The following is a 57,671-nucleotide window of genomic DNA, read 5'->3' on the forward strand; positions in this document are numbered from 1 at the left end:
GGATCCCCCGCCCGGGCGTGTCCCCACACGTGACCCCCAAAAACACCCCCCCCCCCCCCCCCCCCCGCGGCCGCCCCCCCCCCCCCCCAGCCCCCCCCCCCCCCCCCCCCCCACGGCGGTGGAGCGGCCGGTCAGACGGTGACGACCAGGATCGCGGAGCCGGTGAGCCGGCGGTCGGCGTTCTCGGCGTAGATCCTGACGTACACGGGAGCGGTGCCGGGCGACTTCGTGAAGGTGAAGGAGTTGCCCGCGACGGCGTCGGGGGAGACGAAGCAGGGGGCCTGCGGTGTCTCGCCGCAGAGGGCCGGGCGGTAGGCGCGGGTGACGGTGTCCGCCGGGTCCTTGGGGTCCCAGGTGACGGTCACCGTCCGGCCGGCGGCGTCGTACGTGTAGGCGAGTCCCGTCGGCGCGGGGGCGGCCGTGGTCTGCGCCCGGACGGTCGCCGTGGACCGTTGCGGTCCTGCCGTGGCCGGTGCCGCCGTCGCGCCCAGCGCCAGGGCCGCCCCCACGACCATCGCGCTGATGCGGACCGCTCGCCTTCTGGAACCCATGAGCCCTCCCCGTCGGTGTGATGTCGACCGGTTGGGCTCTGGTCGATCACCAGGTGTCGGATACCGGCGGATCGTAGCCACCGGTGGGTGACGGGCAGCGGTCCGGCAGCCGATCGGGGCGTGAACGTCGTCCGGCGAGGAGTCCTCGGTCGTCGTCCCCGCCGCGGAGTTCGAGGCCGGGGCCCGCCGGGGCGGGTGACGCCACGGCACGCCCGGCCGGGCCGGGTCCGGTCTCAGGGCTCCTCGTGGGGGCCGGCGGCACGGGGTGAGGACGCCGCGGCGCCGGGTGCCGGAACGACCGGCGAGGGCGTGGTGCCGACCGTCACCGGGAAGGTGTCGCCCAGGCCGACCCGGGTGTGGAACCACATGGCGTCCTCGGCGCCGAGGCCGATCCAGCCGTCCTCGGTGCCGTCCTCGCTCAGGGCCTCGAGCTGCGGGGAGGAGAGGCCGACGTAGTGCGGCCGGCCCTCGGCGTCGCGCAGTTCGACCACGTACCGGACGCCGACCGTGGTGGGGGCTATGGTCGGGCCCGCGCGGGGCATGTCGAGGGGCACCTCCTTCAGGTTCTCCTTCGCGACCACCGTCATCGGGCCCGTGGCCCCGAACAGGGCGTCGGACCCCGAGAGGACCGGCATCGCCCGGCCGCCGAACGTGAGGGTGCGCCCGCGCAGGTCGAGCGTGCCGGAGACGGGCGACGCGGCGGCCGTGAGCGACGGGACGGCCGTGAGCGACGGGGTGGAACGGGGCGGGGCCACGGCCGCGGGGTCGCGCCGGGCCGGGTGGTCGCGGTCCCCGCCCGGGTGCAGGCCCAGGACGAGGCCGAGCAGCGCGAGGGCCGCGGTCCCCGGGCCGAGGATCGCGGCGGCGCGGCGGCGGCGTACGCGGCGCATCGCGCGGGCACGTGTCGCGGGGCCGCCGACGACCGGAGCGGTCGCCCCTGACGCGGCCAACTCGCGCAGCGCGGTGGAAAGTTCGGTGGGGAGTTCATCGGCCACGGCCGCTCTCCTTCCTGACCGGTCCGCGAGCCCCGTCGGCCCGACCGCCGGACCCGTCGCCCCGACCGCCGGACCCGTCGACTCGTCCACAGGCCTCGTCGCCCCGCCCGTCGGCCTCGTCCGCCGCGAGCCGCTTCGCCAGCTGGGCCCGTCCCCGGGACAGTCTCGCCTTGACCGTCCCCACGGGCGCACGGGTCTCGGAGGCTACCTGCTCCACGCTCAGGTCGCACAGATGGTGCAGGACGATCGCCATCCGCTGGGCCTCGGGCAGTTCGCGCAGGGCGGCCACGAGCGCGGCGTTCTCGGGGTCCGGCCCCGGGGTGGAGTCGGGCGGCGGCGTGCGCCGCACCAGTTCCAGCCAGCGTCTGGAGCGCCGCCAGCGGCTCACCGCCAACCGCATGGCCACCGTGCGGATCCACGCCTCGGGAGCGCTGTCCGCGAGGAACCGCTGCCGCCGGGACCAGGCCCGTACGAACGCTTCCTGGACGACGTCCTGGGCCTCGCCGTGGTCCCCGGTGAAGGCGTAGAGCTGGCCGGTCAGCCGGGGGAACGCGGTCGCGTAGAAGGCGTCGAACTCGTCCTCGGTCATGCCCCCCACCGGAATCCTCGTCCTTTTCCTGCAACCCGGCCGCCGCCCCCGTGCGTACAGGTCCCGTAGTCCCGTGGGTCGCACAGGTCACGCAGGTCACGCAGGTCGCGTCGAGCGGAGCGCGGCCCACCGGGAAGACGGCGCGCGGCGGTCCCGGGCTCCCCCCTCCACGACGGTGGCGGCTCGTCGGCTGCCCAACCTACCCGCACGCAGCAGAAGTTGCCTGACCAGGCCGGACGCCCGCCCGCCCGGCCACGACCGAGTCCCCGAGCCCTAAGGACCTCCCCCGTGCCACCCACCCACGACGTGCTCCCCGCCGGCCACGACTTCGCCACGTACGCCCGGACGCACTGGTCCCGGCTGATCGTGACCGCGCGGCTGCTCACCGACGACCCCGGCGCGGCGGAGGAACTGGTGCGGAGAACCCTGGTGCGCACGGGCGCGCGGTGGCGGCGCGTCCCGCGCGACGACAGGGACTTCCACGTGCGGCGCTGTCTGGTGCGGGGCCATCTGCGCCGGCTGCGGGGACGGCGGGCCGCGCGGCGGCGGGCCGTCCTGGTGCTGCGGGTATGGGAAGGGCTGGAGCACGCGGAGATCGCCCAGTTGCTGGGCTGCTCGGTGGGCGCGGTGCGGGCCCGTCTCCGGCACGGTCTGAAAGCGGCCGGCGCCGACCCCGGGCGGCTGCGCGAGGCGTACGCCCGTGCCGCCCGGGACGTCGCCCCGGGCGAGGCGCCGCTGGCCGCTCTCCGGGTCGCGGGCCGCGTCCGGCGACGGCGCCGTCGCACCGTGGTCGCGGCCGCCTGCGCGGCCCTGCTCGTGCCCGCCGCCCTGCTCGCGGCCGACCGGGTCGGGGGCGGCGACGCGCGGGGCGGGACGTCCGCGGCCCGGGCGGGGGGCGGCGGCTCGGCGACGAGTCCGGTCCGGATCGTGGCGCCGGGCGAGCGGGTGACCGTCGGGAGAGGGGTGCGGGTGTGGCTGACGGCCGACGGCGGGCACTGGTCGGTGCCCACGGATCTCCCGGGGGACAACAGCGACCGGCCGCGCGACGAACCGGGCGTCTCCGTGCGGGTGGACAGCGTGCCCGACGGGTTCTTCCTGTCGGGCCTCTTCCACGGTCTGAGCGGTGAGACGGGCCGTGTCGAGGTGAGCGCCGGCGACGGCAGGACCACCGCGAAGGTCCTCGTCCTGGCGGGCGACCCGGGCTGGGGCATCTGGTACGCGAGCGCACCGGTGCCCGAGAAGAGCATGCGGATGCTCTTCGACGCGGGAGGGGACGAGCGGATCGTCACGGTGTACGACGCCTCGGGCAGGGTCGCCGCACGGTCGGACAGCACCTGGCAGCGGATATGAGCGGGAACGACGGGAGTGACGGGAACGACGGGACGACCGCGCCGCGAACGCCACGAGAACCGCGGGAGCCACGAGAACTGCGGGATCCACAAGAACTGCAAGAGCCGCAGGAGCCGCAGGAGCCGCAGGAGACCCGAACGGCGCGGCGGCCGGGGAAGGGGAGGGGGAGGCGGAAGGGCGAGGCGCGAGGGAGGGCGGAGGGGCCGCGGTCGGTGGCCCGGCGCGGGCGGCGTACGCCGCTGCGGATCCGGTTCCGGCGCACCCTCGGCCGACGGCTCCGCCGGCTGTCGTACGCCCTCCTCGCGCTGGTCTCGGCGCTGTGCGCGGCGGCCGTCGTGGCGTACCACCTGACGACGATCCCCGAGCCGCACCCCGAGACCGTCACCCAGAGCACCGTGTTCCTCGACGCGGACGGCGCCTACCTGGGCCGGCGCGGGCCGGTGGACCGGCAGGACGTCCCGCTGTCCGCGGTCCCCCGGCACGTGCAGGAAGCGGTGATCGCCGCGGAGAACCGTTCCTTCCGTACCGACAGCGGGATCTCGCCGCGGGCCCTGGCGCGGGCCACGCTGGCGGCGCTGACGGGCGGCGATCCGCAGGGCGGTTCCACCATCACCCAGCAGTACGTGAAGAACGCGCTGCTGAGCCCCGAGCGATCGCTGTCCCGCAAGGCCCGCGAGGCGCTCATCGCGATCAAGCTGGACCGCACCCGCACCAAGGACGAGATCCTCGAGGGCTACCTGAACACGGTGTACTTCGGGCGGGGCGCCGCCGGTATCCAGTCCGCCGCGCGCAACTACTTCGGCGTGGACGTGGGAAGCCTGACGGTCGCCCAGGGCGCCGCGCTGGCGTCCATCGTCAACATCCCCTCGTACTACGAGAAGGCGGGCTCCGATCCGGAGGTGACCGCGACGCTGGAGAACCGCTGGGAGTGGGTGCTCGACGCGATGGCGGCGGGCGGGAGCATCACGGACGGGCAGCGGACGGCGGCACGTTTCCCGGCGTTCCGGTTCTATCCGCCGGGCGAGACCGAGGGGCAGCGGCAGTACCTGATCGACGTCGCCGCCAGGGAGGCGGCCGACCGGCTCGGCGTGACCGAGGACCAGCTCGCGAGCGGCGGTTACAGCGTGACGACCACCTTCGACCTGGCGGCGCAGGACCGCGCCACGCAGCTGGTCGGGGAGCATCCCGGCGGCAAGGGCGTCCGGGTGCACACGGCCGTCGTGGGGGTGGTGCCCGGCGACGGGGCGGTACGGCTGCTGTACGGGGGCTCGGACTACGCGCGGCAGCCGTTCAACGACGCGGTGAGCGGGGCGGTGGAGGCGGGGACGGCCCTCGAACCGCTGCGCGGGGCGAGGGGGGCGGGCGAGCCGCTGCGCAAGCTGCTCGAGACGGCGGCCCCGACCCCGCTGCGCCTGGCGTCGGCGTACGCGGCGGTGGCGGCGGACGGCAGGTACGCCGTCCCGTACACCGTCGCGCGCATCACGCGGGAGGGCCGCACCGTCTACCGGGCACGGCCCGAGGTGCGGCGGGTGCTGGACGGGAAGGACGCGGCGGTGGCGGACGCGCGGTCGGGGGCGGAGCCCGCGCCCGCCGGCGCCGAGGCGGTGGGGACGAAGGCGTTCACCACCGGCGGGGCGGGCGGCGGGATCACCCGGCGGACCGTGTGGACCACCGGGTACGACGGCCGGCTCGCCCTGACGGTGGCGCTGTTCGCCGACCGGGCGGGCGGCCGGAAGGGCACGACGGTGCCCGCGCGGCTGCCGAACGAGCCGTCGCCGACCGCGTTCGCCCGGCGGGTCGCGGCGGGGATCTGGGCGGCCGCCACCGCGGAGGACGGGCCCGGCGGCGCCGCGGGCCGGGGTGCGGGCGGAGGCGCCGCGGGCGGGGGCGCGGAGCAGGACGGGGAAGAGGGTGCCGGGAACGCGGCACGGCCTGCTCCCGCACGCCGGCCGGGGTGAGCGGGTGCTCGGGGTGACCGAGGTGACCGCGTGAGCGGGACGACCGGGTGACCGAGGCGACCGAGGCCAGCAGGCCACCGCAGCCAGCAGGCCACCGAGCACCGATCGCCGAGACGGTCGGATCACCGAGGTCACCGGGAGGGCCGGATCACCGGGACGACCGGGTCACCGGGACGACCGGGACGACCGGATCACCGGGACGGCCGGATCACCAGGACGGCCGGATCACCGGGGCTGCCGAGGCGCGTGCTCTTCTACCCCTCCGTGCGTGAGCCGTCCCGGCGGTCCGGGACGGCTCACGCGCGGGGCTCGCCGTCACGCCGCCTGTGGTTGCAGGAAGCGCGCCAGCAGGTCGTCCAGGCTCACCATGCCGGTGAGCCGGCCGGAGGCGTCGCGGACCACGGCGAGCGAGGCGCGGCGCCGGCGCAGGAGGTCGATCGCGTCGGCGACGGTGGCGTCCTCGGTCAGCTCGGGCACCGGCCGGGCCAGGGCCCGGGCGCTGGTCGTGCGTCCCCGGGCACGGGCCACGACGGCGTCGCGGGCGTGCACGGAGCCGAGGACGGTGTCGTCCTCGCGGACCAGGAGCCGGGTGCGGCCCCGGTCCGCGGCGACGCGCAGGATCTCGTCGAGACCGGCGCCGCCGTCGACCGAGGTGATCCCGTCGGCAGGCACCTGCAGTTCCCGCACCGGCGTCTGCGGCTCGGTCAGCGAACGGGTCAGCAGCTCCGAGTCCGTCCCGCTGATCAGGCCGAGCCGCTCGGACTCCGTCACCAGGTGGGTGAGCTGCTCCCGGTCGTGGACGGAGGCCTGTCCGTCGCGCGGGCTGACCCGGCACAGCCGCACCAGCCGGTTGCTGATCGCGTCGAGCGCCCGGATCAGCGGGCGTACGGCCTTCACCAGGGCCCGGAAGGGCGGCGAGAGCAGCATCGCGGAGCGCTCGGGGTGGGCGATGGCCCAGGACTTGGGGGCCATCTCGCCGACCACCATGTGCAGGAACACCACCACGGTCATCGCGACGGCGAACGCGATCCCGTAGCTGAGCGCGGCCGGCAGGCCCAGCCGGTGCAGCAGCGGGTCGAGCTCGTGGGAGATCGCGGGCTTGGACACCGAGCCCAGGCCCAGGGTGCACACGGTGATGCCGAGCTGGGCGCCGGCGAGCATCAGCGACAGCTCGCGCATGCCGGCCAGGGCCGCCTTCGCGCCCTTGCGCCCCTCGGCGGCGGCCTTCTCCAGGCGGTGGCGCCTGGCGGCGACCAGCGCGAACTCGGCGGCCACGAAGAACCCGCTGCCGACCAGCAGCAGCGCGGTGACGAGGAGCGCCATCGGGAAACTCATGCCTGCTCCTCGCTCTCGCGCTCCGGTCGCTCGATCCGCACGCGTCCGGGCACGTGCCGGTCGAGGGTGCGTACGTCGATCACGGCGGTGCCGCCCCACGGCAGCTCGACGGCGAGGCGGTCCCCGACGGCCGGGAAGCGGCCCAGCCGGTCGACGATCAGGCCGGCCACGGTGTCGTAGTCGTCCTCCTCGGGCAGCCGCAGGCCGGTGGCCTCGGCCACCTCGTCCAGCCGGCGCCCGGCGTCCACCAGCCAGCCGGTGCCGTCCGCGACGGCGATCTCGGTGACGGTGTCGGACTCGTCGGCGATGTCGCCGACCAGTTCCTCGGCGATGTCCTCGTACGTGACGATGCCCGCCACACCGCCGTGCTCGTCCAGGACGACCGCGAACTCGTCGTCCCGCTCCCGCATCCGGGTCACGGCGTCGGGCAGCGGGAGCGTGTCCGGCAGCAGCAGCGGCCGCCGGGCGAGGGCGCCGGCCGTGGTGTCCGCGAGGCGGTCGGCCGGCAGGCGCATCAGCTCGGCGACGCCGAGGACGCCGCCGACGTCGTCGGGGTGGTCGCCGAGCACCGGGTAGTTGGAGTGGCCGTGCTCGGCGATCAGGCCGACGGCCTCGCCCGCGGTGGCGTCCTTGCGGACGAAGACGGCGCCGGCCCGCGGCACCATCACCTCGTCCAGCGTCCGCGCGGAGAACTCCAGGGCGTGGTCGAGCAGGGCGGCCGTGTCCTCGGGCAGGGCGCCCTGCTCGTGGGACTCGCCGATCAGGTGGCCCAGTTCCTCCAGGGTGGCGCCGTGGTGCAGCTCCTCCACCGGTTCGATGCCGGTCTTGCGCAGCAGCCGGTTCGCCGCCCCGTCGAAGACGCGCACGAGGGGGCCGACGACCTTGAGGTACGCCAGCGTGGAGGGGGCCAGCGACTTCGCCAGCCGCTCCGGCACGGCGATGGCGAGGTTCTTCGGGGCCAGTTCACCGAGCACCATCTGCACGACGGTGGCCAGCACGAAGGCCAGGACGACCGAGATGCCGCCCACGGCCGCGCCGGGGATGCCCGCACCCGACAGCGCGGGCCTGAGCAGCGCGGACACCGACGGCTCGGCGATGAAGCCGACGACCAGTCCGGTGACGGTGATGCCGAGCTGCGCGCCCGACAGCATGAACGACAGGCGCTCCAGCACCTTCAGGGCGCGGGCGGCCCGGCGGTCCCCGGACTCGGCCTCACGGGCCAGGGCGAGGCGGTCGGCGGAGACGTAGGCGAATTCCTGGGCGACGAAGTAGCCCGTGCCGGCGGTCAGGACGAAGACGGCCAGCAGGCCCAGGAGGGCGTTCGCGGCACTCATCGAACACCATCCCGCCGCGTGCCGTGCTCAGGGATCTCCTGGCGGGATGGTCGGGGACTGTGTCCCGGGGGGTCCGTCGATCTGGCGGACAAGTGAGAGCTCCTCGGTCTGGGGGTACGTCCGGACAACGGTCCTGGCCGAAACCTTGTTCCCGGCCTTCGTCCGGGCACCGCGCCCGGCGGGCCGCCGGCGGCGGCGTGTCGCGGGCGGGCCCGGACGTCGCGGGGGCGGCCCCCGAGCGGCGTGAGCATCCGTTTTCGGCCTTTCCCGGCGGGCCGGGGCCCACCGCGCCCCTCCCCGTCCGTGACGGTCCTATTCTTCTACACGACTGTAGATGGTCCGCGACGGCGTCGGACCTCACACACGCGAGAAAGAGGACACCCATGGCGTCGATCGACCTGGACACGGTGCTCGACAAGGCGTGGGCGGACAAGAGCCTGCCCGAGATCCTGGCCGCCCCGGTGGGGGCCCTCAAGGGGGTCTCCGACCGTGACGGCGAGCTGCTCCTGGAGGCGTTCGGAGTCAGGACCGTGGCCGACCTGGCCGGGCTGAAGTACGTCCGCTGGGCGCAGGCCCTCGCCGCGCTGGACGCGGCCTCGTAACCCGCCCCGGCCCCGCCCCCACGCACGGCCGCGACGCCGCGCACCCGCCCCGGCGCGCCGCATCGCATCACACCGCATCCGAACGACATACACACGCACGCACAAGGAGTGGACGCCACCATGGTGTTCAAACGACTGCTCGGCTCACTCGGCGTGGGCGGGCCCACCGTCGACACGGTCCTCGACCCGGGAGCCGCCCGCCCCGGCGGCACGCTGACCGGACAGGTCCGCCTGGAGGGCGGGGACGCCGACTTCGACGTCGAGCACATCACCCTGGAACTCGTGGCCCGGGTCGAGGCCGAGCACGACGGGGGCGAGAGCGAGGGCTTCGTCGCCTTCGAGCGGTTCACCGTCGGCGGCGGCTTCCGGCTCGGCGCGGGTGCGCGGCAGAGCGTCCCGTTCACGGTGACGCTGCCGTGGGAGACGCCCGTCACCGAGCTGTACGGACAGGACCTGGGCATCGTCCTCGGCCTGCGCACCGAGCTGGCGGTGGCCGGCGCCAGGGACAAGGGTGACCTGGACCGGCTGGCCGTCGCCCCGCTGCCCGCGCAGGAGGCGGTCCTGGAGGCCCTCGGCCAACTGGGCTTCGGCTTCCGGTCCGCCGACCTGGAGTACGGGCGCATCGGCGGCACCGGCCAGCGGCTGCCCTTCTACCAGGAGATCGAGCTGACCCCGGCGCCGCGGTACGCGGACCGGGTCGGCGAGATCGAGGTGACCTTCCTGGCCCACCCGGGCGGCGTCGAGGTCGTCCTGGAGGCCGACCGGCGCGGTGGTCCCCTCTCCGGCGGCCACGACGCGCTGACCCGCTTCACCGTCGGCCACCACGACTCCCGCGACTGGAACACCGAGGTCGACGGCTGGATCCGCGCGCTGGTCGAGCACCGGGCGTCGTACGCCTCCCACGGCGCGTACGGCACCCACGGGCACGGCGACCCGTACGCCGGGCACGGGCACGGCGGCCACCACGAGGAGCACCACCGCTCCGGCCCCGGCATGGGCACCGTCGTCGCGGCGGGTGCCGCCGGGCTCGCGGTCGGCGTGGTCGGCGGCATGGTCGCGGCCGAGGTCGTCGACGAGGTCGGGGACTTCTTCGAGGGCGACGAGGACGACGGAGGGGACGAGGGCGGCGAGGACTGACAGCGGCCCGGCGGGGGGCGGACGGATGCGGCCGCCGCCCCCCGCCAGTGACTTCTACAGTACTGTAGAAACAATGCTGTCCGGCCTCCCGGTCCGGGCATCCCCCGACCCGTACGGAGTTCTCATGACCCTGTGGGACCGCCTCAAGGAGTCCGCGTCGACGATGCAGACCCAGCTCGTGGCGAAGAAGAACGACCTGAAGAGCGGCGCCTTCCGCGACGCCGCCATGGCGATGTGCGCGCTCGTCGCCGCCGCCGACGGCACCGTCGACCCGTCCGAGCGGCGGCGGGTGGCCCAGCTCATCGCCGCCAACGAGGTGCTGCAGAACTTCGACGCCGACGACCTGCGCCGCCGCTTCGAGGCGAACCTCGACCGGCTCACCGCCGACTTCGACTTCGGCAAGGTGAGCGTGATGCAGGAGATCGCCAAGGCCCGGAAGAAGCCCGCCGAGGCACGGGCCGTCGTCCAGATCGGCATCGTCATCGGCGGCGCCGACGGCGACTTCGACAAGGACGAGCAGGCCGTGGTCCGCGAGGCGTGCTACGCCCTCGACCTGCCGCCCCACGAGTTCGACCTCTGATCCGGACTCCGCCCCGGCCTCCGCCCCGGCTTCCGGCTCGGCGTCCGATCACGTCTCCGGCCGGTCCGGGCCGTGCGGCGGGCGGCCACGCCCCTGTGACCGGCGCCCGCCCGTCGTGGCCGCGCCCACGTCACAGGGGCGTGGCCGCGTGCAGGATGAGGACCATCGTCACGGCGGAGTTCGCCGAGGACATCGCCGACACGGCCGCTCCCACCGCCGCGCCCCACATCGCCGCGCCGACGGACGTGAACAGCGACGGCCAGCTGCGCACCGCCGGGGCGGGGCCGAGCAGGGCCGCCACCCGGCGCGGCACCGGGCCCGCCGCGGCGAAGCCCGCCAGGGTCCCCGCCGGGGCGCTCCGGGTGACCAGGGCCGCCTTGCCGATCGCACGCGCCACGGTCCGGCGGCTGCCGACGGCCCGGGCCGCGTCCTCGTCCGCCCACCGCTCCGTCGTGTACGCCACCGCCGTGCGCAGCGGCCGCAGGAACGGGTTGGCCAGCGCGGCCAGCCGGACCGCGAGGAGGAAGCGGTGGTGGCGGGCGGCCAGATGGGCCCGCTCGTGGGCGAACAGCGCCCGGCGCTCGGCCGGTTCGAGGCACTCCAGCATGGCCGTGGTCACGACCACGCGGTCCCGCCGCCCGCCCGGCAGCGCGTACGCGTAGGGGACGTCGTCCACGAGGACGGCCACCGCCGTCCCCCGCAGGCCGGCCAGCGCCCGGTGGGCACGACGGCGCACCCGCCCGTGCCGCCACAGCGCCCTGCCGCACGCCGCCAGCACCACGCCGAGGGCGGGGATCGCCGCCTTGCCGACGACCTCGTCGTACGGGACCGCCGCGCGCACCTCGGGGTCCGACCAGCCGTCCGGCAGCGGGTTGCCGGGCAGTTGGGCGGTGCCGACCACCATCACCAGGCCGAGGCACAGCGTGCTGCACGCGGCCATCAGGGCCGCCACCCCGGTCAGCAGCCGGGTCGCGGCCCGTGGATGCAGGTGCTGCTCGGCGAGACGCGCGATCGGCCACGCCGTCAGCGGCAGCACCAGCGGCAGAAAGACGAACACCCCCATGAGGCCTCAGTCTTCCCCTTCGTCCTTCGACCGGCCCAGCAGCTCCCGCAGCAGCCGCTCGTCGTCCGGGCCCAGGCCGGTCACGAAACTGGCCAGCACCGCCTCCCGGTCGCTCTCGGAGTCCAGCACCCTGCGCATCCGGTGGGCCGCCAGCCCCGCCTGGTCCGACGCGGAGGTCCAGGCGAAGGACCGGCCCGCGCGCTCCCGGGTGACCGCCCCCTTGGCCAGCAGCCGGGTCAGGATGGTGATGACGGTCGTGTAGGCGAGGCCGCCGCCGAGGCGCTCCTGCACCCACCCGGCCGTCGCCGGCCCGTCCGCCTCCCGCAGCGCCGACAGGACCAGCGCCTCCAGCTCGCCCTGCCCCCGCCGGGACCCCTGCCGCCGCTCCGTCACGCCCGTCTCCCTTCCACCGCCGCCCGTTCGCCGTGCGGTCATCGTATAGACGCCCCGCCGACCGGTCCGGCGCCCGGAGAGCCCCGGAAGGGCCCGGGAAAGCCCCGCCCCGTCGTCCGCGGAGCCGCCGCGGACCGCCGCCCGCGCGGAGGCGACGGGCATTGCCGGTGTCGGTGTCGGCGCCGGTGCCCCGCGGGCGGCCCGGACGGGTCAGAGGGGTTTCTCCGGCCAGTCGAGCAGCCGCGCGCCGATCACCGCGGTCTGGAGGCTGTAGCGGTGCACCGGGTCGGACGGGTCGGCGCCGGTGAGCTGGTGGATGCGCTCCAGACGGTAGGTGAAGGCGCGCACGCTCAGGGACAGCCGCCGGGCCGCCTCCGCGCGGACGCAGCCGGAGTCGAAGTAGGCGGTGAGGGTGTCGAGGAGCGGCTGGGCACCGCCGCGGGCCCGGCGCAGGGGGCCGAGGGCGTTCTCCACCAGGTCGGCCATGGCCTGCCGGTCGCGGGTGAGGACGGGATAGACGAGGAGGTCGGCGGCGCGCAGCACGGGTTCGTCGAACTCCAGGCGTTCGGCCAGGTCCAGGGCGTTCAGCGCCTCCTCGTACGACTGGACGACGCCCGCCGGGCCGCCGTGCGGGCGGCCGATCGCCACCTGGCCGCCGCCGGTCGCGGCGAACGCCTGTTTGGCGAAGTACGCCAGGACGTCGCCCTGGTCGCCGGGGGCGACGCAGACGAGCCGGCCGTCCTTGGTGGTGAGGAGGATGCTGCGGTCGCCGAACCGGCCTATCAGCGCGCGCTCCACCTCCCGCAGCACCGGATCGCCCTCGTCGTGGGTGGCCGCGTCACGGGCCACGGCGACCGCGTGCTCGTACGAGAGCCGCAGCCCGTAGCGTTCCGCGCGCTGGGCCAGCCGCCCCAGGTCGCTGCGGCCGTACAACAGGTCGTCGATGAACTCCCGCCGGGCGGCCTCCTCCTGGCGTACGGCGTGCCGCTGGGCCCGTTCGTAGCCCTCGGCGAAGGCGTCGACGGCCTGCGCGGCGGCGGACAGCACGTCGTCCGCGGACACACCGCGCCCGGTGGGCCAGTGCGCGCGGGTGGCCGCCAGGTGGGCCCCGACCAGGGCACGCAGGCCGACCCCCGTCTCCGCGGCCCGTTCGCCCAGGGCGCGGCGCGACGCCAGTTCGTCGCGGGAGAGCCGGCGGCCGGTCGCCGAGGCGTCGGCGAGGATGCGGGCGTACCCCTCCAGGTAGGTCTCGCACCCCTCGTGCCCCTCCGGCACGTCCCGTCCCGCCATGCAGGCCCCCCGAATCGCATGCGTCGCCCCGGCTTCTCCCCGGACGCCTTCCCGACGCATGATCGCAAAAAGCGCACCGCCGCAGGAGGGTGCTCCGTCCTCGCCGGAGCCGCCGCCGGGGTTCAGCCCCGGGCCCGGTGGTCCCCGGCCGCGGACAGCGGGAACAGGACGGCGGCGACGGCCGGGGCGATCCCGTGGTACGGCGGATCGCCGTTCACGCCGCGTCCTTCCCGCCCCGGGCCCGGCCGGCCAACCGGACCGCTCCGGCGGCCGCCAGGCACAGGACGCCGAGCAGCAGTGCGGGCAGGCCGGGCCCGGGCAGCACCCACATCACGATGCCGGCGAGCACGAGCACCTCGCCGGCGGCCGTCAGGGAACGGGCGACGGGACGTCCGGTGGGGGCGGGGGACATCGGGCGGCTCCGGGAAGAACGAGGGGGTGACGGGCGAAGGGGGACACGACCGTGCCGGAAACGTACCCCACGGGCCGGGGGCACCTCAGGGCCTCTCGTCTGGATCAGGCCGGGCTCGCGGGCCCCGGCACCGCACCCCGCTCCCCGATCCGGCCTGATCCGAACGAAAGACCCTAGGCCCCCTCGGTGCGGCGGACCGGGTGGGCCGCGTGCCGGCCGTTCGGGGACGCGGGCGGGGTGCGCGGAGCGGCGGCCCGCGCGATGGCCGCCTCCACGGCGGCGATCCGGTCGGCCAGGAGGCCGAGGGCGGCGACCGCGCGGACGAGCTGGTCGTCCTGCGGACCGCCGGGGGCCCGGGTGCGGACGTGGGCGGCCCTCACCTCCGCCCAGCGGGCCGCCTGTCCGGGCGTGAGCGTGCCCCGCAGTTCGGCCAGCTTGAGCAGGCCGGCCTCGGCGCCGGTGGTGAGGGTCTGGGCCTCGGCCCGGTAGTGGTCGTCGACCAGGGCCGCCACCTCGGCGGCGTCCATGACGGGCCGGACCCGCTGGGCGATCTTGTTCATGTTGCGGTACGAGCCCTGGAGCCGGAAGGGCGGCTCGGTGCGGGCCGCCTCGGACTGCGCGGCGGAGGCGATGTACGCGGCGTTCACGGCCAGGACCGTCTCGCGGACCGTGAGCAGGTGGCCCAGGACCGCGAGGACGCGTTCCAGCTCCGCGGGGGCGTACGGGTGGGCGAGCCGGTCGGCGCGGGCCGTGGGGTCGTGCCCGGCGAGCCGGACGAGCAGGTCGAGGTCGGCCGGGGAGCGCCCGGCGAGCGGGGCGAGGACCGGGTTGGCGGTGAGGGCGTTCTCGACGAAGCTCGCGGCGAAGGCGTCCTCCTTGCCCGTCAGGACGTCGCCGAGGTTCCACACGTCGGCGCGGTTGGCGAGCATGTCGGGCACCTGGAAGCGGTCGCCGGACTCGGTGTAGGGGTTGCCGGCCATGCACACCGCGAAGCGCTTGCCGCGCAGGTCGTACGTGTGCGGCTCGCCGTCCCGCACTCCCTCGACGCGCCGGGTGGCGTCGCACAGCGGGATGAACCGCTGCAGCAGTTCGGGCGAGGCGTGCTGGATGTCGTCGAGGTGGAGGAGGGTGTTGCCGCCCGCCGCCAGCGCGAAGTTGATCTTCTCGACCTCCCGGCGGGCGGTGGCGTCCGGGGCCTCGGCCGGGTCGAGCGAGGTCACCGCGCGGCCGAGGGCGGGGCCGCTGACCTTCACCAGCATCAGGCCGAGGCGGTCGGCGACGTACTCCACGAGGGTCGTCTTGCCGTAACCGGGCGGGGAGAGGAGCAGCAGCAGGCCGCCGGTGGCGGCGTGCCCGGACTCGCCCGTGGTGCCGAGCTGCTTGGCCAGGCTGTCCCCGACGAGCGGCAGGTACACCTCGTCCACGAGCCGGTTACGGACGAACCCCGGCGGGACCGCCGGACGGTGTTCGTCCAGGCGCAGCCGGGCGCGTTCCGCCGCCGCCAGGGCCGTGCGGCGACGCCGGCGGTCCCGGTGGGCGGGCACCTCGTGCGTCCGGAACGCCCGTGTCCGCGCGAGGAGTTCGTCGACCCGGACCGTGAGCGTGCCGCCGTCGATGCGGGGGTGGGTGCCGAGCAGGCCCTCGACCGTCCCGGTCAGGGGCGCGTCGGACCCGTACCGGACCAGCTCCGGGCACAGCTCGGCGGCCACCGCCTCCGCCAGGTCGCCGGGCGCGACGTCCGCGCCGGTGGCGGCGGCGTACGCGGACAGCCAGGCCTCGGCCAGCTGCCGGCGTGCGCCCGGGTCGTCGAGGGCGGTGAGGTCCTCGTGGTACGCGGTCGCGGCCACCGCGCGGTGGAACGCGTCGAGCAGGGCGCGGGCACCGGCGCTGACGACGAAGCCCTCGGGACCGCCGGTCAGTTCGTCAAAGAGGTAGGCGGAGGCGGCGTCCGCGGACTCTCCGCCGATCGCTTCCGCCAGCTCCCGGCACAGGTCGGCGACGGCGGGCGCGAGCCCGAACGTCTCCCGGGCGCGGGCGAGGGACACCGCCCGCCGGGTCCACGCCCCGCGTTCGCCGGCCGTCGTGCGGTGCGCCCAGAACAGCTGGGCGGCCGCGCGGGCCGCCGGCTCGTGCCGGAGCGGGCCCGCGCCCTCGTGCAGGCGGAGCAGCAGGGTGAGGATCAGGACCGCGTCATGGTCGTGGACGCCGCGTTCGTACCCCTCGTCGTACGCCTCCTGGGCCGCCCGGCGCACGAGGGCGGGCAGGTCGGCCCCGGCGAGGCCCGCCGGGCCGTGCTCGTCGAGCAGCCGGGCGGCGAGGTGCTCGGCGCGGTAGACCGCGGGCGACTCCGACGGCAGCGGACGGTCCGCGTCGGGGTCGCCCGCCTCGAAGCCGGGGCCGGTGACCGGGGAGCGGTAGTCGGTGCCGGTGACCGCGAAGGCCAGGCCGTCGCCGTGCGGGACGAGGGTGAGGTCGAGCGGCTGGGTGTTCACCGCGAAGCGGTGGGTGCCCAGGCGGACGGTGCGGCCGTCGTCGCCGTACAGGTCGGCGCGGTCGCGCAGGGCGCGGCCGGCCTCCTGGCGGGCGGCCTCCAGACGGCCCTCCAGCTCCTCGGCCCGGACCGGGTCGCCGAGCGCGCGCAGGTCGCCGGCGGTGCGGCGGACCTTGGCGGGCATCGGGTCGGAGGCGAAGTACGTGGCGACGGCGTCCTCGTCGGGGAGCGCGCGGGCCCGGCGGGCGACCGTCCCCAGGACCCGGACCGCGGAGTCGGCCAGGCGCTCGGCGCGGCGGGCCCGGGCGTCGGCGAGGTCCTGCTTGCGGACGGCGAACGCCTCGGTGATCTCGTCGCGCCGGTCGGCGAGTTCGCCGAGGACGTCGTCGGACCCGTCGGACTGCGCGAACCGCGCCTCCAGGTCCTCCACCCGCAGGAGCAGGCGGGCGAGGTGTTCGTCGCACGCCTCGGGGCTGTCGGCGGACGCGAGGGCGCCGGTGACGGCCTGGCCGAGCAGGGCGGACTCGGCGGCGAACCCGGCGCGGCCCTCGCGGTGGCGCAGCTCGCGGCGGCGGCCGTCGAGGACGGCGCGGGCGCGGTTGACACCGGCCAGCACCTCGGAGATCCGTTCCAGGACGGCCGTGCGGACGGTCGTGTCGCCGATGTCGAGACCCGCGACGACCTCGGTCACCGTGCCCAGCCCGGCCGCGAGTTCGTCGATGCGGGCGGCGACGGGTCCGGCCCCGTCGACGGTGGTGACGGCGGCCGCGTCCGCGACGAGCCGCCCGGCCTCCGCGTGCCCGTCGGCGAACGCGTCGTCGCGGGCCAGCTGCGCGACCGCCCGCTGCCCGAACGAGACGAGGTCGGCCTCGAGGTCCGCGGCCAGTTCGTCGACGCGGTCCGTGTCGGCGTACCGCAGGTCCCTGAGCGTGAGCAGGTGGCCGTGCGCCCGCCGCAGTTCGGTCAGGCCGGCCACCCAGGCGGCGGCGCCCCGCGGGACCTCGCCCCGCAGCCGGCGCACCACCCGGCCGGCACGGTCCGCCGCCTCGTCGAGCGCGTCGGCGGCCCGCCGGGTCAGTTCCCGGACGGTCCCGAACTCGGCCAGCACCTGCCCGGCCGTCGTCCGCACCCGCGTGAGCGGCTCCCGCAGGTCCCCGAGCGCGGGGTCCCCCAGCCAGTGGCAGGCGTCGGCCGTCCGGTCGCAGGCCGCGATCAGCTCCTCGTACACCTCGCTCGTCGGGGCGGTCGCGGTGGCCGCCCCGGCGACGGACAGGCACGCGGAGACGCCCCGCACGAGGTCGGCGTTGCCGACGCGGGCGAGCGGCCCGTCGCCGACCGGCCGGTCGGCGGCCCGGGCGTCGGAGAGGTGGGGGGAGCTCCAGACCTGGACGGGATGCGCGCGTCGCGGCTCGTCGCCGTCGCCGCGCAGCAGGACCATCGTGCCGTCGTCGAGGAGGGCCCAGCCCCGGCAGGTCAGCGGCGCCGCGACCTCCTTGCGGACCACGTCGTACGGCAGCAGGACGCCGCGGCCCGCCGCGGGCGCGCGGAACGCGAAGAGGACGTGCTCGCCGTCGGGCGAGCGGACCGTCCGCTCGTGCTCCGGCGCCGCCCGGTCCTCGGGGCCGGCGGCACCGTCGAAGGTCCGGTACGAGCCGTTGGCCAGGCAGTAGCCGCCGGGGAAGACGATGCCCTGGTCCTCGGGCAGGCGGCGGCACGCCCGCCCGAGGCCGTCGAGGCGGACGACGCTCCCGGTGAGCGTGTGGAACACCAGGTACCGGTGGGCGTCCTCCTTGTAGGGGCGGACCCGCAGCAGGATCAGGACGCCCACCCGCGCGTACGCGATGTCGGCGTCGGCGAGCGCCTGCAGCGGCTCGTCGACGGGTTCGGAGTGGACGCCCTCGTCCGTCTCCGTGTCGTTCTCGGTCTTGACGGTGAGGGCGCCGCCGACGGTGGTGACGAAGAGTTCGCCCTCGACGGACACGTGCGGGTGGCGGCCGAGGACGTGGTCCTCGCGGGTCGTCGCGGTCCAGGTGAAGTCGTGGGCAGGCGGCGGGACGTGGTCGCGGTCGCCGCGCGCGTCGAGGAAGGACACCCGTCCGTCGTCGGCGATCCCCCAGCGCAGGACGCGCAGGTCGCCCGCCTCGGCGCCGGTCCGGAAGACGGCCAGGAGCCGGCCCTCGACGCGGCGCAGACGCACCAGCCGGGTCTGGCTGTAGTAGCGGTGCAGTGCCGCGAACTCCCGTACGAAACCGGGGTCGTCGAGGAAGCCGGGCACGGCGTCGTCGGGCAGCCGGCCCAGGTCGCGGTCGTACAGCGTGAAGACGTCGCCGACGGCCGTGGCGGGCCCCCGGCCGGCGGGGGCGTCGTGGCCGAGGAGCAGGACGTCGCCGACGGCGACGAGGTCGCGGGGCACGCAGCCGTGCGCGGTGTCCAGCCGCCCGGTGCCGGTGAGTTCCAGGCGCGCCGCGCCGAACTCCTCGACGCGGCGGCTGTCGAGCGCCTCGGCGCGGCGGGCGAGTTCGGCGGCCTGCGCGGCGAGCCGGTCGCGCAGCACCTCGTACGTGCCGGTGTCGAGCGCGTCGTGCGGGCTCGTGTCGAGCGCCTCGCGCGGGCCGGTGGCCGGGCCGGTGGTCATGGGGTCCCTCTCGGACGTCGGGGGAGCGGCCCGGAGCTGCCGTCCCCTGTGCGGCAGCTCCGGACCACGGCTGTCAGGCCTTCGCGCTGCCGTTCAGGGCCGCGAGCGAGGCGTCCGCGACCCCCAGCTCGCCCGCCCTGTCGAGCAGTTGCCGCAGGGCGCCGGAGTCGGCCCCGCCCGTCTTCATCAGCTTCATCAGCAGCGCGGAGACGGTCAGGTCCCGCACGTCGGCCGTGGAGACCGAGCCGAGGACGCGGCCGAGGTCGTCGGTGAAGCTCGACGAACCGTCCAGCCAGGGCCCCGCGAGGGCCTGTGCCGTCTCGGAGTGCCGGACGAACCCGTCGACGCTCTTGCCGAGCGAGATCGAGGAGACCAGCCGGTCGAAGAAGACGGACTCGCCGCCCACGACGGTGATGTCGGCGTTCTCCAGGCCGGTGGCGAGGACGGTGGCCTGCGCCTCGGCGACGTGCCTCTGCGTCTCGAGTCCGGCCAGCCGGACGTCCTTCTCCGCCTGGAGCCGCAGCCGGTACTCCTCGTGGCCGCGGGACGCCTCGTCGAGCGCGGCCATCGCCGCCGCCTTCTCCGTCAGGCCGGCCGCCTCCGCCTTCAGCTTCTCGCCGACGCCCTCGGCCTCGGCGAGCGCCTTCGCCCGGGCGCCCTCCGCCTCGGCCCGCATCCGCGCCTCGGTCGCCCCGGCCTCGGCACGGCCGGTCTTCTCGACGACCTCGGCCTCCTTGTCCCGGACCCGGACGGCCGCCAGGCCCTCCGCGGCGGCCTCCGCCTGGACGCCCTCCGCCAGCCGCAGTTTGGCCCGGGCGTCGAGGTCGGCGCTCTTCAACCGGGCCTCGGCGAGGGTGAGTTCCTCGGCGGCACGGTGCACGGCGGCCTGCTCGGCGGCCTCCGCGGCCTTGATGTCCTTGACCAGCCTCTCCTGCGCCTCGGCCTCCGCGGCGATGACGACGGCCTGCCGCTGCCGCTCCGCCTCCTCCACGGCACGCAGCCTCTTGATCGACTCCTCCTGCTCGGCGACCGTGCGGTCCACGGCGACCCGCTCGCGGATCACCTCGGCGATCTCCCGCCGCTCCGCCTCGACCTCCTTCTCGGCGGCGATCCGCGTCAGTCCGGTCTCCCGCTCGCGGGCGATGACCTCGAGCAGCCGGTCCTTCTCGATCCGCTCGCTCTCGACGGCGATGACCCGCTCGCGGTTCTTCGCGGCGACGGCGACCTCGCGGGCCTGGTTCTCGCGCTGCACCCCGAGCTGCTCCTCGGTCCGCAGGAAGGCGCTCTGCGCCCGCAGCCGCTCCTCCTCCACCACCCTCGCCGTCTCGGCCTCCTCCCTGGCCCGCACGGTCTCGATCTCCCGCCGCTGCTTGATCTCGGCGTCGGCCTGGCGGCGCTCCAGCTCCAGGACGGCCTCGCGGGCGTCGACGTTCTGCCGGGTGATCTCCTTCTCCTCGGTGCGCTGGGCCTCGTTGGTGCGCACGTGCTCCACGGCCGTCAACTCGGTGATCTTGCGGATGCCCTGGGCGTCGAGGACGTTGGCCGGGTCGAGCTGGGTGATCGGCGTCTGCTCCAGGTAGTCGATCGCCGCGTCCTCCAGGTGGTAGCCGTTGAGGTCGACGCCGATGACCTCGATGATCCGGTACCGCAGCTCCTCCCGCTTGGTGTACAGGTCGGTGAAGTCCAGCTGCTTGCCGACGGTCTTGAGGGCCTCGGAGAACTTCGCGTGGAACAGCTCCTGCAGGGTGTCGCGGTCGCTCGCCCGCGCCGTGCCGACGGCCTGGGCGACCTTGACGACGTCCTCGACGGTCTTGTTGACCTTCACGAAGAACGAGATGCGGATGTCGGCGCGGATGTTGTCCCGGCAGATCAGCCCCTCCTTGCCGGCCCGGGTGATCTCGATGGTCTTCACCGAGATGTCCATCACCTCGGCCTTGTGGAGCACGGGCAGCACGACCTGCCCGGTGAAGGTCACGTCGACCTTGCGCAGCTTGGAGACGATCAGGGCCTTGCCCTGCTCGACCTTGCGGAACAGCAGGGAGACGGCGAGGAAGAGGAGGAGCGCGGTGAGCAGGCAGACGCCGACGCCCACGGTGATGGTGGTCATGGCAAGCATCCTTGGCGGGTGAGGTGCCCGAGGCCGGGCGGGCCCGGATGTCCTCGGGAGTCGGAAGGATCAGGGGGAGGCGCGTGCCGGGGCCCAAAAGCGGACCCGCGCCTCCGTACGGCCGCGCGAGGGCGCCTCCGCGGGCCCGAGCGGTGTACGGCCGCGGTGATGGCTGTGGCTGTGGCTCAGGCGGTCCGGTCGTGCGCCCGGGGTGCCGCGTCGGGGCGGTCGCCCCGGAGGAGGCCGTCGTCCGCCCGCTCCGGACGGACCGTGCGGCGCGGTCCGGCGGAGTCCGGCGTGGACGGCCCGGGTTCGTCGGGGCGAAGGCGGTACGGCAGCCGTACCGGCGCCCGGGTCGCGTCCCGGGCGGTCGCGGGAACGGCGGCGGGGGCGGAGGGCCCCGTCAGGGCACGCGCCGGTCCCGGGGAGGCGGGCTGCTCCGGCAGGAGGACCGTGCCGGGGGCCGCGTCCTCATCGGCCCCGCGGACGTCGGCGGACGCCGTCAGGGGGGCGGGGGACGAGGAGACGGGGGACGGGGAGACCGGCAGCCCCGTGGCGACCGTGACGAACGTCCGCATTCCCCACCCCCGATCGGTTCCGTCCCGCGACGGCCTCGGCGCGCCCGGGCGGTCCGATGCCGGGCACCTGCCGGTGCCCGGCATCGAGACCTTCCTGGCGTGCTCCCCTCACCCGCATCCTGCCCGTGCCGGCGTCGCGCCGCATTGCCGGATCCCGGCAGTCCTGACCGGACCGTCCATGCCGGTCTCCGGCTCTTTTCCCGGGGAGTTCACCGCGCGGAGGAACAGGACCCGTCGAATCCGCCTGCGCGGGAGGGGGACCGACACACGTCACCCGCCCCGGCGCGACGTCGTCGGCCGGAGCGGGTGTGGTGTCGCCGTCAGTCGGTGAAGACGAAGTACTTCCAGGCGCCGTGGGTGGTGGAGTTGACGGAGTCGCCGGAGGAGCCGTTGACGTACGACGAGCGCATCCGGGCCCGGATGCCGGACTCACCGGGCGCCTCCAGGCGTACGGCCGACTTGCCGTCGGTGCCCACGGCGAAGTACTCGGAACCGGAGTCGTACCAGGAACCCTGGTAGTAGACCTGGAGCTGGAACCGCTGCTTGCGGCCCGCGTAGTAGTTCATCGTCGTGGTGAACACCGGGTCGGTGTTCTTGCGGAAGTAGTGGTACGTCGTGGAGCCGATCCTGCCCGTCTTGTAGTGCCGGGAGACGGCGGTGGAGATCTTCGCCTGGGCGTACGCGGTCGACTTCGCGGTCCTGGACGCGTACCGGGCGTCACCGTCGAAGACGGCGGTGACGGTGGTGTCACGGGTCATGTCGACGACCGCCGACAGGTTGCCCGCGGAGTTGACCCTGGCCTTCTTCAGCAGCCTCTTCGGCTTGTCGGAGCCGAAGGGGTCCGTGTAGATCGAGACGGTGCGGTTCTTGTACGTCGCGCCGAGGTGCGCGGTGAACGTGACGTCCTTGCCGTACGCGTACAGCTTGCCGTTGTTGGTCAGGGTCAGCGCGGTCGCCTTGCGCGAGACCTGCACCGCGTCGTAGCCGGCGGCGGGGGCGTGCGTGGCGTCACCCGCGTAGGACACCTTGTAGGTGACCTTGCCGCCGGCGGGCGGGGTGTCCGTGAAGGAGAAACCGCCGTCGGCCCTCGTCCTGACGGTGGCCAGGGCCTTGCCGGCCGGGGACTCCACGTCGGTGCGGATCACCCTCAGGGCGGTGCCCGCGGGCAGGGCCGTCCTCGAGGTCAGCCGGCCGGTGACGGTGAGCTTCTTGGCCCGCTCCGCCGTCGCGGGGGCCGCCACCGTGAGGGCGGGCAGCTCCTTGGTCGGGTCGGTCAGGGCGCGCAGGGTGTACGTGCCGTAGGTGTTCACCGAGACGGCGAAGACGCGGCTCGAGTCCGGCGCCCAGGCCAGCGCGCCGTCCACGAGGGTGTCGGCACCGCTGCTGTTGCCGGTGTTGGGGAAGTCGTACTCCCGCGTCGGCGTCGGGTCGCCGGGCCGGTGGACGTGGACGTCGGGGTCGTACCAGGAGAAGCTGCCGCCCGCGACGCTGCCGTCGGGCGCGACCCGTACGGCGTTCGGGTACGCGTCGATGGGGTAGCCCGCCGCCTCCGTGAGGTCGGTGGCCGAGTAGGCGCCGATGCCGTAGCCGTACTCGGGGCTGCCCCACGAGGTGAGGACCTGGCCGCCGTCCGGCGTCAGGTCCAGCTGCTTCACGGCGGTGTCCATGTCGCCCTTGGTCCGCAGCACGGCTCCGTCGGCGGTGACGTCGTACACGGCGAGCGTGCCGCCGTTGCCCGCCACCAGGACGCCCGGGACGGCCGGGTCGGCCGCCAGGAACATGCCGTACGCGCCGTGGAAGCCGACGTCGCCCCGCTCGGCGAGGTGGACGACGGGTTCGGCGCCGGAGAGGTCCAGCGAGCCGAAGTCGGTGTCGTGGGCGAACCAGATCCGGCCGTCCACCACCTCCAGGTCGCCCGGGGCGGCGCCGACCGGGTGACTCGCGGTCTGCGCGTACGTCGCCGTGTCCACCGACACGATCCGGCCGCCGTTCGTCACGGCGGCGTACACCTGCCCGGAGTCGGCGGACAGGGCGAGGCCGCTCACGCCGGGGAGCCCGGTCAGCGTGGCCTTCACGGCGCCCGTGTAGTCGGTGACGACGATCTTGCCGCCGGTCGGGTCGGAGACGTAGACGCGCTGGTGGGCGCCGTCCACGACGAGGTCGCCGACCGACTTCACCGGAAGCGTCCTGGCGGAGTCGGCCGCGGCCGTCCCCGCGGTGCCCACGGCGAGGACCGCGGAGCTGAAGACGACCGCCAGCGCGGTCGCGGTCGAGATGGTGCGCGTGCGCACGGTGATGTGAACCCCCACAGAAACCGGCCCGGTGGTCACCGGGCGGAGATGAGCGGCCGCGCGTCCCCCCTCACACCGACGACGGGTGTGTGGACGCTGCCGAGGAGAGCAGCGTATGGCATGCCAGTGACAATCAAGGAGCGAAATATCGCCGTTCGGACGGCCGGACGAACCGCCGGACGAACCGCGGTCCGGACGGATGGCCGAACGGATGGCCGAACGGTTGGACGGCCGGTGTCCGGGTCCCGTGCCCGCCGGGCGTCCGGAGCAGGTCCGGTCCGGGTCCCGGGCCCGGTACGGTCGCTCCGCGCCTCCGCGGGGCTCCGGGGCCGTTCCCAGGGGCTGCCCGGCCCTGCCCGGTGCCCCCGCACGGCCGGCCCCGGCCCGCCGCCCGCCCGCGCCGCGGGAGGGCCCGCGGGGGCGCGGGCCGGGCGCGGGGGTGCGCGGGGGTGCGCGGGGGTGCGATCAGCCGGACGCCTCCGCTCCCCGCACCACCGCGACCGGGCAGCGGGCGTGGTGCAGCAGGGCCTGGCTGACGGAGCCGAGCAGCAGGCCGGTGAAGCCGCCGCGGCCCCGGGCGCCGACCACGAGCAGCTGCGCGGACCCGCTGGCCCCGATCAGGGCCTCCCGTGTCCCGCCGTGCACGACCCGGTGGTCCGCCACCACGCCGGGGAACCGCTCGCGGCAGCCGGCGAGCGCCTCGGACAGCAGGCGGTCCTCCTCGCCGGCGAGGGCGCCCGACGGGTTCGCGTACGGCTCCGCCGCGTCCTGCGGGGCGGGTAGCGGCGCGTTCCACGTGGTCCAGGCGTGCAGCGCCACCAGCGGCACCTTGCGCAGCTCCGCCTCGGCGAACGCGAACTCCACCGCCCGACGGCCCGCCGCCGAGCCGTCGACGCCCACGACGACCGGACCGTCGGCGCGGGCCGGCTCGCGCACCACCAGCACCGGGCACCGGCCGTGCGCCGCCAGGTGCACCGCGGTCGACCCGACCAGGAGACCGACGAACCCGCCCATCCCCCGCGACCCGACGACCACCAGCTCCGCCTCGCGCGACTGCGCCTCCAGGACCGTCAGCGGTTCACCGGCCACCACCGCGTGCCGGACGTCGACGTCCGGCGCCGTCGCCCGCGCCCGCTCGACCGCCTCGGCCGTCAGCCGGTCGACCATGGTGCGGATCCCGCCGTCGGGCGGCCCCAGCGGCGAGGGGCCCGTGGGCACGTGCATCGCGGGCCAGAGGAACGCGTGCACGATCCGCAGGGCCGCGCCCCGCGCCCGCGCCTCCCGCGCCGCCTCCTCCACCGCGGCGAGACTCGACGACGCCCCGTCCACACCGACGACCACCACACCGCTCATCACGCCTCCCGCCGTACGACCGACGTCCGGGGGAGCGCGTTCGCTCCCCCCTCCAGGGTCACCCCGGCGCCGCCCTTCGGCACGGGGCCGGCCGGCGCCCCCGTGGGGACCGTACGGCGCCTCCCCCGCGGTGACGGCACGCCGTGCGCCGGACCCGCGCCCCCTCCGCCCGCGCCGTCCGGCCCCGGGCGAGGGGCCGGACGGCCCTTCTGCGCGCGGCGGCGTCCGTGGTCTCCTGTGGGTGACGGGGAGGGCCCGTACAGGGACGCGGAGGAGCAGCCGGGAGCTGCGCACCGCGTGATCAGGATCCGCGAGAAGCGGGTGGACCCTCCTCGTCGACCACGTGCGCGCGACCCGCTCGCGGACCGCCGCCGTCAGCGGGTCCGCAGCCACACCGCCAGGAGGCCGGCCACGGTCGTGCCGGCGCCGTAGCAGGCGCCCCGCAGGAACTGGTCGGCCGCCGCGCGGCGCCGGCGCGAGAGCCACCGGGTGAGGTCGCACGCGGTACGGCGGCAGCGCGCGGCCGCGGTGGACGACCGCCGCCGGGCGGCCTCCCGCCGGGGCGGCTCCGTGGGGCGCCCCGACCGGGCGCGCCGTGCGTTCATGGCTGCTGCACCTTCCTTTCGGCGGAGAGCCGGTCATCGCCCCGCGACGACCGGGCCGGCGCTACCGGCGGCCGGGGCGGGCCGGATCGGCCGGAAGACGACGTGGCCGTCGGCGTCGACCCGGACGCCGTGGACGGCGGGCTCGGGCAGGCTGTTGTAGTGGAACGGCGTGGAGAAGTAGTAGGCGCCGGTGTCCGGTACGACGACGAGGTCGCCGGCGTCGAGGAGGGGCAGCGCGCGGCCGCGGGCCAGCAGGTCGCCGGCGAAGCAGCACGGGCCCGCGACGTCCTGGGCGACGGACGGCCCGTGCTTGGCGGCGCCCCGGGGGTCGTGGGCCTCGATCCGCAGGGGCCAGGCGTCGGGGGCGAACACGGTGCGGGTGGCGACCTGGGCACCGGCGTGGGTGATGGCGACGGGGCGGCCGCCGACTGTCTTGGTGTACTCGACGTACGCGGCCATGAACCCGTTCTTGGCCAGGACGGAGCGGCCGAACTCGGTGACGATCTCGTAGGCGCCGGAGAACAGGGCCGGGGCGTGCGTGCGCAGGTGGTCCACGTAGGTGTCGAAGCCGGGGGCCGTCTCGTCGTCGGCGAAGTTGACGGGCAGTCCTCCCCCGATGTCGATGCCGGTGACCTGGCGCCGGCCGAGGTGGGCGTTGACCTCCTCGGCGAACGCCACCGCCGCGGCGACGCCCTCGGCGATCAGGTCCAGGGGGCAGCCCTGCGAGCCGACGTGCGTGTGCACCCAGGTGAGCCAGGGGCGGTCGCGGTACGCCCGCAGCAGCCGCCGCCGGCTGCCCTCGTCCGTCAGCGGGACGCCGAACTTGGAGGTCGCGGTGGCCGTGCTCATGGCGCCGATCGAACCGCCGCCGACCTGCGGGTTGACGCGCACGCCGATCCGGGAGGCGGTGTCGCGGACGGCGAGGAGGTCGTCGACGCGCGCGAGTTCCTGGAAGCTGTCCACGTTCACGGCGACGCCGAGGTCCAGGGCGCGGGCGAGTTCCGCCCGGGTCTTGGCCGGCGAGTCGAACACGACGTGCGCGGGGTCGAAGCCGGCCTCCAGCGCCAGGTCCAGTTCACCGGCACTGGCCACCTCGCAGCCCATGCCGCCCCGGCGCAGTTCCTCCAGGACGGGGACCAGGCAGTTCGCCTTGGCCGCGAAGGCGTGCAGGACACGGAGGGAGCCGGGGAACGCCTTCCGCAGGGAGGCGACGGTCGCGTCCACGCCGTCGAGGTCGACGAACCCGGCCAGCAGCGCCGTGTCGGGGTCCAGGAGGCCCTGCCGCACGGCCGCCCGCAGTATGCGCTCGCGCCGGGCCGCCCCGGCCTCACCCTCGTGCCTGCTGTTCGTGGCGGAAACGCTCATCCCGCACCCTCCCGGAGCCCTGGGTTCCGACCACCGCACGCCTGCCGTGCGGCGGGACCACCAGGTTCCCCACGCGGCGGTGCGGATGTCTTCGTCGGGAGTTCCGGTGTCGTGCGCCGCGGTTCTCACCGGGGGGCGACACGGCGGGCGCGGGGCGCTCGTCGTGGTGCGCGGGCACGAAGGAGGCACCCCTTCCTCGTGGCGGCACCCGACGGCGTGGGCGTCCGACGGCGTGGAGCGTCCGACGGAGGTGTCCGAGGGGGTACCGTCCGACGGCTCGCGCCCGGAGGGCTCACACCCGGGAGCTCACCCTCGACGGCTCATGCACTGCGCCTCATGCACTGCGGCTCATGCACTGCGGCTCGCGTCCGGGGCTCGGGCCGGTCCGCCGTCGCGCTCCAGCAGCCGCAGCTGCAGCTGCGCGAGGAGCCGGGCGTCCGGGTCGCCGAGGTCGAGCCCGGACAGCTCGGTGAGCCGGCCGATCCGGTGCCGCAGGCTGTTGGCGTGCACGCCCAGCGCCCGCGCGGTGTCCGGCACATGACCGAAGTGGTCGAGGTAGGCGCGCAGGGTCTCCACCATCGTGCCCCCGCCGTGCCCGGCGTCGTACGCCACCAGTCGCGCCACCGGCGTGTCCGGCGCCGGTACCGTGCCCGCCGGCGTGTCCGTCAGCGTGTCCAGCATCTGGTTCAGGGCGACGGTCTCGGCCACCTCGCTCGCGAAGGCTGCCGTGCGGTGCTCTCCCGGCGAGAGCAGGGCCCGCAGGGCCAGGTCCGCCGACCGGCGGGACTCGGGCAGGTCCGCCAGGGCCCCGACCACGGTGCCGAGACCGATCCTCGCGTCGGGACCGAACGTGTCGGCCACCTGCCGGACCAGCGCCGCCCCCGTCCGCGCCACCTGCTCACGGGCCCGCGCCACGTCCTGGTGCAGTGCGCCGAGCAGGACCAGGGCACCCCGGTCGGCCGGCAGCACCACCGGGGTGACGTCGTACGCGCCGCACCGCACCGCCAGCAGCGCGCACAGCCTCGCGGCCTCCTCGGCCCCGCCCGCCGTCCCGGCGTGCACCGCGAGCACGGCGCAGTGCCCCCGCGCGGGCATCCCGGTGCGTTCGGTCAGGACGGCGGCGGACCCGAGTCCGTCGAGCAGGGCGCGGGCCGCGTCCTCGGCCAGGCGGGCGGGCGACCGGTGGGAGCGGTGGTGCAGCAGATGTGCGGCGGCCACCCGTGCCGCCGACCGCAGGGTGTCGGAGGCGTGCGGCGGCAGGTCGCCGCCCGCGGCCGCCACCCAGATCGAGCCGAGGACCTCACCGCCCGCCCGGACGGCCACCACCAGGCGTTCGGGATCGTCCCCGTGCGCCGGCCGGTGGACGACGTCCCCCGATCCCCACACGGCCCGGAAGAACCCGGCCTCCCGCATGGCGGAGACCCGCCACTGCGGCACCCGGCGGCCGAGGATCGTCAGCCGGCGCAGCTCGTCCACCTCCTCCTCGGTGGAGGAGTACGCCAGGACGCGGGACTCCAGGTCCTCGATCGTCACCGCGCCGCCGACCAGGACCGCGACCGCGTCGGCCAGCGCGTTCAGATCGCCCGGCGGCACGGCGGACACCGCCGGATCGGCGGGCACCCCGGACAGCACCAGACCGGCCCGCAGCGCCCCGACCAGCTCGGTCCAGCCGCACCACGGCGTCCGCAGCAGCAGCGCCGTCCCGCCCTCCTCGGCCGCCGCCCGCAGCGCCTCGGACGGCGGGCCCGACCGGCCCCGCCCGAACACGACCGCGGCGGCGCCCGCTCCGGCGGCCTCGCGCACGGCGTCGACGGCGGCGGCCGAGCTCGGATCGACGCCCACCGCCAGCAGCACCCGCCCCCGCGCCGGCCCCCGCTCCAGCGGGTCCAGCACCGTGACGCCCTCGACCACCGCCCCGAGGCCGCGCGGCGCCACGCACAGCTCCAGCGCACCGGTCCCCATGACCGACAGCAGCCGGTCCAGCGTCGGACCCGGCACCGCGTCGCCCCCCGGCCCGGCCATCGCCTCCGGCGGCATCCGGTCCCCCTTCCGTCGGCACGGCGTGTGACGGCGAGTGTAGGAGGAGTCACCCGGGAGGGTCACGGAAACCGGACGCCTCACGCCTCGCGGGGACCGGACGCCTCGCGGGGACCGGGCCGGGCGCGGGGACCGGAGCGGTCACGAGGGCCTGGCCGGTCACGAGGGCCTGTCACGAGGGCCTGTCACGAGGGCCGGGCCGGTCGCGGGGAGCGAACCGCCCCGGGAGCCGGGCCGCTCCGGGACCGGCTCCCGCGCGCCGCCCGTCAGGCCGGCGTCCCGGCCGGGGCCGGCGTCCGCGCCGCTCCGCCCGCGATCCGGCGGCGGCGGACCGGCAGGCCCAGGGTGGGGTGGGCCACCCCCCAGGCCGCGCCCTTGCAGACCAGTTCCTTGTACAGGGCGGCGGCGCGTCCGGTCAGGGCCGCGCGGAGGGCCCGGTCGTCCGCGGTGACGTACTGGATCAGACCCTGCCCGCGGCCCAGGGAGACGCACTGGTTGAAGTACCGGACGGACACCTGCGGGATCTTCGTGCCGGTCAGGCGGGCCGCGACGGCGTCGGCGGCCTGCCAGGCCGTGGGCACCCCGGAGGCGCACGACATGCGCAGCGGCTTGCCGGCGGGACCCGTCACCGCGGCCGCGTCGCCGACGGCGTACACGTCCGGGTGGGAGAGCGAGCGCATGGTCCCGTCGACGACGATCTGGCCGGTGCCGGTGACCTCCAGGGTGGTGTCCCGCGCGATCGGGTGGACGGCGAAGCCGGTGGTCCACACGGTGACCGCGGCCGGCAGGGACGTGCCGTCGGCGGTGGTGACGCGGTCGGCGCCCACGGCGGTGACGGGGGCGTGCTCGTGCACGGTGATGCCGAGGCCGTCGAAGACCTTCCGCAGGTGCCCGCGGCCCTTGGGCGAGAGCCAGTCACCGAGGCCGCCGCGGACGGCGAGGGCGACGTCGAGGTCGGGGCGGGCCTCGGCGATCTCGGTCACCGCCTCCACGCCGGTGAGGCCGCCGCCGACCACCACCACGGGCTGCCCGGCGTCCAGGCGGGCCAGGCGCTCGCGCAGCCGGAGGGCTCCGGGGCGGCTCGCGATCTCGTGGGCGTGCTCGGCGGCACCGGGGACGCCCTGGTCGTCCCAGGCGCTGCCGAGGGCGTAGACGAGGGTGTCGTACACCAGCTCCCGCTGCCCGGCGGTCCCGGTGCCGGCGTCCCCGCCGGTGTCCGTGCCGGCGCCCGTACCGGTGACCGTGACCGTCCGGCGGTCGGCGTCCACGGCGGTGACCCTCGCGAGCACCGTCTCCACGCCGGTGCCCGCGAACATCTCGGCGAAGGGCCGGGGCCTGAGGTCCTGGCCGACGGCGAGCTGGTGCATCCGCACGCGCTCGACGAAGTCGGGCTCGGCGTTGACGAGGGTGATGGCGACGTCTTCGCGGTGCAGCCGCCTGGCGAGGCGCCCGGCGGCGACGGCTCCGGAGTATCCGGCTCCGAGGACGATGATGCGGTGCTGCATCTCCATGCTCCTGTCTTGAGCGGGTTCGCCCCTTGAACCGGGCGGCCCCGCGTTTCCTGACGGGAGCGGCGTGTGAGGCGCGTCACACCCGCGTCAGAACGTGACGCGGACGGGCGCGCCGCCGCCGGCGGCCACCCAGTGCCGCGTCGCGCGTTCGAGCTTGTCGGGGTTGACCTGGTTGCGGAGCCCGGCGATGCCCTCCGGGGTGACCTCCAGGCACATGACGCCGACGACGCGGCCGTCGGCGACCACGACGACCGCGGGGTCGCCGTTGGCGACGGCGGCGTACATCTCGACCGCGTCGCCGATCAGGGCGCGCTTGGCCTTGCCGGGCCGGAACAGGCCGCGCAGGAACTTCGCGATCGCGAGCGCGCCCTCGAACGCCCTGGCGCGGGCCGGGACCTTGCCGCCGCCGTCGCCGATCGAGACGGCGTCCTGGGTGAGCAGCCGCACGAGCGGCTCGGTCCGGCCGCTGACGGCGGCCGCGAGGAACTCGTCGACGATCCGCCGGGCGGCGGCCTCGTCGATCTCGGTGCGGGCCCTGCCGTCGGCGACGTGCTTCTTCGCGCGGTGGAACAGCTGCTGGCTGGCGGCCTCGGTGATGTCGAGGATCCCGGCGATCTCCCGGTGCGGGTAGCCGAAGGCCTCCCGCAGCACGTACACCGCCCGCTCGCCGGGCGACAGCCGCTCCAGCAGCGCGAGGACCGCGTACGACACCGACTCGCGCTGTTCGGCGGTGTCGGCGGGGCCGAGCATCGGGTCCCCGGCGAGCAGCGGCTCGGGGAGCCACTGGCCGACGTAGGTCTCGCGCCGGGCGCGGGCCGAGGTGAGCTGGTTGAGGCACAGGTTGGTGAGGACCTTCGTCAGCCAGGCCTCGGGAACCTCGACGCGCGCGACGTCGGCGGCCTGCCAGCGCAGAAACGTCTCCTGCACGGCGTCCTCGGCCTCGCTCGCCGAACCGAGCAGCCGATAGGCGATGGCCTCCAGGCGTGACCTGGAGGCCTCGAACCGTTCCACGTCGTTCACGGTCAGGGCCATGGCCGGGATCCTAGCCCGCACGGGCCGCGGGGCGGGGGCCCGGACCCGCGGGACGAGGGGTTCGCCCCGCGGGGCGGGGGCGAGGATCCGGCCGGGGGCACCGGCCGGCGGGGGCCGCTCGGCCGTCGGCTGCCCGGCCGTCGGCCGGGATGACGGAACGCCGGGAGGTCCGAGTGACGGAGCGACGGAGCGACAGGGTGACGGAGTGACAGGGTGACGGGATGTCGGCGCCGTGTCCCCGGCCGCTCCGGCCCCCGGGAGCGGCTCCGCCCCGCGGCCCGGTCCGTGCGGAACTTCGTCGTCGTGGCGGGCGTTGGCAGGGTGACGCGTGCGAGCCGCGCGTCGGACCGGAACGACAGGGCTGAAGCCGAGGGTGGCACACGTGGCGATGTGGGATCGGATCAAGGACCAGGCCAAGGGGCTCCAGCAGGCACAGGGGGCGCGGGGCTCCGGCGGCCACGGGCGGCCGGGGGGCGCCGGCGGTTCGCGCGCCCAGCTGGTGAGCACGCTCAAGTCCCAGCTCACCTCCCTCAAGACCGAGTTGAAGAGCGGCGCCTACCGCGACGCCAGCATGGCGATGTGCGCCCTGGTCGCCGCCGCCGACGGGCACGTCGACCCGGCCGAGCGGCAGCACGTGGAGTCGCTCATCCTGCACAACGACGTCCTGCAGAACTTCCCGCCCGAGCAGCTGCGCCAGCGCTTCAACCAGCACGTCGACCGGCTGGCGTTCGACTTCCCCCAGGGCAAGGCCGAGGTCCTCCAGGAGATCGCCAAGGCCGCGAAGAAGCCGACGGAGGCCAGAGCCGTCGTCCAGACCGGGTTCGTCGTCGCGGGTGCGGACGGGTACGTCGCGCCGGCCGAGGAGCAGGTCCTGCGCGAGGCCTGCTCGGTCCTCGGCCTGTCGGCGCAGGAGTTCGGCCTCTGAGTCCCTCCCCCGGCCCGGCGGCGGTCAGGCCTCGGGGATCAGCGGCAGCGCCGTCGTGACCTCGAAGCCGCCCTCCGGGCGGGGGCCCAGGCGCAGTTCGCCGCCGATGGAGTGGGCCCGTTCGCGCATGCCCAGGACGCCGAAGCCGCGGCCCTGCGCGGTGGCGGGCGGCGCCGCGGCGGCGGCCGGGCCGTCGTCGCTGACCGTGATCACCAGCCGGGCCCCGGAGTACACCAGCCGTACGCGCGCGCAGTGACTGCCCGCGTGCTTGGTGACGTTGGTGAGCGCCTCCTGCACGATGCGGAACGCGGTCAGGTCCGCCCCCGGCGACAGCGGCCGGGGCTCCCCCTCGGTGGTGACCGTGACGGTGAGCCCCGCGGACTCGCACGCCGCGACCAGCTCGGGCAGGCGGGCCAGGCCGGGGGCCGGTTCCAGCGGGCCGGCGGCCGGGTCGTCGTTCTGGCGCAGCAGTCCCAGCGTCGCCTTCAGCTCGCGCAGCGCGGAGGACGTGGTGCCGGTCAGGTCGGTGAGGATCCTCTTCGTCTGCTCCGGGCGGGTGAGCGCGAGGTGGGCGGCGGTGCCGGCCTGGGCGTTGGCCAGCGCCAGGTGGTGCGCGACGACGTCGTGCAGTTCCCGGGCGATGCGCATGCGCTCCTCCGTGACGCGCAGCCGGGCCTCCTCCTCGCGGGTGCGCTCGGCGTGCTCGGCGCGGGCCTGGACGGCCTGGAGGTAGGCGCGCCGCAGCCGGGTCATGGTGCCGGCGGCGAGCGGCAGCATCAGCCAGAAGACCGGGCCGATCGTCCTGAGCAGCAGGGAGAGGTCGTCCATGCTGTCGGAGAAGACGGCCGCGGCCGTCACCGCCCCGGTCGTGACGACGCCGAAGGCCCGGGTCGTCCTGGGGTCGGTCATCGTGGCCAGCCAGTAGAGCGCCGCCATGATCGGGCCCAGCAGCAGCGGGGTGACCAGGTACCCGAGCGCGACCGCGACCACCGTGCAGACCGCGGTGACGACGACGGCGGTGCGCGGACGGCAGCGGTACTGCAGCAGGGCGAGACAGGAGACGCCCATCAGGGCGGTGGCGGTCCCGCCGTGGTCGGGCGGGGGGATGCCGGGCATGGTGAGGGAGCTGCCGAGGCTCGCGCAGCCCATCAGCGCCAGGACCACCGCCAGGTCGATGAGGCGGGTGTGGCGGTCCGCGTACTTCCCGACGCGTTCCGAGTATTTCTCCAGGCGGTCCGTGTAGCGCTCGAGGCTGCTGCTCATCGGGGTTCGGCTCTCCGGTCGGTGGTGCTGGGTCCATCGTGGCCCCCGCCGCCGCGGCGGGCGACGGGACCGCCCGTGGCGTTCACCACGGACGGTCCCGGTCCGGCGGGGCGGACGGGCTCAGGCGCGGGCCGGCTCCCTGTCGGCGGCCGGCTCGTCGGCCGGGTGCCCCTCGCCGGGGCCGGGCCGGTGGGCGAGCGCCTCGCCCTCCACGTCGACGCGGGGCAGGATCCGGTCCAGCCACGCGGGCAGCCACCAGGCCTTGTGGCCGAGCAGGGCGAGCACGGCGGGCACGATCGCCATCCGGACGACGAAGGCGTCGAAGAGGACGGCTCCGGCCAGCCCGAACCCGATCATCTTGATCATGGAGTCGTGCTCGCCGATGAACCCGGCGAAGACCGCGATCATGATCAGCGCGGCGGCCACGACCACCCGGGCGCTGTGCCGGAAGCCGGACGTGACCGCCTGGCCGGGCCGCTCGCCGTGGACGTACGCCTCGCGCATGCGGGAGACGAGGAAGACCTCGTAGTCCATGGCGAGGCCGAACACGATGCCCACCAGGAAGATCGGCATCAGGCTCATGATCGGGCCGGTCTGTTCCACGCCGAGGATCCCGGCGCCGTGGCCCTGCTGGAAGACCACGACGACCGCGCCGAGGGAGGCCAGCACCGACAGCAGGAACCCGAGGGCCGCCTTCAGCGGGACCAGCAGGGACCGGAAGACCAGCATCAGCAGCACGACCGCCAGACCGACCACGACGATCAGGTACGGCACCAGCGCGGCCTGGACCTTGTCGGCGATGTCGATGTTCAGCGCGGTGCTGCCGGTGACCTCGAAGGTCGCGCCGGTCCCGGACTCGACGCCGGGGCGCTCGCCCCGGATGGCCTTCACCAGGTCCTTGGTGCGCTCGTCGGTCGGCGCGGTGGACGGCACGACCGAGAAGACGGCGGTGTCGCCGGCCTCGTTGAAGCGGGCCGGGGAGACGGAGACGACGCCCTCGGTGCCGCCGATCCTGTCGACGACGGCCTGCGCGGCCGCCTTCGGGTCGGAGCCGCCGCGCGCGTCGACGACGACGGTCAGGGGCCCGTTGAAGCCGGGTCCGAAGCCGTCGGCGAGCGCGTCGTAGGCCCGGCGCTCGGTGGTGGAGGTGGGCTTGGCCTCGTCACCGGGCATGCCCAGCTGCAGATCGGCCACGGGCAGGGCGAGTGCGCCCAGGCCCACCACGCCCAGCAGCAGCACGGGCAGCGGGCGGCGCAGCACGAACCGCGCCCAGCGGGTGCCGCCGTTGTCGGCGGCGCCGCCCGCGGCCGGGCCGGTCCGGCGGGACCTGCGCGCCAGTACGGCGTTCGGCCAGAACCCGAGGAACGCCGGCACCAGCGTCAGCGCGATCAGCACGGCCAGGACGACCGCGCCCGCCGCGGCGAGACCCATCTTGGTGAGCATCGGGATGCCGACGACGGAGAGTCCGGCCAGGGCGATGACCACGGTGAGGCCCGCGAAGACGACCGCCGACCCGGCGGTGCCGACCGCGAGCCCGGTCGCCTCCTCGGGCGTGCGGCCGTGACCGCGTTCCTCCCGGTAGCGGGAGACGACGAACAGGGCGTAGTCGATGCCGACCGCCAGGCCCAGCATCATCGCCAGCGTGCCGGTCGTCGTGGACAGGCCGAGGGCGTCGGAGAGGGCCGTGATCGTGGCCATGCTCACGCCGACGCCGATGATCGCGGTCAGCAGGGGCAGTCCGGCCGCGGCGAGCGAACCGAAGGTGACCAGCAGGACGACCGCGGCGATCGAGATGCCGATGATCTCGGCGACGCCGCCCGGTCCCGCGCCGTTCTCCAGCGCGTCGCCGCCGGCCTCGACGGTCAGCCCGGCGTCACGGGCGTCCGTGAGGGCCCGCTCCAGGCGGGTCCTGCTGTCGTCGGTGAGCTCGTTCGCCGCGACCTCGTAGGTGACGGTCGCGTACGCCGTCGAACCGTCCTCGCTGACCGCCCGTGCCTGGAACGGGTCGGCGGCGCTCGCCACCTGCGGCCCGTCGGCCAGGCCGGCCACCGTGTCCTCGACGGCCCGCCGGTTCCCGGCCGCGGTCACCTTCTGTCCGTCCGGTGCGACGAAGACGACCCGTGCGGTGGCGCCGTCGGCGGAGGTGCCGGGGAAGCGCTGCTCCAGCAGGTCGAACGCCTTCTGGGACTCGATGCCCGGCATCGAGAACTGCTCGTCGGCGGCCCCGGGGGCCTTGAGGGCGCCCAGCCCGACGGCGGCCAGGACCGCCGCCCAGACCAGGGCGACGTACCAGCGCCGCCGGAAGGCCAGGCGGCCCACGCGATAGAGGAAAGTAGCCACGACAGGGGGTCTCCGCATCTGGTGCCGACTGTCCGCCCAGCCTCGCCCGACCACCCCCGGCCCGTCGTCGTCCGCCTGCCGACAATCCCCCTACTCGGAACGCAGTACGGCGGGCCCCGCGGGATCCACCGACAGGACCAACCGGGATCCACCGGCAGGACCAGGGCCCGTCCGTCGGATCGTGCCGGGCGGACCGCGAGGGGGGCGTCCGCTCGTCGGACTCGTGTTCCCACCGATGTGTCGTTCGTCGCACTCGGAGGGAATTCGGGAGTACGGGGTTTCCCGCGGGACGGCACCCGTACCGGTCGTCATGCGAGGTCACAGGGGTGCGACCGGCGTCCCGGCGGGAAGGCGGGGGCGCGGGCGGACCAATATCTGTGGTCACCGGATGAGAAATTGACGCAGCGCCCGGGGAATATTCCCGCACCCCGCCCACCAGGCGAAATTGTGCCGCCCACTCGGCCGAACGCGCCGTGCTAGTGTCGTCGTCAGTTGCAGTTGTGGTTGCCAGAAGGTTTTTCCATCGGGGTGATCATCACGGCGACCGGAGGCACACAGAGTGACTCCGAACCGTCCCGAAGGAGAAAAAAATGGCCAGCGGCACCGTGAAGTGGTTCAACTCTGAAAAGGGCTTCGGCTTCATCGAGCAGGACGGCGGCGGTCCCGACGTCTTCGCCCACTACTCGAACATCGCCTCCCAGGGCTTCCGTGAGCTCCAGGAAGGCCAGAAGGTCACGTTCGACATCGCGCAGGGCCAGAAGGGCCCGACGGCGGAGAACATCGTTTCCGCCTGACCCTGTCTGACGCGTGACGCAGCCGGGACCCGCACCGTGGGGTGCGGGCCCCGGCTCGCCGCTTTTCCGGGTGCCGCGCGGGATTACCTGATTTCCCGCAGGACGGTGACGCGTTTCCCGTCCACTTGTTCCGGCCCCACCCACTCCGGCTCGTTCTCGCAATTCTCCGCGCCTTTCCTGTGCTCCGGGAATTCCTTGATACGCGCCGCATCAAGGAAGGTTCCCCCCGCATGAACCGTGCACGTTCCGGCGCCCGCTCCTACGGCCGCTCCACCGGCGGCGCCCCGCAGCGCTCCTCCGGCAACCGCTCCTCCGGGCCCCGCCGTTCGCAGGGCGGCTCCGGCCGCCGGCCGATGGCGCAGCAGGGCGAGTTCGCGCTGCCGGAGACGGTGACGCCCCCGCTGCCCGCCGTCGAGTCGTTCGGCGACCTGGGCCTGCCCGCGCCGATGTCGGCCGCGCTCGCCGGCGAGGGCGTGACCGTCCCGTTCCCCATCCAGGGCGCGACCCTGCCGAACTCCCTGGCCGGCCGTGACGTCCTCGGCCGCGGCCGCACCGGCTCCGGCAAGACCCTCGCGTTCGGCCTCGCGCTGCTGGCCCGTACGGCGGGCCTGCGGGCCGAGCCGCGCGAGCCGCTGGCCCTCGTCCTGGTGCCGACCCGCGAGCTGGCCCAGCAGGTCACCGACGCGCTCACGCCGTACGCCCGCTCCGTGCGGCTGCGGCTGGCCACCGTCGTCGGCGGCATGTCGATCGGCCGCCAGGCGAGCGCCCTGCGGGCCGGCGCCGAGGTCGTCGTCGCCACGCCGGGACGGCTGAAGGACCTCATCGACCGGGGCGACTGCCGTCTCGGCGAGGTCCGCATCACCGTCCTCGACGAGGCCGACCAGATGGCCGACATGGGCTTCATGCCGCAGGTCACCGCGCTGCTCGACCAGGTGAAGCCCGACGGGCAGCGGATGCTGTTCTCGGCCACGCTGGACCGCAACGTCGACCGGCTGGTCCGCCGCTACCTCTCCGACCCGGTCGTCCACTCCGTCGACCCGTCGGCCGGCGCGGTCACCACGATGGAGCACCACGTCCTGCACGTCCAGGACGCCGACAAGCAGCGCACGACCACCGAGATCGCGGCCCGCGACGGCCGCGTGATCATGTTCTTGGACACCAAGCACGCGGTGGACCGGCTGACCAAGCACCTGCTGAACAGCGGCGTGCGCGCCGCCGCCCTGCACGGCGGCAAGTCCCAGCCGCAGCGCACCCGGACGCTGGACCAGTTCAAGACGGGCCACGTGACCGTGCTCGTCGCGACCAACGTGGCCGCGCGCGGCATCCACGTCGACAGCCTGGACCTGGTCGTCAACGTGGATCCGCCGACCGACCCCAAGGATTACCTGCACCGCGGCGGCCGTACCGCGCGTGCGGGCGAGTCCGGCAGCGTGGTCACCCTGGTGACCCCGGACCAGCGGCGCGCCATGAGCCGGCTGACGGCCGCCGCCGGTGTCACCGCGCAGGTGACCTCGGTCCGCTCGGGCGAGGAGGAGCTGGGCCGTATCACCGGTGCCCAGGCCCCCTCCGGCGTCCCCGTCGTGATCACCGCGCCGGTCGTGGAGCGCCCCCGGCGCTCCGCCTCCTCGGGCGGTTCGTCCTCCCGCGGCCGCCGCGGTCGCGGTGGCGGCGGCGAGCGCGGCGGCGACCGGGGCGCACGCGGTGGTGAGCGCGGTGGCGAGCGCGGCCGGTCCGGCGGCGACGCGTCGTCCTCGCGCGGCCGGTCCCAGCGCCGGTCCTCCTTCGATTCGGCGGCCTGACCGGCCACGGACACCACGCCCCAGGGCGTGCGGGGGCGGCTGAAACCGCCTCCCACCTGCACGGAAGGGCCCCGTCGGCAGTCGCCGGCGGGGCCCTTCCGCGTGCCCGGCCGGGGGCGGTCCGGCGCGGTGGACGACGGCGCGGGGTACCCGTAACGGTGGACCGGCACGGCGGCGGAACCGGTGGACGGTGTTGAATCTCCTCAGGGGCCCGGGTGCCGGACAGCGGCGGGGCCCCCTGCTACGCGGCGATCAACGAGGTGACATGACAGCAGACAACCCGCTCAGCGGTCGTCTGGACGACGACGACTACCCGGCGTACTCGATGGGCCGGGCGGCCGAGATGCTCGGCACCACCCCCGGTTTCCTCCGGGCCATCGGGGAGGCCCGCCTGATCAGTCCGCTGCGCTCGGAGGGCGGGCACCGCCGGTACTCGCGCTACCAGCTGCGGATCGCCGCCCGCGCCCGCGAGCTGGTCGACAAGGGCACCCCGATCGAGGCCGCGTGCCGCATCGTCATCCTGGAGGACCAGCTCGAGGAGGCCCGGCGGATCAACGCCGAGTACCGTCGGGCCGCGAGCGAGGCCCCGGAGTCCTCCTCGCCCGCGCACTCCCCCTCGGGTTCGGGTTCCGGTTCGGGACGGGGCTCCGGCTGACCGGCGCGAGCACGGCGCGGACCACCTCGCCGGAGGAGGCCATGACGTCCGCCACGAACCGCCGGCGTCCGAGGCCGAGCCGGCGCAGCCCCGGCCCGTGGTCGACGGCGACGACCAGCGACACCGCGAACAGGAGCAGCCGCCACGAGGCCGTCACGGGGCGCCGGACCGGGCGGGGCAGCTCCGCCGGGCAGGCGTGCAGCCGCTCGCGGTGGAAGGGCACGTGGCGTTCTTCGTCGGCGAGGATCCGGCCGGCGACGTCCGCGGTCAGCGGGTCGCCGGCGCCGTCGCGCAGGGCGCGGTGGTACCGCGGTGCCACCACTTCCGCGATCGTCAGCACGAGCAGTTCCAGGCGCAGGCCCATGAGTCGCCGCAGCCGTACGAAGACCGTGTCGGTCCAGTGGCCGGCCAGGGTCGGCCTGCCGCCCGCGGCCGGCAGCCGGGCCAGGAGGCGGGCGTGGTTGCGCTCCTCGGCGACGAACAGCCGGACCGCCCGCGCGTAGTCGGGGTCGCCGGCCCGGTCGGCCTTGGCGACGAGGGCGGCGCCGTCGCCGTCCTCGCCGACCTGGAAGCGCTGGATGCCGGACCGCACCGCCGGGTGCAGCACCGCGCCCCGGGCCCGGTCCGGGTCGCCCCGGGCCTCGCGGCGCTCGCGCTCGTCCTCGAAGCGCCGCGTCCACGGCGCGAAGCCGTCGTGGACGCCGGTGCCGGCCCGTCGGCGCGACGGGGGTCGTGGTCGCCCGCCCTGTTCCATGGGGTCGACCTGACGGCCGTACTCGTACGGATGTGCTGGTTTCGCGGGTGGCCTGCTCGGCGGAGCCGGTGGGCGACAACCCGTGCGAACGGCGGTGGCGATGACGGCGCGTCAGCCGTGGACGCCGGCCGGACCGGGAGCGGGGCCGATGGGCGCCCGCCCCGCGGACGGCGGACAATGGGGGCATGAGCATCGTCAAGATCAATGTGCTGACCGTTCCCGAGGAGCAGCGCGAGACGCTGGAGAAGCGGTTCGCCGCGCGGGCGGGCGCGGTGGAGAACTCGGACGGGTTCGAGTGGTTCGAGCTGCTGCGTCCGGTGGAGGGCACCGACACCTACCTCGTCTACACGCGCTGGCGCAGCGAGGAGGACTTCCGGAACTGGATGTCCGGGCGGGCCCAGGCCGCGCACGGCGACGGGGGCGGCGCCGAGGGCGGTGAGCGGCCGAAGCCGGCCGCCTCGGGTGCCACGCTGTGGTCCTTCGAGGTGGTCCAACAAGCCTCCCCCGGGCGGAGCGGACCCGCCACCGAGTAGGCTCCACACTCATGGCGCACGCTGATGACCTGCTCGTCGACATCGCCGCAAGGGTGGAGTCGGAGCACGACAGCCGGATGTCCCTCACCGTGGTGATCCCCGGAGCCGTGATCACGGGCCGGCTCGCACCGGAGACCCTGTGGAAGCAGCGGGTGGCGGAGGTGCTGGAGGCCTCCGACCAACTCGGGGCCTTCTCCTCGGTGTTCACCCGCCCGCAGGCGACCGGCGCACCACCCGAGCCGCGGCCCGACCGACCCACCCATCTGCACTTCCACGTGGCCCGCATCCTGCAGGGCAACCTCGGCCTCCCCGACACGGGCGGCATGTACCGCGTCGCCCTGGAGGACGTGAGCGCGTGGACGGTCGGGGACCTCAGGTACGCGGACCAGTGACGGAGCGCTGAAGGGAGGCGGGGCCGGCGGGGCGGGACCTGCCGGCCCGGCCCTCCCGTACCGCGGCCACCGCCGCCGGACACTCGCGTCGGGCGGGTGCGCGACCCGAGACCGGTATCGGGCACGCGTGCGCGACCGGCACGCGTGCGACCGGCACGCGTGCGACCGGCGCGCGTACGACCGGCGCGTGCGCGACCGGCGCGCGTGCGCAGGAGCCCCGGGAAGGTGCTTGAAACGTCACGGGCCACGTACGGCGCGTGGTGATGAGCTCACACCCCGGTCACGTTTCGTTCAACCCCTGGTCGCCGGGCGGTCAGCGAGCGACCATGGCCCCATGACTCTGGCCGAGCGCGCCATGGCGCGACTGGAAGTCTGGCCCGACCTCAGTACGGGACAGGCCAGTTGTGGCGCAGGACGGGCCTTGCGCTCCGTACACAGCGAGATACTCCACTTCCACTCCGACCGGGACGTCGACCTGCATCTGACCGTCCCGGCCATCCTGCGCATCCACTCCGACCTCATGGGGTCGACGGCCGTGCGGGTGGTGCCCGGTTCGCGCTGGGTCACCGTCCACCTCGACTGCGACACCGACGTGGACCTGCTGATGAGCCTGGTCAGCGTCGCCCTCAAGGCCCACCTCTCCCAGGGACCGGTGGCCGCCCCGGCGCCCTCCCCCTTCACCTGCAACCTGCACCGGGTCACGCTGGTGCCGCGCGACGACCCCGACGACCGCTGGGACCCGGCACCGACGGGCCGACGTCCTTCCCCCTGAACGGACTTGGCGTGAAGGCGCCGGCCGGGGCGGTACGGCCCGGCCGGCTGCTTCACCGGGCAAGTGGGCGGTACGACCGCGCACTTCGGCGCGGACGGGCGGCCGGCGCGGCCGGTCTCCCGCGGAGATCGTCGCGGACCGGGCGGGGTCCCCTCGGTGCCGACCCCGTGGCCGGGGTGGCCGGCGTCGCGGAGACGGACGCCGTGCGGGTCCCGGGGCGCCCGCGACGCTCCTACGACGATCCGCTCTGGCGGCGCACGGCGTCGGCGACCGCGTCACGGACCTCGGCCCGGGACGCCGTACGGCCGGGTCCCCCCGGGGTGCGGGAGAACGGCGGTTCGTCCCGGACCCGGTGGGCCATCGCCGCGAGGTGGATGCCCTCCCGGAGGATCTCCGCCTCGCTCACACCCCGCCGCACGGACGCCTCCCTGATGATCGCCAGGTCCTCGGGGTCGGCGTGGACGGTGACACGCTTCAGCGACATGTGCCCAACGTAGCCAGTCCCGTCGCCGTGCCGGTCTCGTCCCACCGGACTTCCAGGACAGCGGTGACCGCGGCGCGGTCGAGGGGGCCGAAGACGTGGGGGAACAGGGTGGCGTCGGAGACGCCGGGCGGCGGGGCCGGGGCCGCCGCCTCCCAGGCGCAGCGGGCGGTCAGGCGCTCCTCGTCGACGAGGAGCGCCAGGAGCGGCCTGGGGGCCGTGCGGTAGAAGGCGTTGGCGACGGCCAGCGTCGTCGCCTCGTCCGGCGAACAGTGCACGAAGCCCTCCTCGCCGAGGGACGCGGGCGCGTACGGCCGGCCGGGACGGGCGTCCCACTCCGCCTCGGGGACCAGGTGGTAGATCATCGTCCGGTTATATCCCGGCGGGCGGGGTCAGGGCCCGTGCGGCGGGAGACGGCGGGTCGGGGGGCTGCTCCTCGTCCGGGCGCTCGCCGTACGGTGGAGGGCCGGCCCTCCGGGTCCCGCGTCCGTGACCGCGCGCGGGTGTCACGTGGCCGCCAGGAGGATGGCCGTGTAGTGCGCGGCGAAGGCGGCGATGGTCAGGGCGTGGAAGACCTCGTGGAAGCCGAACCAGGCCGGGGAGGGGTCGGGGCGCTTGAGTCCGTAGACGACGGCGCCCGCGGTGTACAGCAGACCGCCCGTGACGACGAGGACGACGATCGCGGTGCCGCCGGCGCGCGCGAAGTCGGGCAGGTTGAAGACGGCCACCCAGCCGAGCGCGATGTAGCACGGCGTGTACAGCCACCGGGGAGCCCCGATCCACAGGACGCGGAAGGCGATGCCGGCCAGGGCCCCCGCCCACACCGCGGCCAGCAGCACCCGCTGCCGGTCCGCGTCGAGCAGCAGGACCGCCAGCGGGGTGTAGGTGCCGGCGATGATCAGGAAGATGTTCGCGTGGTCCAGCCGCCGCAGGACCGCCTCCCCGCGCGGTCCCCACGTTCCGCGGTGGTAGATCCCGCTGGTGCCGAACAGCAGGCAGGCCGACAGCGCGTACACGGAACAGGCCACCACTGCCGCGGCCGAGCGTGAGACGGCGACCAGGAGGATGCCGCCGGCCAGCGCGAGGGGGAACACACCGGCGTGCAGCCAGCCGCGCATCCTCGGTTTCAGCACGGCCGCGGCCTGCCGGCCAGGCGTGTCGGCGGGCGCGTCGGCGGCAGGGGTACGGAGGGGGTCGGGCGTGGTGCCGGGGCGGGGCCGGGATTCCCGTCCGTGGGCCGGCGGCTGGGCGTCTTCGGCGATCATGCGTCCGTATTCTGGAGTCGGCTGGGGCGGGCGGCCCGGCGCGACGCCGCGGCGTGCGGCCCGGGTGCCGGCGGCGCCCCTCTGGGGAACATGTCGAGGGCCCTGGCGCCGTACGACGCCAGGGCCCGAAGGAACTGCTACACCATCTGCCGGCCTTCGTACCGTGCCGGCCCTCTGTTTCCGCAGACCCGAAGGGGACACTGTCGGGGCTGCTGGGATCGCGGTTGCTCGACCGGAGACCACCTCACTATCGATGTCCTGCGGTACCCGGGCTCAAGGCTTCCGCCCGGGCGATCCTGATGGCGTCTGCTCCTCCGTCCTTCCCTCGGTGATCAACTGCTTGTCGAACAGGTACTGCGGACCTCACTTGCGGGTACTGCCACTGCTTTCACTGCGGTACTGCTCATGGCGGTCCCTGACCACTGCGGGCCACCCGGTCCGGTCGTCAGTCCCGTCGCCTTCCTGCGGAAAACCTGGCTTCGAAACTCCACCACCGGACCGTCCTGCGCACTGCTGTTTCGGTACTGCCGCCCGGCAGTTCGTGTCTGCCGGGCCCTTCGGTCCTTCTGGCTACGAGAGAAACCATAACCACGTCACGACCCAATGTCTACTCCGGCGAGCACAGATTTTTGTGCGGCCGCCGGTGAGGTAATCGACCTCGCGCGGCGCCGGGGCGACGGGTCCGCCCGCCCCGCGGACCGGCCGCGCGGAGGGCGCGGGGCAGCCGCTCCGGGCATCGCGAGGAAGCCGCGAGAAAGCCGCGGGAGGCGACACGGGGGCCGTGGGACGGCGGAGGAAGGCGCGCGGGTACCGGGCCGGCTCCAGGGCGTGTCCGACGATTCCCGTCGGGCGCGCCCTAGGACTCCTCCCGCAGCGCCCCTTCCAGTTCGGCCCGGCGGCGTATGCCGAGCTTGCGGTAGGTGCTGGTCAGGTGGGTCTCCACGGTGCGTCGGGCCACGTGGAGGAGGTCGGCTATCTCGGTGTTGCCGCGGCCGGCGGCGGCCAGTTCGGCGATGCGGCGTTCGCTGCCGGTGAGGGAGGCGGAGCCGGTGCGGGCGGTGGTGCGGCGGGCACCGCCCGCGCGCAGGGCCTCCTCGGCCCGGGAGCGCAGGCGTACGGCGCCCAGGCGTTCGGCGCGTTCGGCGGCCTCGCGCAGGCTCTCGCGGGCGCGGGTCCGGTCGCCGGTGGTGGACAGCAGACGGCCCCGGGTGAGGAGGGCGGCGACCAGTTCGGCGTCGGCCGGGGAGCCGCGCAGCAGGGTCACCGACTCCTCGGCCAGGTCCAGGCCGCGCCGGCCGCCGGTCGCACGGGCGAGGACGCGCAGGGCCCGGCCGACCGTGCGGGGGGTGTCCCACACGCGGGCCAGCCGCAGTTCCTCCTCGGCCAGGGCGATCGCCTCGTGGGGACTGCCGAGGGCCAGCCGGCAGCGGGCCGCCGCCGTGCGCCAGGGGGTGACGACGGGGCTGAGCACGGCGCGGGCCGACTGGCGGCGGCCGCACTCCAGGAAGTCGTGCAGGGCGCCGGCGGCGTCCCCCTCCGCGAGGCGCAGGGTGCCGCGTGCGTACAGGAAGCGGTTCAGCTCCCAGGAGTCGGGCGCGTCGAGCAGGTCGAAGCGGGCCGCGAGCTGCCGTGCCCGCGTCGTGCGGCCGGTCTCGACCAGGGCGAGGAGGGCGTGCGCGTCGGCGTTGGTGGGCCCGGCGGCCGGGGCGGGGGCGTCGGCCGGGACGGTCGTACCGGCGTCCGTGAGGAGGCGGGCGTAGTCGCCGCGGGCGGCGGTGATGTCCAGGCGGACGTTGTGCAGGGCCCGTTGCATGGGGTGCAGGAGGGAGGGGCGCTGGCCCGCCAGGCCGCGTTCCACCAGGCTCTCGGCCTCGTCGAGTTCGTCGGCCCACTGGGCCACGGCCGCCGTGGTGCCCAGCAGGAAGGGCTCGGCGAACGGTTCCGCCGGTTCGGTCAGCAGGGCCCGCAGCCGGGCCATCGCCGCCCGCGCCGAACTGGCCCCGGCGGTCGCCGCGTACCGCACGAGCAGGGCCTGGCCGGTGGCTCCGGCCAGTTCCGGTGAGTGCTCGGCGGTGTCGGTGAGCCGGCGGTAGGCCTCGCGGCGGACCGTCTGGTCCTGGTCGGACAGCAGGGCGGACGCGGCCCGCACGGTGCGGATCAGGCCGGGGTGGCCGGTCAGCCGGTCCTCCAGCGCGCGCAGCACCTCCACCGCCGCCCGGACCTCGCCGCGGCCCGCGAGGGCGGTGCCCAGCGCGAGGGCGGTGCGGACCCGGTCGCCGGGTCCGGCCGGGAGGTCGAGGGCCTCGGTGAGCCGGGGGATGCCGGCGGGGGCGTCGGCGGGGGCGTCGGCGAAGGCGTACTCCAGGGAGCCCAGTTCGGTCAGGAGCCGTTGGCGCAGGTCGTCGGGGAGGGGCTCGTCGAGGGCCCGGCGGAGGTAGCCGGCCGCGTCGTCGGGGCGGCCCTCGCGGACGGCCGCGGCGACGGCGTCCCGCAGCACCCGCAGCGCCCAGGGCAATCCGACGGGCCCGCTGCCCAGCAGGTGGCGGGCCACGCCGTCGGCCCGGTCCCCGCGCCGCAGCATGGCCTCGGCGACGGCGAGGTGCGCGGCCCGGCGGCGGGCGGCCGGCCAGCCGGCGAGCACGGCGTCGCGCAGCAGGGGGTGGGCGTAGCGGGGCCGGCCCCGCGCGTCCGCCCGCAGCAGCCCGAGCCGGGTCATCGCGGTGAGCCAGCCGGCCACCCGTGCGGGGTCCGCGCCGGTGGCGTCGGCGAGGAGGGCGGCCGTGGCGGCGAGAGGGGCGGCGGCGGTGACGGCGGCGGCCGTGCTGGGGAGCGGGGCGGCGGCCGTGCGGGGCGGGGCCTCGGGGAGGTCCCGCCCCTCCTGTTCCAGGGTCGCCAGGGTGCGGGCGGTCGCCGCCGTCGCCGGGCCCGCGGCCTCCAGCCACCAGGAGACCGCGGCCGGGTAGGAGCCGGGGTACAGGGCGGCGCAGGTCCGCGGCACGGGAGCCGGCGGCGGGGTGTCGCGCAGGTCGTCCAGGAGGGCGTGCAGGAGCAGCGGACTGCCCGCGCCGGCCCGGACGCAGTCGGCGGTCCAGTCGTCGGGGGCCGCGGGGAAGGCGGTCCGCACGAGACGGGCGGCGGCGGCGTCGGTGAGCGGCGCGAGGGTGTGGGTGCGGACCAGGGACGGCGAGAGGGCGTGGGTCAGCCCCGCGGGCCGCTGGTCGATGTCGTACTGGCTGCGTTCGGTGGCCACCACCAGTACCGGTAATCGGTCGAGGCGGTGGGCCGCCTCCACGAACCAGCGGCGGGAGGACTCGTCCGCGAGGTGGACGTCGTCCACCGCCAGCAGCACCGGGGACCGTTCGGCGTACGAGCGCAGCAGCCGCCACAGCCGGGCCGCGCTGCCGCGGTCGCCGAAGCCGGGCGTCAGGTCGGCGAACTCCGGTACCGGGCCGAGGAGATGGAGGACGCAGGAGAAGGGCACGGCGGTGTCCTCGGGGGAGCAGCGGGCGCGCAGCACGCGCAGGCCGCGGCCGGCCGCGTGGGCGACGGCGGCCTCCAGCATGGCGGAGCGGCCGGTCCCGGTGGCTCCGCGCAGCAGGACGAAACGGCCGCCGCCCGCTCGGGCGCGCTCGGCCTCGGCCGCGAGCAGCGCATGGGCCCGCTCGCGCTCGCGCAACGGTCCGGTCATGCCTGCCTCCTGGGCTGGACGCGAAATCCCGTGCGCGGGTTCCGCCGGGGGCGTACGGTCGCTGTGGCGATGCCCACAGCCGGGAGCGGAGGGTTCCGAGGCTCCCGCGCCTCGCCCCTCATACCCCCCTTGACCTGCTGTGATGTTCCTTCGCGAGCTTTCTCGTGGTGGCCGGTCCGCTGGTCTCGTGGTCCGCCTCGTGGTGCTCCACGATTGCGCCCTCCCCGGCCGCCGCAGAAAGGTGGAACATCTCCTACCGCCACCGGCCCGCGCCGGACGGCGGGCTCGCGAACAGGGGGGAAACGGTTGCTCAACGCACCCCGGACACCAGAGACCACCACCGCCGGCGTCGCCGTCAGCGCCCACGTCGGCACCCGTACCGGAGCCGGCGCCCCGCGCCGTACGCCGGTCTCCGTGCAGGCCTGCGACCCCATCTCCCGCGAGGGGGCCGTGAGCCAGCTCCGCACCCGCCCGGAGGTGGAGATCCGGACGGAGTCCGGCGTCGGCACGGTGACGCTGCTGATCGAGGACACCCTCGACGAGGCCGCGCTGGCCCGGCTGCGCCGGGTCGTGCGCAGCGAGGGCGGTCGGGCCGTACTGGTCGTGGGCACGATCCGCGAGAACGAACTGCTCGACGTCCTCGAGTGCGGGGTCGGCGCGATCGTCTGGCGCCGCGAGGCCACCGCCCACCGGCTGGTGCAGGCGGTGACGGCCGCCTCGCGCGGTGACGGCGACCTGCCCGCCGACCTGCTCGGCCGGCTGATCAGCCAGGTAGGCAGCCTGCACCGGGGGGCGGCGAACCGGCCCGGCGCCCCCTCGCTGGGGCTCGCGCCCCGTGAGGTGGACGTCCTGCGGCTGGTCGCCGAGGGCCTGGACACCGGAGAGATCGCCAGCAAGCTGTCCTACTCCGAACGGACCGTCAAGAACGTCATGCACGGGCTGACCACACGACTGCACCTGCGCAACCGGGCGCACGCCGTGGCATATGCCCTCCGGGAAGGCTACATCTGACCGAACGGGCAATCGAAGGCGGACACGCGGGCAGCGCCCGGTGCCCGCCCGCCGACCCCGGCGCGCCTGCGCCGCGGACGGCCCGGACGGCACACTCGGCGGGGTACGCCGTGCGGACGGAAAGAAGCCGGAAGAAGTCCGGAAGAACCCGCCCGGCACAGCGGTCGAGGAGCGCGCGAAAGTGATCCACGAGGTGGACGAGGTCCTCAAGGGCCTCCTCGGCGGCGGCGCGCTGGCGGGTTCCGGCATCGACGTCTCCTTCGAGGCACCGACCCGCGACTGGGCGGCCCGCCGCAACGCCCCGACGATCAACTCCTACTTGTACGACATCCGCGAGGACGTCTCCCGGCGGCAGCGCGGCCAGATCCCGGTGCGCGACGAACGGGACATCGTCGTGCGGCGCCGCCAGCCCCCGCGCTGGTTCCGGCTGTCGTACCTCGTCACCGCGTGGACCAAGACCCCGCAGGACGAACACCGGCTGCTGTCGGCCGTGCTGGCGACCCTGTTGCCGCGCGAGCTGCTTCCCGCCGACGAACTGCCCGGCGCGCTGGGCTCCCTCGGTCTCGCCGTCCCGCTGACGGTCGCCGGACTGCACACCGAGTCGCGGTCCCTCGCGGAGATCTGGTCCGCGCTCGGCGGTGAACTCAAGCCGTCCCTGGACCTGGTGGTGACCGCGCCCTTCCCGGCGTACCCCGAGTACGACGCCGGGCCGCCCGTCACCGAGGGCGCGGCCGTCCGCGTCCGCGGCCTGGACGGCGACCCGCCCTCCTCCGGCGAACGCGCCCACCGCCCGCACCAGGTGGCGGCCGCCCGAGAGGCCCGCAAGCCCCGATGACGGACGCCCCCCTGCTCACCCGCCTCGCCGGCCTGCGCGCGCGGGTCGCCGACCTGGTCGCCCACCGGAGCGCCGGCGATCCCACGGCCGACGACCCGCTGCGCGGCCTCTACCTCTCCGAGGAGGCGGTGCGGCACCTGCTCGCCGCGGAGCCGCCCGCCTCGCCGCCGGACACGGTCCCCCCGCCCGCCGACGGCGACCCGCTCGACCGGCTCGCCGGCCGGCTCGCCCTCACCCCGCTCGACGCGGCGATCCTGCTCATCGCCCTCGCCCCCGACCTCGACCGGGGTTTCGAACCGCTCTACGGCTACCTCAACGACGACGTGAGCCGCCGGCGGGCCACCGTCGGACTGGCCCTGGACCTGTGCGGGACACCGGCGCACCTCGCGGCGGCACGGGCCCGCCTCCACTCCGCCGCACCCCTGCGCGCGCTCGGCCTGCTGGACGTCGAGGAACCCGAACGCCCTTTCCTCTCCCGCTCGTTGCGCGTGCCCGACCGGCTCCTCTCCCACCTCCTCGGCGACGACACCCCGGACGCCGCCCTGCACGGCCACCTCCTGCCCATGCCGGAGGTGCTGCCCGCCGAGGACGCCGGCCACGCCGGCTTCGTCGCCCGGCTCGCCGCCCGGCTGCGGCAGGGCCCCCTCGCCGTCCACCTGCGCGAGCACCGCGAGGGCGACGGACTGGCCGGCATCGCCGCCGCCCTGGACGCGGCCGGTCTCGGCGCGCTGCGCTACACCGGCCCCGAGGACCGCGTCCCCGAGCTGCTGCGCGAGGCCCGGCTGGGCGGACGGGCCGTCGTGCTGTCCGCGCTGCCCGAGCAACCGGCCGCGCTGGTGGCCGCGTTGACGGCGGCCACCGACGTGACCGTGCTGCTGGCCGACCCCCGCCCCTACGACCCGCACTGGTGCGCCCACGACCCGCTGGTGCTGGACGCACCGCGCCGGCCGACGGGCTCGACGGCGGCCTGGGCGGCGGCGCTCGGACCGCAGGCGGAGACGTTCGACCTGGCGACCGCCGTGGCGCCGTACCGGCTGGGCGGGGAACGGGTGGCGCGGGCCGCCCACGGCGCCCTCGCCCTCGCCGCCTTCGACGGCGGCCCGCTCACCGCCGCCCACGTCCGGCTGGCCGCCCGGCAGCAGTCGGCGTCCGGACTGGAGCGGCACGCCCGCCGGATCCGGCCCGCGGTCGGCTGGGAGGACCTCGTCCTGCCCGAGCGGCCGCTGACCCAGCTGCACGAACTCGCCCTGCGCGCCCGCCACCGCGACCGGGTCCTCGGCGACTGGCGGCTCAGCGCGGGCGGCGGCCGGGGCCGGGGCGTGCTCGGCCTGTTCGCGGGCGAGTCCGGCACCGGCAAGACCCTGGCCGCCGAGGTCGTCGCCGCCGAACTCGGCCTCGACCTCTACGTCGTGCAGCTCTCCTCCATCGTCGACAAGTACGTCGGCGAGACCGAGAAGAACCTGGAGCGCATCTTCACCGAGGCCGACCGCACCGACGCCGTGCTGCTGTTCGACGAGGCCGACGCGGTCTTCGGCAAACGGTCGGAGGTCAAGGACTCCCACGACCGCTACGCCAACATGGAGAGCGCCTACCTGCTCCAGCGCCTGGAGTCCTTCGACGGCATCGCGCTGCTCACCACCAACCTGCGCGCCAACATCGACGAGGCGTTCACCCGCCGGCTCGACCTGGTCGTCGACTTCCCCTTCCCCGACGCCGGGCAGCGCGGGGCCCTGTGGCGGCACTGCCTCTCCCACGTGCCGTGCGCGCCGGGCATCGACCCGGCCCCGGCGGCGAAGGACTTCGAGCTGGCGGGCGGCTCGATCCGCAGCGCCGTCGTCACGGCCGCCTACCTGGCGGCCGGGCGGGGCGAACCGGTCGGCGACGGGGACCTGCTGGAGGGCGCCCGCCGCGAGTACCGCAAGGCCGGGCGGCTGGTGCCGGGCGGGGCGGGCTGGTAGACGGACGGTTCCCGGGCGCCTCCGGGCCGCCGGGCGACGGTCTCGACCGGGGCCGTCGCGCACGGCCGGCCGGGGTCACCGGCCGGCCGGGGTCACCGGGCGGCCGGAGGGCCACCGCACGGGGCCGGTGCCCGAAGGGGACGGCGGGACGCCCCGCCGCCGGCCCCGCCCCGGCCCCCGGCGCCGCGGACGGTCTCGGACCGTCTCGGACCGTCTCAGACGGTGAAGCGGACCGCCTCCAGGTTCTTGGCCTCCTCCATCGGGCTGCCGCCGTACATCCAGTCGCCCGGCTTCGTGCAGCCCAGGCCCATCCAGCCCTTGTCGGCGACGTGGGCGTTCTGGCAGACCGAGCCGTCGTTGACCTTGATGGTGTAGCCCTGGAGCGGGGAGAGGGACTCCTTGGTGGACCCGAAGTACATGTCGACGCCGTCGGCCGCCGAGGCCCACTTGTCACCCGTCTTCCAGCCCTCGACCACGTAGGCGCCGTTGCCCGCCGTGCCCTCGACCCCCGACACCGCGATGTTGAGCGCCTTGATCGGCAGGTCCTTGCCGACCGTGCCCGCCTCCGCGCCGTCGCACACCGGCTCCTGCCAGCCGCGGTCGGCGACGTAGGCGCGGTAGCAGATGTGCCGGCCCTCGCTGCGGGCCGCCAGTTCCTGCACGGCGGTGGCGGCGGTCCGCTCCTCCGGCTCGGGCTCCTCGGAGGCACCGCCCCCGCCCCCGCCGTCGCCCCCGGCGCCCGAAGTGGCCGAGGCCTCCGGCTCGGCGGCCGGCTCCGAGGCGGGCGGCGGCGGCGGGGCGGCGTTCGCCTTGCTCGGGGCGCTCGGGCTCGGCGCGGGCAGGGAGGTGGCCCCGGCCTGCTCCATCTTCTCCTTGGCCAGACTGACGACCTGGGGCCGGTAGGCCAGCCAGATCATCACGAACGCGATGGTCAGCGCGAGGCCCACGCTGAGCGCGGTGGCCAGCCAGCGCGGCAGGAACCCGCGCTGCACGAACGTGCCGTCCACCTCCAGGGGCTGGGCCCCCGACCGCCGTACGGCGAGGCTGTACGGCTGCTCCTCCTTGGAGCCGAACCAGATGATGTTCCGGGGCCGCAGCGTCGCGTCCACGAACGCCGCGCGTCCCGGATCGATCTGGACGTTGCCGGGCTGGAGGTCGTAGGTCAGGCGGTCGCCGGTGTCGGTGCCGCTGAGGGAGGCGGTGACGCGGGTGTTGCCGAGGTTGTCGATGGCGAGGCGGGGGCGGCCCCGCAGCCGGCCCTTCACCGTCGGCGGCACCAGCTCGGCCCGCACCTCGGTGAACGGCGTGATCGTCAGGTTCCCCTCGGGCACGGTCACCGCGTCCGGATGCTCCGTCGGCGTGATGCGCACGGCGTAGGGGTTCGGACCGGCGGTCGCGTCCGGGGTGCGCGGCGGCGAGAACGTCAGCTCCACCGTCCCCGTCGTCCCCGGGTAGAGCCGCAGCGTGGGCGGCTCCACCGACGTCCAGGGAGCCACGCTCCCCACCGGCTCGAAGCGGTACTCGTCGACGACGTCACCGGTGTTGCGCACCCGCAGCCGCACACGGGTCTCGGCGCCGGGATCGACGGTCGCGGAGGAGGGTTCAAGAGAGGTCCACAGGCTCACCCGCACACGCTAGAGCGTTCCGCCGGAGACGGTCAGAGGCGCAGGGGCACGATCGCTGCCCCGTACGCCCCTCCCGCTGCCCTCGGCGCCCCCGCCCTCCGGCAGGGCGCGCCGCCCGGTCACCGGTCGAGGGCCGGGGCCGGCGGATAGGGGTCGGCGGTGATCCTCCCCGGGTCGTCCTGCGACTTGACCCTCCCGCCGTGCAGCAGCGTGAACGTCGCCCCGTCGATGGTGCCGGTCGCGGGCAGCCCCATCGCCTGCTGGTAGAGGACCACCCGGGTGCGCAGGGTGTCGTCCGCGAGGGCGTGGGCACGGTTCTCGGAGCTCTGCAGGTACTGCATGTTGGCCCACAGGTGCTGGATCTGCGCCCTGACGACGTTGTCGCCGTAGGTGTCGTGACCGGCCCACAGCAGCGCGCTGTTGACCCACACGATCTCCGGGCTGTCGTCCCCGGGCTGGACGCCGGAGACGTCCAGGGTGAAGTGGGCCATCACCAGGGCCGTCATGGTGGACCGGCCCAGGTTGCCGAGGCCGTCCGTCTTCACGACGGCGCCGTCGTAGACGTCGTCGAGCTTCTTCTGGGAGCACTTCAGGGCCGCGACCGTCGCCGCGTCCATGACGCCCTTGGTGTGCGGCGCGGTGAGCCGGCAGGGGTCTCCCTCCCGGTACTTCTCCATCCTGACCTGCGCGAATTGCACGAAGAGGTTGGGTCCGTCACCCGGCTTGAAGGGCAGCGGGCCGCTCGGCTGCTCGTCCTCCTCCTTCGGGTCCTCCTCGGCGGCCGCCGAGGAGCCGCCGCCGTCCTGCCCGCCCCCGGTTCCGTCCGCGAGGTCGGGCGGGGCCGCCTCCGAGACCTTCGGCGAGGGCGCCGACACCTGCGGGCTGGGCGGGGCGGGCAGTTCGACGGCGGCGACCCCGTCCGTCCGCTCCACCGCGCCGGTGATCACGCGGGGCTTGTTGCCGATCCACAGGAAGAGGAACGCCAGGGCCAGCGCCAGCGAGATGCTGAGCGCGGTGGCCAGCCAGCGCGGCAGGAACCCGCGCTGCACGAACGTGCCGTCCACCGCCAGCGGGCTCTTCCCCGACCGCTGCACGGTCAGCGCGTACGGCCGCTGCTCCTTCGACCCGAACCAGATCACGTTCCGCGGCCGCAGCGTCGCGTCCACGAACGCCGCCCGCCCCGGCTCGATCCGCACGCTCCCCGGCCGCACGTCGTACGACAGGTGGTCACCCGTGTCACCACCGCTCACCGACGCCGTCAACGCGGTGTTGCCGAGGTTGTCGATGGCGAGGCGGGGGCGGCCCCGCAGCCGGCCCTTCACCGTCGGCGGCACCAGCTCGGCCCGCACCTCGGTGAACGGCGTGATCGTCAGGTTCCCCTCGGGCACGGTCACCGCGTCCGGATGCTCCGTCGGCGTGATGCGCACGGCGTAGGGGTTCGGACCGGCGGTCGCGTCCGGAGTGCGCGGCGGCGAGAACGTCAGCTCCACCGTCCCCGTCGTCCCCGGGTAGAGCCGCAGCGTCGACGGCTCCACCACCGTCCAGGAGGACGTCGGGCCCACCGGTTCGAAGCGGTACTCGTCGACGACGTCACCGGTGTTGCGCACCCGCAGCCGCACACGGGTCTCGGCGCCGGGATCGACGGTCGCGGAGGCGGGTTCGAGGGAGGTCCACAGGCTCACACGAGGACGCTACGGGAGGCGCCGTACGGGATCAGGGGCCGCCGGGGCAGACGTCGCTGCCCTTGCGGACAAGGGTTCCCGGCGACGGCGCACCGGGGACGGACGCCTCGTCCGGCGGGTGAGGGGAGGGGACCGCGCGGGGCGGGCACCGCGCCACCGGGTCGTGGACGGTGCGGGCCGGCCCCGGCACGGCCGGGCGGACGGCCCTTTCGGGCAGGAGGTCTGCGCGGGACGAGGCACCGGAACCCTTGCGCGGTCCGGGGTAGCCGTCCGCATCATGCTCACGGCAGTGGTGTAACCGCAGTCGGGCGGCCGCACCTGGAACTCCGGACGACCGGAAGGCGGACGATGCGGGAACAACAGGCGGACGAGGCGCGCGACAAGGCGGGCAGGCCGGCTCCGCGGCCGTCCGCGCGAGACACGCGGGGTCCCTCGGAGGCGCCGCTCGGCCCGCTGCCCGGCGGGGGGTTCGCCCCCGCCGCCGTCACCGCCCTGCAGCGCGCGGCCGGCAACGCGGCGGTCACCGCGGCCATGGCGCGCGACAGCCACGAGCACAGCCCCGGCTGCGGGCACGGGGCCCCGGTGCAGCGGTCCGCGGTGCACGACGTGCTGCGCGGCGCGGGCACCCCGCTCGACACCGGGACGCGCACGGAGATGGAGGCCCGGCTGGGCGCCGACTTCTCCGACGTGCGCCTGCACACCGACACGGTGGCGCAGCGGTCCGCGGCCGAGATCGGGGCCCGCGCCTACACCTCCGGCAGTCACGTGGTCATCGGCGAGGGCGGCTCGGACAAGCACACCCTGGCCCACGAGCTGACGCACGTCATCCAGCAGCGGCAGGGCCCCGTGGCGGGCACGGACGACGGCGGCGGACTGCGCGTCAGCGACCCCTCGGACCGGTTCGAGCAGGCCGCGGAGGCCAACGCCCGCCAGGTGATGGCGGGCCCGGTACCGCAACGGCGGGAGGACGGGGGCGGGCCGGGTCCGGAGCGGTCCGCGGGCCACGGGGAGCCGGCCGTGCAGCGGATGCGGATGCCCTGGCAGAAGGAGGGGAAGCAGGAACAGCAGGGCCCGGCACCGGTCACCCTGCGCGTCGGCGACGAATCGATCACCACGACCCGTCAGGGCGCCTACTACCACTTCAGGACGCCGGCCGGCGGAAACGCCTTCATCCACGACGTGGCGGTGAACAACGGGGTCGTCGGTCCGGAACTGGCCGGGCACATCACGCGCTACCTGAACGGCGGCCTGGTGCTGTACCGGGGCATCCCACGCTGGCACCCGACCTGGCACCAGGTGATCGGGGAGGGTGTCATCCCGCCCCTGGGCTCCGGGTGGCTGCCGGACTTCGACACCCACAACACCTCGTTCATCCCCTTCGCCCCCCGGGAGGACATCGCCCGCGGCGCCGCCGTGGGCACCTCGGGCATGGGGCCGGGCGACCGGGCCCAGTTCGTGGAGGGATACAGCAGGCAGGGCGAGCACGAGGTCGGCATGATGGTGACCGTCCGGGTCGGCCCGGAGCACGACGTCGGCTTCTACAACGGCGGCGAGATCCAGGCCCGCGGCCCGGTGGACCTGGTGAGCATGCAGGTGTTCACCATGGGGACCGACGTGGAGGAGGCGCTGACCGGCACCCCCGGCGCCCCACCCGAGCCCCTGCGCGGCACCCGTCCGGCCACGCCCACGGAGGCCGAGAAGGACGCGTACCGCGCGGAGTACGGCGGACTGCGGAAGTAGGGCACGCCCGCGTTGCCCCTACGGGCACGCTTCATGCCCCCGGACAGGCACCGGAGGACGTTTCGACGGGCGTGCCTCGCGCGTGAGGGTGGGAGTCGACCTGACTCGTACCCCGAGGAGAGCAGAGCATGCCGTCCTACCTGTCACCCGGCGTTTACGTCGAGGAGGTGGCCAGCGGCTCACGCCCGATCGAGGGGGTGGGCACCTCGGTGGCGGCCTTCGTCGGACTCGCGCCGACCGGTCCGCTGAACGAGCCGACGCTGGTCACCAACTGGACGCAGTACGTGGCGGCGTTCGGTGACTTCGCCGACGGGTACTACCTCGCGCACTCCGTCTACGGCTTCTTCAACAACGGCGGCAGCGCCGCCTACGTCGTCCGCGTGGGCGGTGCCCCCGGCGGCGCCGCCGGCGAGACGTCCGCCGCCCCCGCCGCGGTGACCGGCGGCGACGAGCGCGCCGCGCTGCCCCAGGGCGAGCCCCGGCAGCTCGGCACGTTCACCGTGACCGCGGTGGCCGGCGGCTCCGGCCCGCTCAGCGTCGAGGTCGCCGACCCCGAGGGCGAGGGCCCCGCCGAGCGGTTCAAGCTGATCGTCAAGGACGGCGACAAGCCGGTCGAGACCTTCGACGTGACCGCCAAGAAGGGCGGCCGCAACTACGTCGTCACGCAGGTGAAGGAGCGCTCCAAGCTCATCACCGTGCAGGAGGCGGCGCCCGCAGCCCAGCTGGCGCGCCCGGACAACCAGACCGTGGCGCTCGCCGCCCCGCCCGCCGCCGCCGTCGCCCCGGCCGCCCCCGCGGACGACACCCGGCAGGCCGGCCCCGCCCAGTACCTCGGCGACAGCGCCGACCGCACCGGCTTCGGCGGCCTGGAGGCCGTCGACGAGATCTCCATGGTCGCGGTGCCCGACCTGATGGCCGCCTACCAGCGGGGCGCGATCGACCTGGAGCAGGTCAAGGCCGTCCAGCTCGGCCTGATCGCGCACTGCGAGCTGATGGGCGACCGCGTCGCGATCATCGACCCGCCGCCGGGCCTCAACGCCCGCCAGATCCGCGTCTGGCGCCAGGAGACGGCCGGCTACGACTCCAAGTACGCGGCCCTGTACTACCCGTGGATCAAGTCCTTCGACCCGGCGACCGGCCAGTCCCGCCTGGTCCCGCCGAGCGGCCACGTCGCCGGTGTCTGGGCCCGCAACGACTCCGAGCGCGGCGTCCACAAGGCCCCGGCGAACGAGGTCGTGCGCGGCGCGGTGGACCTGGAGATCCAGATCACCCGCGGCGAGCAGGACCTGCTCAACCCCATCGGCGTGAACTGCATCCGCGCCTTCCCGGGCCGCGGCATCCGCGTCTGGGGAGCCCGCACCCTCTCCTCCGACCCGGCCTGGCGCTACCTGAACGTCCGCCGGTACTTCAACTACCTGGAGGAGTCGATCCTGATCGGCACCCAGTGGGTGGTGTTCGAGCCGAACGACCACGCCCTGTGGGCGCGGATCCGGCGCAACGTGTCGGCGTTCCTGGTCAACGAGTGGCGCAGCGGCGCCCTGTTCGGGGCCCGGCCCGAGGACGCG

44 protein-coding genes and 1 pseudogene (1 of these 45 running past the window's edge) are annotated in these 57,671 nt (G+C 75.3%); 17 read left to right on the forward strand and 28 right to left on the reverse strand.

Going from position 1 to position 57,671, the window contains the following annotated elements:
• Positions 1–131: 131 nt before the first annotated feature.
• The 3 genes and pseudogenes from ACZ5FU_RS10005 to ACZ5FU_RS10015 all read right to left on the reverse strand — a co-directional run.
• Positions 132–551: a hypothetical protein gene (locus ACZ5FU_RS10005; RefSeq protein ID WP_469045184.1), complete on the reverse strand. Its 420-nt coding sequence runs from the start codon at positions 549–551 to the stop codon at positions 132–134.
• Positions 552–784: 233 nt separating this feature from the next.
• The gene (locus ACZ5FU_RS10010; protein WP_469045185.1) at positions 785–1,546 is read right to left on the reverse strand and encodes a hypothetical protein; all 762 of its coding nucleotides are present in this window, start codon (positions 1,544–1,546) and stop codon (positions 785–787) included.
• Between the two features lie 79 nt (positions 1,547–1,625).
• A pseudogene (locus ACZ5FU_RS10015) lies at positions 1,626–2,135 on the reverse strand (SigE family RNA polymerase sigma factor); the annotation flags it as partial.
• A gap of 288 nt (positions 2,136–2,423) precedes the next feature.
• Between ACZ5FU_RS10015 and ACZ5FU_RS10020 the strand changes: the two are divergent.
• Positions 2,424–3,485 (forward strand): sigma factor-like helix-turn-helix DNA-binding protein, encoded by a 1,062-nt coding sequence (locus ACZ5FU_RS10020; RefSeq protein ID WP_469045186.1) that lies wholly within the window; start codon positions 2,424–2,426, stop codon positions 3,483–3,485.
• 212 nt (positions 3,486–3,697) lie between these two features.
• Positions 3,698–5,443: a transglycosylase domain-containing protein gene (locus ACZ5FU_RS10025; protein WP_469045187.1), complete on the forward strand. Its 1,746-nt coding sequence runs from the start codon at positions 3,698–3,700 to the stop codon at positions 5,441–5,443.
• Positions 5,444–5,758: 315 nt separating this feature from the next.
• On the opposite strand, the gene ACZ5FU_RS10030 is transcribed toward ACZ5FU_RS10025, so the two are convergent.
• A complete protein-coding gene (locus ACZ5FU_RS10030) occupies positions 5,759–6,778 on the reverse strand; it encodes a hemolysin family protein (protein ID WP_451527798.1) in 1,020 nt (339 codons plus the stop codon).
• Positions 6,775–8,112: a hemolysin family protein gene (locus tag ACZ5FU_RS10035; protein WP_469045188.1), complete on the reverse strand. Its 1,338-nt coding sequence runs from the start codon at positions 8,110–8,112 to the stop codon at positions 6,775–6,777. The genes ACZ5FU_RS10030 and ACZ5FU_RS10035 overlap by 4 nt, the downstream gene beginning before the upstream one ends.
• A gap of 383 nt (positions 8,113–8,495) precedes the next feature.
• On the opposite strand from ACZ5FU_RS10035, the gene ACZ5FU_RS10040 reads away from it, so the two are divergent.
• The 3 genes from ACZ5FU_RS10040 (at position 8,496) to ACZ5FU_RS10050 (ending at position 10,431) form a co-directional block, all read left to right on the forward strand.
• Positions 8,496–8,714 (forward strand): hypothetical protein, encoded by a 219-nt coding sequence (locus tag ACZ5FU_RS10040; RefSeq protein ID WP_451527800.1) that lies wholly within the window; start codon positions 8,496–8,498, stop codon positions 8,712–8,714.
• Between the two features lie 120 nt (positions 8,715–8,834).
• Positions 8,835–9,851, forward strand: a complete 1,017-nt coding sequence (locus ACZ5FU_RS10045; protein WP_451527801.1) for a sporulation protein — start codon at positions 8,835–8,837, stop codon at positions 9,849–9,851.
• Between the two features lie 124 nt (positions 9,852–9,975).
• On the forward strand, positions 9,976–10,431 hold the full coding sequence (locus ACZ5FU_RS10050; RefSeq protein WP_469045189.1) for a tellurite resistance TerB family protein: 456 nt from the start codon (positions 9,976–9,978) through the stop codon (positions 10,429–10,431).
• Positions 10,432–10,561: 130 nt separating this feature from the next.
• Here the strand turns inward: ACZ5FU_RS10050 and ACZ5FU_RS10055 are convergent, their stop codons facing one another.
• From ACZ5FU_RS10055 to sigJ, 14 genes are all read right to left on the reverse strand, one after another.
• The gene (locus ACZ5FU_RS10055) at positions 10,562–11,494 is read right to left on the reverse strand and encodes a M56 family metallopeptidase (RefSeq protein ID WP_468645998.1); all 933 of its coding nucleotides are present in this window, start codon (positions 11,492–11,494) and stop codon (positions 10,562–10,564) included.
• 6 nt (positions 11,495–11,500) lie between these two features.
• A complete protein-coding gene (locus ACZ5FU_RS10060; RefSeq protein ID WP_451527804.1) occupies positions 11,501–11,929 on the reverse strand; it encodes a BlaI/MecI/CopY family transcriptional regulator in 429 nt (142 codons plus the stop codon).
• A gap of 168 nt (positions 11,930–12,097) precedes the next feature.
• Complete coding sequence (locus ACZ5FU_RS10065) at positions 12,098–13,177, reverse strand: PucR family transcriptional regulator (RefSeq protein ID WP_468834191.1); 1,080 nt, start codon at positions 13,175–13,177, stop codon at positions 12,098–12,100.
• Between the two features lie 214 nt (positions 13,178–13,391).
• Positions 13,392–13,589, reverse strand: a complete 198-nt coding sequence (locus ACZ5FU_RS10070; protein ID WP_451527806.1) for a hypothetical protein — start codon at positions 13,587–13,589, stop codon at positions 13,392–13,394.
• Between the two features lie 173 nt (positions 13,590–13,762).
• Positions 13,763–18,715 (reverse strand): DNA repair ATPase, encoded by a 4,953-nt coding sequence (locus tag ACZ5FU_RS10075; RefSeq protein ID WP_469045190.1) that lies wholly within the window; start codon positions 18,713–18,715, stop codon positions 13,763–13,765.
• 73 nt (positions 18,716–18,788) lie between these two features.
• Complete coding sequence (locus ACZ5FU_RS10080; RefSeq protein ID WP_468646004.1) at positions 18,789–20,822, reverse strand: flotillin family protein; 2,034 nt, start codon at positions 20,820–20,822, stop codon at positions 18,789–18,791.
• Between the two features lie 185 nt (positions 20,823–21,007).
• A complete protein-coding gene (locus ACZ5FU_RS10085) occupies positions 21,008–21,400 on the reverse strand; it encodes a hypothetical protein (RefSeq protein WP_451527809.1) in 393 nt (130 codons plus the stop codon).
• Between the two features lie 320 nt (positions 21,401–21,720).
• Positions 21,721–23,691, reverse strand: coding sequence for an Ig-like domain repeat protein (locus ACZ5FU_RS10090; protein ID WP_469045191.1), 1,971 nt, complete (start codon positions 23,689–23,691; stop codon positions 21,721–21,723).
• Between the two features lie 465 nt (positions 23,692–24,156).
• A complete protein-coding gene (locus ACZ5FU_RS10095) occupies positions 24,157–25,044 on the reverse strand; it encodes a universal stress protein (RefSeq protein WP_468646008.1) in 888 nt (295 codons plus the stop codon).
• Between the two features lie 374 nt (positions 25,045–25,418).
• On the reverse strand, positions 25,419–25,649 hold the full coding sequence (locus tag ACZ5FU_RS10100; RefSeq protein WP_451527812.1) for a hypothetical protein: 231 nt from the start codon (positions 25,647–25,649) through the stop codon (positions 25,419–25,421).
• A 33-nt stretch (positions 25,650–25,682) separates the two neighbouring features.
• Positions 25,683–27,014: a type III PLP-dependent enzyme domain-containing protein gene (locus ACZ5FU_RS10105; protein WP_451778317.1), complete on the reverse strand. Its 1,332-nt coding sequence runs from the start codon at positions 27,012–27,014 to the stop codon at positions 25,683–25,685.
• 348 nt (positions 27,015–27,362) lie between these two features.
• A complete protein-coding gene (locus tag ACZ5FU_RS10110; protein WP_451527814.1) occupies positions 27,363–29,051 on the reverse strand; it encodes a PucR family transcriptional regulator in 1,689 nt (562 codons plus the stop codon).
• Between the two features lie 266 nt (positions 29,052–29,317).
• Positions 29,318–30,556 (reverse strand): NAD(P)/FAD-dependent oxidoreductase, encoded by a 1,239-nt coding sequence (locus ACZ5FU_RS10115; RefSeq protein WP_451527815.1) that lies wholly within the window; start codon positions 30,554–30,556, stop codon positions 29,318–29,320.
• Positions 30,557–30,649: 93 nt separating this feature from the next.
• Positions 30,650–31,594 carry an RNA polymerase sigma factor SigJ gene (gene sigJ / locus ACZ5FU_RS10120; RefSeq protein WP_469045192.1) on the reverse strand — a complete coding sequence of 315 codons (945 nt, stop codon included), beginning with the start codon at positions 31,592–31,594 and terminating at the stop codon, positions 30,650–30,652.
• A gap of 382 nt (positions 31,595–31,976) precedes the next feature.
• Here sigJ and ACZ5FU_RS10125 point away from each other — a divergent pair, with 382 nt between their 5' ends.
• Positions 31,977–32,519 carry a tellurite resistance TerB family protein gene (locus ACZ5FU_RS10125; RefSeq protein WP_451527817.1) on the forward strand — a complete coding sequence of 181 codons (543 nt, stop codon included), beginning with the start codon at positions 31,977–31,979 and terminating at the stop codon, positions 32,517–32,519.
• A 24-nt stretch (positions 32,520–32,543) separates the two neighbouring features.
• On the opposite strand, the gene ACZ5FU_RS10130 is transcribed toward ACZ5FU_RS10125, so the two are convergent.
• Positions 32,544–33,782: a sensor histidine kinase gene (locus tag ACZ5FU_RS10130; protein ID WP_451778325.1), complete on the reverse strand. Its 1,239-nt coding sequence runs from the start codon at positions 33,780–33,782 to the stop codon at positions 32,544–32,546.
• A gap of 120 nt (positions 33,783–33,902) precedes the next feature.
• Positions 33,903–36,122 carry an MMPL family transporter gene (locus ACZ5FU_RS10135; protein WP_469045193.1) on the reverse strand — a complete coding sequence of 740 codons (2,220 nt, stop codon included), beginning with the start codon at positions 36,120–36,122 and terminating at the stop codon, positions 33,903–33,905.
• Positions 36,123–36,712: 590 nt separating this feature from the next.
• Between ACZ5FU_RS10135 and ACZ5FU_RS10140 the strand changes: the two genes are divergently transcribed.
• The 3 genes from ACZ5FU_RS10140 (at position 36,713) to ACZ5FU_RS10150 (ending at position 39,370) form a co-directional block, all read left to right on the forward strand.
• A complete protein-coding gene (locus ACZ5FU_RS10140; RefSeq protein ID WP_451527820.1) occupies positions 36,713–36,916 on the forward strand; it encodes a cold-shock protein in 204 nt (67 codons plus the stop codon).
• A gap of 230 nt (positions 36,917–37,146) precedes the next feature.
• Entirely contained in the window at positions 37,147–38,715 is a 1,569-nt protein-coding gene (locus ACZ5FU_RS10145) for a DEAD/DEAH box helicase (protein ID WP_469045194.1), read from the forward strand.
• A gap of 265 nt (positions 38,716–38,980) precedes the next feature.
• A complete protein-coding gene (locus ACZ5FU_RS10150; protein WP_451527822.1) occupies positions 38,981–39,370 on the forward strand; it encodes a helix-turn-helix domain-containing protein in 390 nt (129 codons plus the stop codon).
• On the opposite strand, the gene ACZ5FU_RS10155 is transcribed toward ACZ5FU_RS10150, so the two are convergent.
• Positions 39,267–40,124, reverse strand: a complete 858-nt coding sequence (locus tag ACZ5FU_RS10155; protein WP_469045195.1) for a ferritin-like domain-containing protein — start codon at positions 40,122–40,124, stop codon at positions 39,267–39,269. The genes ACZ5FU_RS10150 and ACZ5FU_RS10155 overlap by 104 nt on opposite strands.
• Before the next feature lie 185 nt (positions 40,125–40,309).
• Here ACZ5FU_RS10155 and ACZ5FU_RS10160 point away from each other — a divergent pair, with 185 nt between their 5' ends.
• From ACZ5FU_RS10160 to ACZ5FU_RS10170, 3 genes are all read left to right on the forward strand, one after another.
• Complete coding sequence (locus tag ACZ5FU_RS10160; RefSeq protein ID WP_451527824.1) at positions 40,310–40,657, forward strand: antibiotic biosynthesis monooxygenase family protein; 348 nt, start codon at positions 40,310–40,312, stop codon at positions 40,655–40,657.
• An 11-nt stretch (positions 40,658–40,668) separates the two neighbouring features.
• Positions 40,669–41,049 (forward strand): hypothetical protein, encoded by a 381-nt coding sequence (locus tag ACZ5FU_RS10165; RefSeq protein ID WP_451527825.1) that lies wholly within the window; start codon positions 40,669–40,671, stop codon positions 41,047–41,049.
• A gap of 334 nt (positions 41,050–41,383) precedes the next feature.
• Positions 41,384–41,821 (forward strand): luciferase domain-containing protein, encoded by a 438-nt coding sequence (locus ACZ5FU_RS10170; protein WP_451527826.1) that lies wholly within the window; start codon positions 41,384–41,386, stop codon positions 41,819–41,821.
• A 232-nt stretch (positions 41,822–42,053) separates the two neighbouring features.
• On the opposite strand, the gene ACZ5FU_RS10175 is transcribed toward ACZ5FU_RS10170, so the two are convergent.
• The 4 genes from ACZ5FU_RS10175 to ACZ5FU_RS10190 all read right to left on the reverse strand — a co-directional run bounded on the left by ACZ5FU_RS10175 (position 42,054) and on the right by ACZ5FU_RS10190 (position 47,255).
• Positions 42,054–42,305 (reverse strand): ribbon-helix-helix domain-containing protein, encoded by a 252-nt coding sequence (locus ACZ5FU_RS10175; protein WP_451527827.1) that lies wholly within the window; start codon positions 42,303–42,305, stop codon positions 42,054–42,056.
• Positions 42,296–42,667, reverse strand: a complete 372-nt coding sequence (locus tag ACZ5FU_RS10180; protein ID WP_451527828.1) for a DUF952 domain-containing protein — start codon at positions 42,665–42,667, stop codon at positions 42,296–42,298. Before ACZ5FU_RS10180 ends, ACZ5FU_RS10175 begins: the two co-directional genes overlap by 10 nt.
• Before the next feature lie 141 nt (positions 42,668–42,808).
• Positions 42,809–43,567 carry a PAQR family membrane homeostasis protein TrhA gene (gene trhA, locus ACZ5FU_RS10185; protein WP_469045196.1) on the reverse strand — a complete coding sequence of 253 codons (759 nt, stop codon included), beginning with the start codon at positions 43,565–43,567 and terminating at the stop codon, positions 42,809–42,811.
• Between the two features lie 856 nt (positions 43,568–44,423).
• On the reverse strand, positions 44,424–47,255 hold the full coding sequence (locus ACZ5FU_RS10190; RefSeq protein WP_469045197.1) for a helix-turn-helix transcriptional regulator: 2,832 nt from the start codon (positions 47,253–47,255) through the stop codon (positions 44,424–44,426).
• Positions 47,256–47,561: 306 nt separating this feature from the next.
• Here ACZ5FU_RS10190 and ACZ5FU_RS10195 point away from each other — a divergent pair, with 306 nt between their 5' ends.
• The 3 genes from ACZ5FU_RS10195 (at position 47,562) to ACZ5FU_RS10205 (ending at position 51,059) form a co-directional block, all read left to right on the forward strand.
• Positions 47,562–48,266: a helix-turn-helix transcriptional regulator gene (locus tag ACZ5FU_RS10195; RefSeq protein ID WP_451527831.1), complete on the forward strand. Its 705-nt coding sequence runs from the start codon at positions 47,562–47,564 to the stop codon at positions 48,264–48,266.
• Positions 48,267–48,447: 181 nt separating this feature from the next.
• The gene (locus ACZ5FU_RS10200) at positions 48,448–49,101 is read left to right on the forward strand and encodes a Pvc16 family protein (protein ID WP_451527832.1); all 654 of its coding nucleotides are present in this window, start codon (positions 48,448–48,450) and stop codon (positions 49,099–49,101) included.
• Entirely contained in the window at positions 49,098–51,059 is a 1,962-nt protein-coding gene (locus tag ACZ5FU_RS10205) for an ATP-binding protein (protein WP_451527833.1), read from the forward strand. The genes ACZ5FU_RS10200 and ACZ5FU_RS10205 overlap by 4 nt, the downstream gene beginning before the upstream one ends.
• 215 nt (positions 51,060–51,274) lie before the next feature.
• On the opposite strand, the gene ACZ5FU_RS10210 is transcribed toward ACZ5FU_RS10205, so the two are convergent.
• Both ACZ5FU_RS10210 and ACZ5FU_RS10215 read right to left on the reverse strand, forming a co-directional pair.
• Complete coding sequence (locus ACZ5FU_RS10210) at positions 51,275–52,684, reverse strand: hydrolase (protein WP_469045198.1); 1,410 nt, start codon at positions 52,682–52,684, stop codon at positions 51,275–51,277.
• Between the two features lie 119 nt (positions 52,685–52,803).
• Positions 52,804–54,366, reverse strand: coding sequence for a COG1470 family protein (locus ACZ5FU_RS10215; RefSeq protein WP_469045199.1), 1,563 nt, complete (start codon positions 54,364–54,366; stop codon positions 52,804–52,806).
• A gap of 348 nt (positions 54,367–54,714) precedes the next feature.
• On the opposite strand from ACZ5FU_RS10215, the gene ACZ5FU_RS10220 reads away from it, so the two are divergent.
• Complete coding sequence (locus ACZ5FU_RS10220; RefSeq protein ID WP_451527836.1) at positions 54,715–56,106, forward strand: eCIS core domain-containing protein; 1,392 nt, start codon at positions 54,715–54,717, stop codon at positions 56,104–56,106.
• A 128-nt stretch (positions 56,107–56,234) separates the two neighbouring features.
• On the forward strand, positions 56,235–57,671 hold the 5' portion of the coding sequence (locus ACZ5FU_RS10225) for a phage tail sheath subtilisin-like domain-containing protein (RefSeq protein ID WP_451527837.1). Its footprint extends 156 nt past the window's final position; only the first 1,437 of its 1,593 coding nucleotides appear in the window; the start codon lies at positions 56,235–56,237; the stop codon falls past the right edge of the window.

The organism is Streptomyces sp. NPDC031554 (assembly GCF_055580685.1).

Bases quoted from the DNA above. Each gene is read 5' to 3' on its own strand.
- ACZ5FU_RS10005 (WP_469045184.1), bottom strand. From the start codon at position 551: ATGGGTTCCAGAAGGCGAGCGGTCCGCATCAGCGCGATGGTCGTGGGG.
- ACZ5FU_RS10030 (WP_451527798.1), bottom strand. From the start codon at position 6,778: ATGAGTTTCCCGATGGCGCTCCTCGTCACCGCGCTGCTGCTGGTCGGC.
- ACZ5FU_RS10035 (WP_469045188.1), bottom strand. From the start codon at position 8,112: ATGAGTGCCGCGAACGCCCTCCTGGGCCTGCTGGCCGTCTTCGTCCTG.
- ACZ5FU_RS10040 (WP_451527800.1), top strand. From the start codon at position 8,496: ATGGCGTCGATCGACCTGGACACGGTGCTCGACAAGGCGTGGGCGGAC.
- ACZ5FU_RS10045 (WP_451527801.1), top strand. From the start codon at position 8,835: ATGGTGTTCAAACGACTGCTCGGCTCACTCGGCGTGGGCGGGCCCACC.
- ACZ5FU_RS10050 (WP_469045189.1), top strand. From the start codon at position 9,976: ATGACCCTGTGGGACCGCCTCAAGGAGTCCGCGTCGACGATGCAGACC.
- ACZ5FU_RS10055 (WP_468645998.1), bottom strand. From the start codon at position 11,494: ATGGGGGTGTTCGTCTTTCTGCCGCTGGTGCTGCCGCTGACGGCGTGG.
- ACZ5FU_RS10060 (WP_451527804.1), bottom strand. From the start codon at position 11,929: ATGACCGCACGGCGAACGGGCGGCGGTGGAAGGGAGACGGGCGTGACG.
- ACZ5FU_RS10065 (WP_468834191.1), bottom strand. From the start codon at position 13,177: ATGGCGGGACGGGACGTGCCGGAGGGGCACGAGGGGTGCGAGACCTAC.
- ACZ5FU_RS10070 (WP_451527806.1), bottom strand. From the start codon at position 13,589: ATGTCCCCCGCCCCCACCGGACGTCCCGTCGCCCGTTCCCTGACGGCC.
- ACZ5FU_RS10075 (WP_469045190.1), bottom strand. From the start codon at position 18,715: ATGACCACCGGCCCGGCCACCGGCCCGCGCGAGGCGCTCGACACGAGC.
- ACZ5FU_RS10080 (WP_468646004.1), bottom strand. From the start codon at position 20,822: ATGACCACCATCACCGTGGGCGTCGGCGTCTGCCTGCTCACCGCGCTC.
- ACZ5FU_RS10085 (WP_451527809.1), bottom strand. From the start codon at position 21,400: ATGCGGACGTTCGTCACGGTCGCCACGGGGCTGCCGGTCTCCCCGTCC.
- ACZ5FU_RS10095 (WP_468646008.1), bottom strand. From the start codon at position 25,044: ATGAGCGGTGTGGTGGTCGTCGGTGTGGACGGGGCGTCGTCGAGTCTC.
- ACZ5FU_RS10100 (WP_451527812.1), bottom strand. From the start codon at position 25,649: ATGAACGCACGGCGCGCCCGGTCGGGGCGCCCCACGGAGCCGCCCCGG.
- ACZ5FU_RS10105 (WP_451778317.1), bottom strand. From the start codon at position 27,014: ATGAGCGTTTCCGCCACGAACAGCAGGCACGAGGGTGAGGCCGGGGCG.
- ACZ5FU_RS10110 (WP_451527814.1), bottom strand. From the start codon at position 29,051: ATGCCGCCGGAGGCGATGGCCGGGCCGGGGGGCGACGCGGTGCCGGGT.
- ACZ5FU_RS10115 (WP_451527815.1), bottom strand. From the start codon at position 30,556: ATGCAGCACCGCATCATCGTCCTCGGAGCCGGATACTCCGGAGCCGTC.
- sigJ (WP_469045192.1), bottom strand. From the start codon at position 31,594: ATGGCCCTGACCGTGAACGACGTGGAACGGTTCGAGGCCTCCAGGTCA.
- ACZ5FU_RS10130 (WP_451778325.1), bottom strand. From the start codon at position 33,782: ATGAGCAGCAGCCTCGAGCGCTACACGGACCGCCTGGAGAAATACTCG.
- ACZ5FU_RS10140 (WP_451527820.1), top strand. From the start codon at position 36,713: ATGGCCAGCGGCACCGTGAAGTGGTTCAACTCTGAAAAGGGCTTCGGC.
- ACZ5FU_RS10145 (WP_469045194.1), top strand. From the start codon at position 37,147: ATGAACCGTGCACGTTCCGGCGCCCGCTCCTACGGCCGCTCCACCGGC.
- ACZ5FU_RS10150 (WP_451527822.1), top strand. From the start codon at position 38,981: ATGACAGCAGACAACCCGCTCAGCGGTCGTCTGGACGACGACGACTAC.
- ACZ5FU_RS10155 (WP_469045195.1), bottom strand. From the start codon at position 40,124: ATGGAACAGGGCGGGCGACCACGACCCCCGTCGCGCCGACGGGCCGGC.
- ACZ5FU_RS10160 (WP_451527824.1), top strand. From the start codon at position 40,310: ATGAGCATCGTCAAGATCAATGTGCTGACCGTTCCCGAGGAGCAGCGC.
- ACZ5FU_RS10165 (WP_451527825.1), top strand. From the start codon at position 40,669: ATGGCGCACGCTGATGACCTGCTCGTCGACATCGCCGCAAGGGTGGAG.
- ACZ5FU_RS10170 (WP_451527826.1), top strand. From the start codon at position 41,384: ATGACTCTGGCCGAGCGCGCCATGGCGCGACTGGAAGTCTGGCCCGAC.
- ACZ5FU_RS10175 (WP_451527827.1), bottom strand. From the start codon at position 42,305: ATGTCGCTGAAGCGTGTCACCGTCCACGCCGACCCCGAGGACCTGGCG.
- ACZ5FU_RS10180 (WP_451527828.1), bottom strand. From the start codon at position 42,667: ATGATCTACCACCTGGTCCCCGAGGCGGAGTGGGACGCCCGTCCCGGC.
- trhA (WP_469045196.1), bottom strand. From the start codon at position 43,567: ATGATCGCCGAAGACGCCCAGCCGCCGGCCCACGGACGGGAATCCCGG.
- ACZ5FU_RS10190 (WP_469045197.1), bottom strand. From the start codon at position 47,255: ATGACCGGACCGTTGCGCGAGCGCGAGCGGGCCCATGCGCTGCTCGCG.
- ACZ5FU_RS10205 (WP_451527833.1), top strand. From the start codon at position 49,098: ATGACGGACGCCCCCCTGCTCACCCGCCTCGCCGGCCTGCGCGCGCGG.
- ACZ5FU_RS10220 (WP_451527836.1), top strand. From the start codon at position 54,715: ATGCGGGAACAACAGGCGGACGAGGCGCGCGACAAGGCGGGCAGGCCG.